This is a genomic window from Clostridium sp. HGF2 (assembly GCF_964240115.1).
GTDB lineage: Bacteria > Bacillota_I > Bacilli_A > Erysipelotrichales > Erysipelotrichaceae > Clostridium_AQ > Clostridium_AQ innocuum.
The window spans coordinates 115,343-173,013 of the sequence record NZ_CAXSSO010000001.1; the positions used below are offsets into that span (position 1 = coordinate 115,343).

General features: G+C 42.8%; 48 protein-coding genes, 1 pseudogene and 1 riboswitch (2 of these 50 running past the window's edge). Of the genes and pseudogenes, 37 read left to right on the forward strand and 12 right to left on the reverse strand.

Going from position 1 to position 57,671, the window contains the following annotated elements; genetic code table 11:
• The 14 genes from tilS to ACESPQ_RS00610 form a co-directional block, all read left to right on the forward strand.
• On the forward strand, nucleotides 1-383 hold the 3' end of the coding sequence (tilS, locus tag ACESPQ_RS00545; protein ID WP_081615984.1) for a tRNA lysidine(34) synthetase TilS. Its footprint begins 829 nt before the window's first position; 383 of the gene's 1,212 nt are visible here — the last part of the coding sequence; its start codon lies off the left edge, out of view; its stop codon occupies nucleotides 381-383.
• A gap of 27 nt (nucleotides 384-410) precedes the next feature.
• Complete coding sequence (gene hpt / locus ACESPQ_RS00550; RefSeq protein WP_002606333.1) at nucleotides 411-950, forward strand: hypoxanthine phosphoribosyltransferase; 540 nt, start codon at nucleotides 411-413, stop codon at nucleotides 948-950.
• Between the two features lie 20 nt (nucleotides 951-970).
• Entirely contained in the window at nucleotides 971-2,995 is a 2,025-nt protein-coding gene (gene ftsH / locus ACESPQ_RS00555; protein WP_002606332.1) for an ATP-dependent zinc metalloprotease FtsH, read from the forward strand.
• Nucleotides 2,996-3,448: 453 nt separating this feature from the next.
• Nucleotides 3,449-4,921 (forward strand): PTS fructose transporter subunit IIC, encoded by a 1,473-nt coding sequence (locus tag ACESPQ_RS00560; RefSeq protein WP_008816362.1) that lies wholly within the window; start codon nucleotides 3,449-3,451, stop codon nucleotides 4,919-4,921.
• Between the two features lie 12 nt (nucleotides 4,922-4,933).
• A complete protein-coding gene (locus ACESPQ_RS00565) occupies nucleotides 4,934-5,386 on the forward strand; it encodes a PTS sugar transporter subunit IIA (RefSeq protein ID WP_109769894.1) in 453 nt (150 codons plus the stop codon).
• Between the two features lie 13 nt (nucleotides 5,387-5,399).
• Nucleotides 5,400-8,009, forward strand: coding sequence for a glycosyl hydrolase family 38 (locus tag ACESPQ_RS00570; protein ID WP_373143759.1), 2,610 nt, complete (start codon nucleotides 5,400-5,402; stop codon nucleotides 8,007-8,009).
• 32 nt (nucleotides 8,010-8,041) lie between these two features.
• A complete protein-coding gene (locus ACESPQ_RS00575) occupies nucleotides 8,042-8,845 on the forward strand; it encodes a MurR/RpiR family transcriptional regulator (RefSeq protein ID WP_118003110.1) in 804 nt (267 codons plus the stop codon).
• Nucleotides 8,846-9,091: 246 nt separating this feature from the next.
• On the forward strand, nucleotides 9,092-10,465 hold the full coding sequence (locus ACESPQ_RS00580) for a glycoside hydrolase family 1 protein (protein ID WP_373143760.1): 1,374 nt from the start codon (nucleotides 9,092-9,094) through the stop codon (nucleotides 10,463-10,465).
• Nucleotides 10,465-11,361: an ROK family protein gene (locus ACESPQ_RS00585; RefSeq protein WP_373143761.1), complete on the forward strand. Its 897-nt coding sequence runs from the start codon at nucleotides 10,465-10,467 to the stop codon at nucleotides 11,359-11,361. The genes ACESPQ_RS00580 and ACESPQ_RS00585 overlap by 1 nt, the downstream gene beginning before the upstream one ends.
• Before the next feature lie 473 nt (nucleotides 11,362-11,834).
• Entirely contained in the window at nucleotides 11,835-12,671 is an 837-nt protein-coding gene (locus tag ACESPQ_RS00590) for a helix-turn-helix domain-containing protein (protein ID WP_373143762.1), read from the forward strand.
• Nucleotides 12,664-13,578, forward strand: a complete 915-nt coding sequence (locus ACESPQ_RS00595) for a DMT family transporter (protein WP_373143763.1) — start codon at nucleotides 12,664-12,666, stop codon at nucleotides 13,576-13,578. The genes ACESPQ_RS00590 and ACESPQ_RS00595 overlap by 8 nt, the downstream gene beginning before the upstream one ends.
• On the forward strand, nucleotides 13,548-13,967 hold the full coding sequence (locus tag ACESPQ_RS00600; RefSeq protein ID WP_022300594.1) for a DUF2000 domain-containing protein: 420 nt from the start codon (nucleotides 13,548-13,550) through the stop codon (nucleotides 13,965-13,967). Before ACESPQ_RS00595 ends, ACESPQ_RS00600 begins: the two co-directional genes overlap by 31 nt.
• 544 nt (nucleotides 13,968-14,511) lie before the next feature.
• Entirely contained in the window at nucleotides 14,512-15,291 is a 780-nt protein-coding gene (locus ACESPQ_RS00605; protein WP_109769891.1) for a helix-turn-helix domain-containing protein, read from the forward strand.
• Between the two features lie 320 nt (nucleotides 15,292-15,611).
• A complete protein-coding gene (locus ACESPQ_RS00610) occupies nucleotides 15,612-16,985 on the forward strand; it encodes an MATE family efflux transporter (RefSeq protein ID WP_022300592.1) in 1,374 nt (457 codons plus the stop codon).
• Between the two features lie 188 nt (nucleotides 16,986-17,173).
• Here ACESPQ_RS00610 and ACESPQ_RS00615 read toward each other — a convergent pair whose 3' ends face one another.
• Nucleotides 17,174-19,072 carry a BglG family transcription antiterminator gene (locus ACESPQ_RS00615; RefSeq protein WP_373143764.1) on the reverse strand — a complete coding sequence of 633 codons (1,899 nt, stop codon included), beginning with the start codon at nucleotides 19,070-19,072 and terminating at the stop codon, nucleotides 17,174-17,176.
• Nucleotides 19,073-19,303: 231 nt separating this feature from the next.
• On the opposite strand from ACESPQ_RS00615, the gene ACESPQ_RS00620 reads away from it, so the two are divergent.
• The 6 genes from ACESPQ_RS00620 (at nucleotide 19,304) to ACESPQ_RS00645 (ending at nucleotide 24,069) form a co-directional block, all read left to right on the forward strand.
• Nucleotides 19,304-19,723: a PTS sugar transporter subunit IIA gene (locus ACESPQ_RS00620; RefSeq protein WP_373143765.1), complete on the forward strand. Its 420-nt coding sequence runs from the start codon at nucleotides 19,304-19,306 to the stop codon at nucleotides 19,721-19,723.
• A 5-nt stretch (nucleotides 19,724-19,728) separates the two neighbouring features.
• Nucleotides 19,729-20,223, forward strand: coding sequence for a PTS sugar transporter subunit IIB (locus ACESPQ_RS00625; RefSeq protein WP_373143766.1), 495 nt, complete (start codon nucleotides 19,729-19,731; stop codon nucleotides 20,221-20,223).
• Nucleotides 20,224-20,330: 107 nt separating this feature from the next.
• Complete coding sequence (locus ACESPQ_RS00630; RefSeq protein ID WP_002606315.1) at nucleotides 20,331-21,104, forward strand: PTS mannose/fructose/sorbose/N-acetylgalactosamine transporter subunit IIC; 774 nt, start codon at nucleotides 20,331-20,333, stop codon at nucleotides 21,102-21,104.
• 1 nt (nucleotide 21,105) lies between these two features.
• On the forward strand, nucleotides 21,106-21,951 hold the full coding sequence (locus ACESPQ_RS00635) for a PTS system mannose/fructose/sorbose family transporter subunit IID (protein ID WP_002606314.1): 846 nt from the start codon (nucleotides 21,106-21,108) through the stop codon (nucleotides 21,949-21,951).
• 12 nt (nucleotides 21,952-21,963) lie between these two features.
• The gene (locus tag ACESPQ_RS00640) at nucleotides 21,964-22,782 is read left to right on the forward strand and encodes a sorbitol-6-phosphate dehydrogenase subunit (protein WP_008816389.1); all 819 of its coding nucleotides are present in this window, start codon (nucleotides 21,964-21,966) and stop codon (nucleotides 22,780-22,782) included.
• A 198-nt stretch (nucleotides 22,783-22,980) separates the two neighbouring features.
• The gene (locus tag ACESPQ_RS00645; RefSeq protein ID WP_373143768.1) at nucleotides 22,981-24,069 is read left to right on the forward strand and encodes a mannitol dehydrogenase; all 1,089 of its coding nucleotides are present in this window, start codon (nucleotides 22,981-22,983) and stop codon (nucleotides 24,067-24,069) included.
• 199 nt (nucleotides 24,070-24,268) lie between these two features.
• Here the strand turns inward: ACESPQ_RS00645 and ACESPQ_RS00650 are convergent.
• Nucleotides 24,269-25,170 (reverse strand): annotated as a pseudogene (locus ACESPQ_RS00650) (PD-(D/E)XK nuclease family transposase).
• Nucleotides 25,171-25,518: 348 nt separating this feature from the next.
• Nucleotides 25,519-25,640: riboswitch (FMN riboswitch) on the forward strand.
• Nucleotides 25,641-25,710: 70 nt separating this feature from the next.
• Between ACESPQ_RS00650 and ACESPQ_RS00655 the strand changes: the two are divergent.
• From ACESPQ_RS00655 to ACESPQ_RS00690, 8 genes are all read left to right on the forward strand, one after another.
• Nucleotides 25,711-26,319 carry an ECF transporter S component gene (locus tag ACESPQ_RS00655; protein ID WP_002606310.1) on the forward strand — a complete coding sequence of 203 codons (609 nt, stop codon included), beginning with the start codon at nucleotides 25,711-25,713 and terminating at the stop codon, nucleotides 26,317-26,319.
• A gap of 13 nt (nucleotides 26,320-26,332) precedes the next feature.
• The gene (locus tag ACESPQ_RS00660) at nucleotides 26,333-26,788 is read left to right on the forward strand and encodes a pyridoxamine 5'-phosphate oxidase family protein (protein ID WP_002606309.1); all 456 of its coding nucleotides are present in this window, start codon (nucleotides 26,333-26,335) and stop codon (nucleotides 26,786-26,788) included.
• 187 nt (nucleotides 26,789-26,975) lie between these two features.
• The gene (hslO, locus tag ACESPQ_RS00665; RefSeq protein WP_022299957.1) at nucleotides 26,976-27,866 is read left to right on the forward strand and encodes an Hsp33 family molecular chaperone HslO; all 891 of its coding nucleotides are present in this window, start codon (nucleotides 26,976-26,978) and stop codon (nucleotides 27,864-27,866) included.
• Nucleotides 27,856-28,872 carry a tRNA dihydrouridine synthase DusB gene (gene dusB, locus ACESPQ_RS00670; protein ID WP_373143941.1) on the forward strand — a complete coding sequence of 339 codons (1,017 nt, stop codon included), beginning with the start codon at nucleotides 27,856-27,858 and terminating at the stop codon, nucleotides 28,870-28,872. The genes hslO and dusB overlap by 11 nt, the downstream gene beginning before the upstream one ends.
• Before the next feature lie 349 nt (nucleotides 28,873-29,221).
• Complete coding sequence (locus ACESPQ_RS00675) at nucleotides 29,222-30,916, forward strand: M3 family oligoendopeptidase (RefSeq protein ID WP_118002330.1); 1,695 nt, start codon at nucleotides 29,222-29,224, stop codon at nucleotides 30,914-30,916.
• Between the two features lie 486 nt (nucleotides 30,917-31,402).
• Entirely contained in the window at nucleotides 31,403-32,887 is a 1,485-nt protein-coding gene (gene lysS / locus ACESPQ_RS00680) for a lysine--tRNA ligase (protein ID WP_373143769.1), read from the forward strand.
• An 89-nt stretch (nucleotides 32,888-32,976) separates the two neighbouring features.
• Nucleotides 32,977-33,876 (forward strand): SatD family protein, encoded by a 900-nt coding sequence (locus tag ACESPQ_RS00685; protein WP_373143770.1) that lies wholly within the window; start codon nucleotides 32,977-32,979, stop codon nucleotides 33,874-33,876.
• Nucleotides 33,869-34,549 carry a DUF3307 domain-containing protein gene (locus ACESPQ_RS00690; RefSeq protein WP_008728643.1) on the forward strand — a complete coding sequence of 227 codons (681 nt, stop codon included), beginning with the start codon at nucleotides 33,869-33,871 and terminating at the stop codon, nucleotides 34,547-34,549. The genes ACESPQ_RS00685 and ACESPQ_RS00690 overlap by 8 nt, the downstream gene beginning before the upstream one ends.
• 779 nt (nucleotides 34,550-35,328) lie before the next feature.
• On the opposite strand, the gene cas2 is transcribed toward ACESPQ_RS00690, so the two are convergent.
• The 7 genes from cas2 to cas3 all read right to left on the reverse strand — a co-directional run bounded on the left by cas2 (nucleotide 35,329) and on the right by cas3 (nucleotide 43,626).
• Nucleotides 35,329-35,622 carry a CRISPR-associated endonuclease Cas2 gene (gene cas2 / locus ACESPQ_RS00695; protein WP_002606249.1) on the reverse strand — a complete coding sequence of 98 codons (294 nt, stop codon included), beginning with the start codon at nucleotides 35,620-35,622 and terminating at the stop codon, nucleotides 35,329-35,331.
• A 6-nt stretch (nucleotides 35,623-35,628) separates the two neighbouring features.
• A complete protein-coding gene (cas1c, locus tag ACESPQ_RS00700; protein ID WP_257334178.1) occupies nucleotides 35,629-36,660 on the reverse strand; it encodes a type I-C CRISPR-associated endonuclease Cas1c in 1,032 nt (343 codons plus the stop codon).
• Nucleotides 36,657-37,325 carry a CRISPR-associated protein Cas4 gene (gene cas4, locus ACESPQ_RS00705; RefSeq protein WP_081615982.1) on the reverse strand — a complete coding sequence of 223 codons (669 nt, stop codon included), beginning with the start codon at nucleotides 37,323-37,325 and terminating at the stop codon, nucleotides 36,657-36,659. Before cas4 ends, cas1c begins: the two co-directional genes overlap by 4 nt.
• The gene (gene cas7c / locus ACESPQ_RS00710) at nucleotides 37,312-38,157 is read right to left on the reverse strand and encodes a type I-C CRISPR-associated protein Cas7/Csd2 (RefSeq protein ID WP_002606246.1); all 846 of its coding nucleotides are present in this window, start codon (nucleotides 38,155-38,157) and stop codon (nucleotides 37,312-37,314) included. The genes cas4 and cas7c overlap by 14 nt, the downstream gene beginning before the upstream one ends.
• On the reverse strand, nucleotides 38,154-40,034 hold the full coding sequence (gene cas8c / locus ACESPQ_RS00715; RefSeq protein ID WP_109769883.1) for a type I-C CRISPR-associated protein Cas8c/Csd1: 1,881 nt from the start codon (nucleotides 40,032-40,034) through the stop codon (nucleotides 38,154-38,156). The genes cas7c and cas8c overlap by 4 nt, the downstream gene beginning before the upstream one ends.
• Nucleotides 40,018-40,758 carry a type I-C CRISPR-associated protein Cas5c gene (gene cas5c / locus ACESPQ_RS00720; protein WP_002606244.1) on the reverse strand — a complete coding sequence of 247 codons (741 nt, stop codon included), beginning with the start codon at nucleotides 40,756-40,758 and terminating at the stop codon, nucleotides 40,018-40,020. The genes cas8c and cas5c overlap by 17 nt, the downstream gene beginning before the upstream one ends.
• Before the next feature lie 501 nt (nucleotides 40,759-41,259).
• Nucleotides 41,260-43,626 carry a CRISPR-associated helicase Cas3' gene (cas3, locus tag ACESPQ_RS00725; protein ID WP_373143771.1) on the reverse strand — a complete coding sequence of 789 codons (2,367 nt, stop codon included), beginning with the start codon at nucleotides 43,624-43,626 and terminating at the stop codon, nucleotides 41,260-41,262.
• Nucleotides 43,627-43,762: 136 nt separating this feature from the next.
• Here cas3 and ACESPQ_RS00730 point away from each other — a divergent pair, with 136 nt between their 5' ends.
• Nucleotides 43,763-45,643, forward strand: coding sequence for a DNA/RNA helicase domain-containing protein (locus tag ACESPQ_RS00730; RefSeq protein ID WP_373143772.1), 1,881 nt, complete (start codon nucleotides 43,763-43,765; stop codon nucleotides 45,641-45,643).
• 65 nt (nucleotides 45,644-45,708) lie between these two features.
• On the opposite strand, the gene ACESPQ_RS00735 is transcribed toward ACESPQ_RS00730, so the two are convergent.
• Complete coding sequence (locus ACESPQ_RS00735) at nucleotides 45,709-46,698, reverse strand: P1 family peptidase (RefSeq protein ID WP_002606241.1); 990 nt, start codon at nucleotides 46,696-46,698, stop codon at nucleotides 45,709-45,711.
• Between the two features lie 165 nt (nucleotides 46,699-46,863).
• Between ACESPQ_RS00735 and ACESPQ_RS00740 the strand changes: the two genes are divergently transcribed.
• From ACESPQ_RS00740 to alsE, 8 genes are all read left to right on the forward strand, one after another.
• Complete coding sequence (locus tag ACESPQ_RS00740) at nucleotides 46,864-48,258, forward strand: MATE family efflux transporter (RefSeq protein WP_373143773.1); 1,395 nt, start codon at nucleotides 46,864-46,866, stop codon at nucleotides 48,256-48,258.
• A gap of 771 nt (nucleotides 48,259-49,029) precedes the next feature.
• Nucleotides 49,030-50,463 (forward strand): DEAD/DEAH box helicase, encoded by a 1,434-nt coding sequence (locus tag ACESPQ_RS00745; protein WP_109769879.1) that lies wholly within the window; start codon nucleotides 49,030-49,032, stop codon nucleotides 50,461-50,463.
• 100 nt (nucleotides 50,464-50,563) lie between these two features.
• Nucleotides 50,564-51,076 carry a ferritin gene (locus ACESPQ_RS00750; protein WP_109769878.1) on the forward strand — a complete coding sequence of 171 codons (513 nt, stop codon included), beginning with the start codon at nucleotides 50,564-50,566 and terminating at the stop codon, nucleotides 51,074-51,076.
• A gap of 205 nt (nucleotides 51,077-51,281) precedes the next feature.
• The gene (locus tag ACESPQ_RS00755; RefSeq protein ID WP_109769877.1) at nucleotides 51,282-51,914 is read left to right on the forward strand and encodes a MerR family transcriptional regulator; all 633 of its coding nucleotides are present in this window, start codon (nucleotides 51,282-51,284) and stop codon (nucleotides 51,912-51,914) included.
• Nucleotides 51,892-52,560: an ABC transporter ATP-binding protein gene (locus ACESPQ_RS00760; RefSeq protein WP_009588403.1), complete on the forward strand. Its 669-nt coding sequence runs from the start codon at nucleotides 51,892-51,894 to the stop codon at nucleotides 52,558-52,560. The genes ACESPQ_RS00755 and ACESPQ_RS00760 overlap by 23 nt, the downstream gene beginning before the upstream one ends.
• The gene (locus ACESPQ_RS00765; RefSeq protein ID WP_373143774.1) at nucleotides 52,557-53,564 is read left to right on the forward strand and encodes a hypothetical protein; all 1,008 of its coding nucleotides are present in this window, start codon (nucleotides 52,557-52,559) and stop codon (nucleotides 53,562-53,564) included. The genes ACESPQ_RS00760 and ACESPQ_RS00765 overlap by 4 nt, the downstream gene beginning before the upstream one ends.
• Before the next feature lie 581 nt (nucleotides 53,565-54,145).
• Nucleotides 54,146-55,138: a LacI family DNA-binding transcriptional regulator gene (locus ACESPQ_RS00770; RefSeq protein WP_373143775.1), complete on the forward strand. Its 993-nt coding sequence runs from the start codon at nucleotides 54,146-54,148 to the stop codon at nucleotides 55,136-55,138.
• A gap of 64 nt (nucleotides 55,139-55,202) precedes the next feature.
• A complete protein-coding gene (gene alsE, locus ACESPQ_RS00775; protein WP_257339597.1) occupies nucleotides 55,203-55,904 on the forward strand; it encodes a D-allulose 6-phosphate 3-epimerase in 702 nt (233 codons plus the stop codon).
• Nucleotides 55,905-56,139: 235 nt separating this feature from the next.
• Here alsE and ACESPQ_RS00780 read toward each other — a convergent pair whose 3' ends face one another.
• Both ACESPQ_RS00780 and ACESPQ_RS00785 read right to left on the reverse strand, forming a co-directional pair.
• On the reverse strand, nucleotides 56,140-56,817 hold the full coding sequence (locus tag ACESPQ_RS00780; protein WP_002606232.1) for a DUF2461 domain-containing protein: 678 nt from the start codon (nucleotides 56,815-56,817) through the stop codon (nucleotides 56,140-56,142).
• 1 nt (nucleotide 56,818) lies between these two features.
• Nucleotides 56,819-57,671, reverse strand: the 3' portion of a protein-coding gene (locus ACESPQ_RS00785; protein ID WP_002606231.1) for an RNA polymerase sigma factor. 2 nt of this gene lie beyond the right edge of the window; only the last 853 of its 855 coding nucleotides appear in the window; the start codon is cut by the window's right edge — 1 of its three bases falls inside, at nucleotide 57,671; it ends in the stop codon at nucleotides 56,819-56,821.

Here is a 57,671-nt window from a genome sequence, read left to right on the forward strand (position 1 = left end):
GGTATGATATATACAGTGAATACGGAAAGCTGGTAATTGATATCAGTGAGGAAATCAGCTATTCCTATGTATACGATTATGCAGTATTTGAGAAAACCCCGTACTTTGAAACAGCTCCTCACGGAACAGGGGTTGAGGCGGTTACTCTGCAGGAAACAGACTGGCCGATAACCATAAGAAATGCACAGCCGCAGGACGCCATACAGCTTCGATTCGGCGTAAAAAAGCTGAACCGCTGGTTCATAGACCGCAAAATTCCCAAAAAGGAACGCAAATTATGGCCGGTTGTTGTGAATGCTGCGGGAAATGTGATTCTGGTGCCTAAAATTGGCTGTGATATTGCACATTTTTCTAACAATCCTACGCTATTTGTGTTAAAATAGTAGATAGCTGTATTAGGAGGATTTTGCATGCACGACGTAGTTGAAAAAGTATTGGTGTCCGAGGAAGACATCGTAAAAAGAAGTATGGAATTAGGAAAACAAATCAGTGATGATTACCGCAAAACAGGGAAGGCACCGCTGCTGGTAGCCTTACTGAAGGGAAGTGTTCCTTTTCTTGCAGAGCTGATTAAGCATATAGATTTGGATATCCAGTTTGACTTCATGGATGTATCAAGCTATGAAGGAACAGAGTCCATCGGAGATATTAAAATTGTCAAGGATCTGGACTGTTCAGTAAAGGGCGTACCGATTCTGCTTGTGGAGGATATCGTTGATACCGGACGCACGCTGAAGGAAGTGACACGTCTGTTGAAAAACAAAGGGGCAAGCGATGTAAAAGTCGTTTCTCTGTTAGATAAACCGGATCGTCGTGTTGTAGATATAACTGCAGATTATGTAGGTTTTGAGATACCCAACGAATTTGTTGTGGGCTTCGGTCTTGATTATGACCAGCATTACCGCAATCTGCCTTATATAGGAGTACTGAAACCTGAAGTATACAAATAAAACGTTAGGAGGACGATTGAATGAACAATAAAAAGTTTATAAGCTTTCTACCTTATATCTTAGTCCTTGGTATTATGCTGCTTCTGATTTCCTATGGATCAGAGGGTAATACAAAAAACTTTAACTATAACGAATTTATGACAAAGGCAAATACCATGACATTCACCAAAGCGGAAATGTCAATGGGAACTACCGTTATTGATGTAAAAGGGTCGTATAGTGAGAAAGGCAAAGATGTAAACTTCACCGTTCGTGTGCCAAATACGGAAAAGAATGTTTCCTATCTGACAGACGTATTCAAAAAAAGCAAGAGTACCAATTTAACAGTAAGCGATCCAAACAGGGAAAGCCTGTTAATGAAATTCCTGATGAATGTGTTCCCGTTCCTGCTGATTGCAGGTGTGGCGTTCTTCATGTTTTCTAAAATGAACGCGGGAGGAAACAATAAGGCATTTGAATTCAGTAAATCCCGTGCAAAGATCGAAGGAAATATCAAGGTTCGCTTCAAAGATGTTGCGGGCTGTGATGAGGAAAAAGAAGAGGTTAAGGAAATCATCGACTATCTGAAGGATCCAAAGCGGTTCACAGATATGGGTGCCCGTATTCCGAAGGGCATGCTGATGGTAGGTCCTCCCGGTACCGGTAAGACGCTGCTTGCCAAGGCAGTAGCAGGAGAGGCAGATGTACCGTTCTTCTCTATTTCCGGTTCTGATTTCGTTGAAATGTTTGTCGGTACCGGTGCGAGCCGTGTCCGTGACATGTTTAAAAAAGCACAGCAGACTGCACCGTGTATCGTCTTTATTGATGAGATTGACGCCGTCGGAAGACAGCGTGGAGCCGGCATGGGCGGTGGAAACGATGAGCGTGAACAAACCCTGAACCAGCTGCTTGTTGAAATGGATGGTATGGGTGAGAATAAGGGTATTGTAATCATTGCGGCTACCAACCGTCCGGATGTTTTGGACCCTGCGTTGCTGCGAAGCGGACGATTTGATCGCCAGATTACAGTGAACCTGCCGGATAAGCGCGGACGCTATGAAATTTTGAAGGTTCACGCAAGAAACAAAAAGCTGGCGCCGAATGCAAATCTGGAGGGTCTGGCAAAGCGGACACCGGGCTTCTCAGGTGCCGATTTGGAAAACGTGTTGAATGAGGGTGCTATATTAGCCGTACGTGATAAACGTAAGGTAATTACAATGGAGGATCTTGACGAGGCTATTGACCGTGTTATGATGGGGCCTGCCAAGAAATCCAAGAAATATACAGACAGAGAAAAACGCCTGGTAGCCTTCCATGAGGCAGGACACGCTGTTATCGGCTTGAAGCTGGATGACGCAGACAAGGTGGAAAAGGTTACGATTATTCCGCGTGGTGAAGCAGGCGGCTATAACCTGATGACACCGAAGGAAGAAAAAATGATGCCGACAAAGGCAGACTTCATGGCACAGATCACCGGCTTAATGGGTGGACGTGTTGCTGAAGAGGTTATGTTTGATGAAGTATCTGCCGGAGCAAGCAATGATATTCAGAAGGCTACAAAAATTGCAAAGGCTATGGTACGAAGCTGGGGTATGTCCTCTCTGGGACCGATTCAGTATGATGATGGTACCGGAAATGTATTCCTGGGCAGAGATTATGGCAGCGGAAGCAATTATTCCGGTGAGATTGCATATGAAATCGACAAGGAAATCCGTAAGATTATCAATGAATGCTACGATCGTGCAAAACAGATTATTGAGGATAACAAGGATCTGCTGACACTGATTGCAGAAACGCTGATTGAGGAAGAAACCATCACCAGCGAACAGATTTACAATCTGATGAATTACGGTAAGCTGATTTCTCCTGAGGATGAAGTACGTGCAGCGGAAGCAAAAGCCAAAGCGGCCGAGCAGAAGCTGAAGGATCTGGAGGCAGGCATTACACAGGAAGATACTGCTAAGGAAGTCCACGAAGACGTACAGGATTCAAAGGAGGCGGATATTGATTTTGATGCAGCCTTAAAAGAGCTGACTAAAAACGATTACGACGAACATAAGGAATAGTAAAACAGAGTCATGCGAGCGGGTAAACGTTCCATGACTTTTTTCAATGAATCAAAGCTATATTTAGCATTATATGGTAATCCAATGAATGGAAAGGGGAACTTTATCCCCGCAATCAATTAGATATACCCGAAATAGCAGGCATGAAAATCGGTATCGTCAACATTATGGTGAATGATGAAACAGACTATGCTTTAGGATGTATGCATAGCCCTTACTTATTAAAATGAAAATTCATATAGTAGAAATAAATGGATAAAAATTTCATAAAATTATTCTATTGAGCAAATTATCTGATAATTTACGTGAAAAATCACAAAATACAACCGTTTACAGTGAAATTAGTTTCATCAGTTTAAGAAAAAAGGATACTGCACCCTGAATGGACTGTAAGTGTTTACATTAAAAAAAGTACAGGATATACTATACGAGAACTTGATAGGAGGAAAACTTATGAGTAAGCATATTGTAGCAATTACAGCCTGTGCAGCAGGTATTGCACATACGTACATGGCTGCGGAATCCCTGGAGCAGGCAGGGAAAAAACGCGGAGATTCTGTACGTGTAGAAACACAGGGGTCCATCGGAGCGGAAAACGTTCTGAGTGAACAGGAAATCAAACAGGCAGACGTTGTCATCGTGGCAGCTGATATTGATATTGATTGTGCCCGCTTTGCCGGAAAACGTGTCATGAAGGTAAGAAGCGTGGATGCAATCAAGGATGCCAATGCATTGATTGAGCGTGCTTTGAATGAGGCGACGCTGTATGGCGAAAAAGGAAGCAAGGCAGGAAACATCACACTGGGGAAAACAGAAAATCCAATCATCAAACACATTATGAGTGGTATCTCCTACATGGTACCGATGTGTATTGCCGCAGGTCTACTGCTGGCGATTGCGAATGTATTCGCATTTCAGAAGGACGATCTGGGGAGAATTGTAAACTGGGGCTTTGATAATAAAACAGCGATGGGCTACTTTATGCAGAAGCTGTTCATGGTGGGACAGACAGGCTTCAAGCTGATGATTCCACTGTTCGCAGGCTTTGTTGCGAAATCCATCGCAGATAAACCGGCAATCGCTCCGGCTATGATTGGTGCCTATATTGCCAACGATCCTGAATTTCTGGGAACACAGACAGGCGGTGGTTTCCTGTCTGCGATTCTGGTTGCATTCATCGTAGGATATTTTGTAAAGGGGATGAAGCGTATTCCCTGGCCGAAAATCGTGCAGCCACTTACCGGTATTATGATTATTCCGTTCGTATCCACTCTGGTGATTATGATTATCGTTCTGTTTTTGATCGGTCAGCCGATTGCATTCGCAATGGATGCATTATACAGCGGATTGACAACACTGAATGAACAATATGCGGCAGCTCCATTCATTATCGGGGCAATCATTGGGGCAATGGTCGGCTTTGACTTCGGCGGTCCGGTAAATAAGACGGCATTGATTTTCGGAACAGCCGTATTTACGGATACAATGACCAAATACGGTGTACAGGGTGCTAACTTCGTGCCGCAGAGTGCCACACAGGCGGCGATTTCCGTTGCGCCGCTTGGTATCTGGCTGGCATCTGTGATTTTCAAAAACAAATTCTCAAAAACTGAAAAGATTTCTGCGACAAGCGCCTTCGGCATGGGAATGGTCGGTGTAACAGAAGGGGCGATTCCCTTCGCTGCAGCCAATCCGTTACAGATGATTACAGCAAGTGTGGCAGGCTCTGCACTGGCAGGAGGTCTGGTAGCTTTGACAGGCTGTAAATTTTATGGCGGTATCGGATCACCGCTAGGAACCTTTATCGGATATATCGAACAGCCGATACCCTTTATCACCTGGATTCTCTGTGTACTGGCAGGGATTGTGGTAACGGCATTGATTATCGGCTTCTGGCGAAAACCGGTTGTAGAAGAAAACGAGTAACAGGAGGCAGTTATGGATAAGAGTGTATTTGACAGGCATCATATTCAGTTTGATACAGAAGCGAAAACACAAAAGGAAGCCTTTCATGTGATTGCACACGCAGCATATGAAGCAGGCTTTGTAAAGAATGAGAATACTTATTTTGAAGGTATGTGTGAGCGTGAAAAAGAGGCGACAACCGGCTTTCAGGATGGGATCGCTATACCGCACAGCAAGCATGCGACCTGCATAAAGCCGGGAATCTTCCTTGTGAAATTTGAACATCCGATTGCATGGAATGCGCTGGATGGGGAGCCTGTACAGGTGGCACTGGGGCTTACGATTCCAGAGGATGGCGGTGATGTGCATCTGCGTATTCTGAGCAGGCTGGCACGCAAAATGATCAGTGAGGAATTTCGAGCGGCACTGAAAAGCGGAACCGATGTTGATGCGTTGTATGAGGTAATTGCTGCAGTGGAGCTGTAAGCGATAGATAGCTATGAAGAAAATGCATGTGTATTCTCATACACATTGGGATTATGAATGGTATTTTACCGCAAGTGAATCCATCATACAGCTGATTTATCACATGGATGAGGTGATTTCCGCACTGGAAAGCGGAACACTGAAGACCTATTTACTGGATTCTCAGGTGAGTATTCTGGAGGAATATCTGAATATGATGCCTGAAAAAGAGCCCGTGGTACGCAAGCTGGTAGAAGAAGGAAAGCTGATGATCGGACCCTGGTACACTCAGAGCGATGAACTGATTATCAGTGGAGAAAGCCTTGCGAGAAATCTGTGGTATGGGATAAGCTATGCAAGAGATCTGGGTAACTGTATGATGATCGGTTATCTGCCGGATTCCTTTGGACAAAGCAAGGATATGCCCAAGCTGTATAACGGCTTTGATATTCACGAAGCTCTGTTCTGGAGAGGAGTTCCCAATGATGTATGTAAACAAAGAGAGTTTTACTGGCACAATACAGATGGAAGTGCTGTGCTGTGCTATCATATCCGGGACGGATACTTCTATGGTGGAAATCTGATTTACACCGATGATGTGGACAAGGTGGAAAATCGTGTTTTAAACGGTGCCTCCACAACCCATCAGCTGCTTCCTCTGGGAGGGGATCAGCGTTATGTGGATTTCAATCTGCAGGAGCGTCTGAGCTATTACAATGAACGCTCCACACATGATATTCAATATTTTGAAAGCGATTTGGAAAGCTTCTTTAAAGAGCTGCGAGAGGAGGAAGGACTGCCGCAGATTACGGGCGAGTTTATTGATGCCTCCGTTTCCAAGATTCACCACTCCATTTATTCCTCACGCTATGATCATAAACAGCTGAATGATATAATTGAACGACGCATGATTTATCAGCTGGAGCCATTTATGGTTATGCAGATGCAGATGGGGATCAAACCCAAAACCTCACTCCTGAGGAAGCTGTGGAAGAAGGTGCTTTTAAACCATGCGCATGACAGTGCCTGCGGCTGTAACAGTGATGCTACCAACGATGCCATCCTGCAAAGATTAAGGGACTGTGATCAGATGAGCTCGATGCTTTTGGATTATCAGGTACGCAAGCTGAGTGAATCCATCGAGGGAATCCGTGAACAGGATCTGGTGTTCTATAATACGCTGCCATATACTAGAGATGATGTATACCAAGTGTCTGTATCTACGAAAGCAAGGCACTTCCGTATTGTGGATGAAGCCGGCTGTGAGGTTGTTTATGACTGTCTTGGGACGCAGCGTGTATACAGCGGAAGCATACGCAGGGACCCGTCTGTATACGATGAGGATTTGTATTATTATCAGAGTGATATCCGTATTGCCATGACTATGAAGCCAATGAGTATGCGTATACTGCATCTGGAAGCATGTGAGCGCACGGAACAGCTGCAGGAATGCAGTGCTCTTGAAAATACATTTTATAAGATTACCATGGAAAACGGCAGTCTGCGACTGCTGGACAAAGCAAACGGGAAAGTTGTTGAGGATTTCCTGTATGTAGAGGACAGCGGAGATGAGGGAGATACCTATGATTACTCCTGGCCGGCGCCTGACCATATCTATACGCTTCACTTTCAGGATGCACAGGCAGAATGGAAGCATGGAGCACTTGCGGATACGCTGGTATTGCATGGAGCATGGCAGCTTCCCGAGAATTTGCAGGAGCGTGCCGATGGGAAATGCAGTCAGGATATCGCATATACGCTTTGTATACAGCTGCATCAGGCCTCAGATGTATTACAATGTGAAATGACCATTGACAACACGGCGATGGAGCATCGCATGCGTGTGATTTTACGTGGTTTAAGCAGCTCATCCTGCAGTATTGCGGACACCCCGTTCGGTACCATTCAAAGAGCACATGATCCCAAGCACATGGAGGACTGGAAGGAGGCTGGCTATCGTGAGGAGCCTACGCCGATTTATCCGATGCTGCACCTTGTATCGAATGGAACAAATCAGGTGCTGACTTGTTTCTGTAAGGGAATAAAGGAATATGAAATCCTGAAGCATACCGATATCGCACTGACACTGTTTCGCAGCGTACCATTGCTTGGACGTCCGGATTTGAACCGCCGTCCCGGAATTGCGAGCGGAAACGAATTCAAATATATACCGACACCGAAATCAGAGCTGCGGCAGACCATGAGCTTCTCCTTTGCCCTGTGCCTGCGGAATGGATACGATGCTATGGAAGTGCAGAAAACATGGCTGCGCTATGCGAATGATGTCCTGTTTTATCAGCTGCAGGAGGTCAACCGCTTTGTGAACACACAGAAATACTTTGTCACTCACCCATATCCGAATGCGGTAAAACCTCTGCATAGCGCTATTCTCGATATGGACAAAAGTGACTGCCTGCAATTTTCTTCCCTGTATCCGCTGGATGATAAACAGGCGATCCTGCGGGTATATAATAGTCGCAATGAGATGGTAAAGGAAGATTCACTGTGTTATACAGGAGAAACCATACAGCAGACGAATATGCTGCATGAGCCACTCGCTGACTGTGAAGCTGAGCAACACCCTGTGACGCTGTCAAACATACAGCCGGAGGAAATCAGAACCTATAAAATCATCGTGAAATAGAGTATAATACCGGTAGCGATGGAGGAATGCATATGGAAAAGGAAATTCTTTTAAGAATCAATCTGGCAAAGGTTAATTTCACCTATGTGGAAGAAACGATTGCACAATATTTCACAGACGGGAGAAAACCGCTCACGATTCACGAGCTCGCAAGAGAGCTTTCTATTTCCAGCTCCTCCATTACACGCTTCTGCAAGAAAATCGGACTGAACAATTTCAAGGAGCTGATGTACCTGTATGAGCAGCATCTGAATATGCAGAATGCGCCGCAGATTTCTAATATTTCATTGGATTTACAGAGTGAATATTTCCGCATCTTTCATATGGTGGATCAAAACTTTGATGCCAAGGCGATGGAACAGGTATGCAGTTATATTTATGAGCATCGCATTATCAACATCTTTGCATTCGGACTGAGTGCTACTGCAGCAGAGGACTTTCGTTTCCGGTTTTCCCGCCTCGGTAAATTTATAGAGGTCATTCATGATAAGGATGCCATCAAAATGAGCTCGCGGGTATTGCAGAAGCAGGATCTGGTTTTTATCTTCACCCTGCGCGGGAATACCTATCTGGAGGAGCTTGCCGCAGAGCTGACATCACGGGGAATTCTTGTGGTAAGCATTCTGGGAAATCAGAACAGCCGCCTGAAAAAGCTCAGTGATGTTGTTCTGTATACCTCATCGCTGTCCGGGGAGGAGTCTACCGGTATGATATCCGGTCAGATACCGATTTTAATCATGATCGATATGCTATACTACCATTATGTACGCACCTACAGCGACGCTTTGACAAACTGGGCAAGTACAGAGGAGATTTTAAAGGATCGAAAGGAATAGACATAGAAAAGCTGCAGATATGCAGTTGTTACAGCTTCACATAGAAAGGCTCTCTCCCATGGAGAGGGCCTTCGATGCAGTCGGCATTTTTCACATAGGAACATCGCATGCTATGCAGAAAATCCGGTGCAGATAATTTCCGGTATGGAAGCATAGTATTGCCGCATTATGAAGAAAACGAGTTTTACGATATAGGAAGCGCATGCCGTAGTGCTTTACAGAAATAACTTTATAAGGAGGAAGCTTATGCTACAATTTCCGAAAGGATTCTATTTTGGAAGTGCCACCAGCGCAACTCAGAGCGAGGGGGCATCAGCCATTGATGGCAAAGGAAAAAATATATGGGATATCTGGTTTGAACAGGAGCCCGAGAAATTTCATGACAGAATCGGACCGAAGGAGGCTTCCGGATTCTATACACAGTATCGGGAAGATATTCGACTCTTGAAGGAAACAGGACACAATTCCTGCCGGATTTCCATCAGCTGGAGCCGTATGTTTCCAACAGGGGATGGTGAGCTGAATCCGCTTGCCGCAGCACATTATCATAATGTCATTGATGCCTTTCATGAGGAAGGCATTGAGGTTATGATCAATCTGTTTCATTTTGATATGCCGGCGGAATTGCAAAAGCAGGGGGGCTGGGAAAGCGATCATGTTGTGGATGCCTATGTGGAATATGCACGTACCTGCTTTTCTCTCTATGGGAAAAAGGTACGGCGCTGGTTCACCTTCAATGAACCGATCGTTCATGTGGAGTGCGGGTATCTGAACGGCTTTCATTATCCATGCCGCCATGATATGAAGGCTGCTGTACAGGTGGCTTATCATACGGCACTTGCCAGTGCCAGAGCAGTGCAGGCCTTCCATGCAATGTGTGATGGGAAAATCGGCATTATCTTAAACCTGACCCCGAATTATCCAAGCAGTCAGGCAAAGGAGGATGTCGAGGCATCCCGCATTGCAGAGCTGTTTTCTGCTCGAAGCTTTCTTGACCCCGCTGTTTTTGGAGTATATCCGAAGGAGCTGGTGGAGCTGTTGAAGGAGCATACGCTTTTGCCGGACTATGAGGAACACGAGCTTGCAGTCATAAAGGAAAATACCGTGGATTTTCTCGGAGTGAATTATTATCAGCCAATCCGTGTCAAAGCAAAGGAAACACCGGTGGACCCTGCAGCGATGATAACGCCGGAGAGCTTCTATGATTTCTATGAAATGCCAAACCGAAGAATCAATCCCTATCGCGGATGGGAAATCTATCCGAAGGGGATGTATGATATCGCAACCAACATTCGTACCAAATACGATAATATCGAATGGATGATAACGGAAAACGGAATGGGCGTTGAAAACGAAGCACGGTTTATCAAGGATGGCAGAATTGAGGATGACTACCGAATTGATTTCTATAAGGAGCACCTTACCTGGCTGCATAAGGGAATTGAGGAAGGCAGTAACTGTATCGGCTACCATGTATGGACGGGCATTGACTGCTGGAGCTGGCTGAATGCATATAAAAACCGCTACGGACTGATTTCTATTGATTTGGAAACCGGAAAGCGTACGATAAAGAAAAGTGGCTGCTGGTTCCGCGAGCTGGCAGAGAAACGGGGGTTCTAATGGATACGTATCTTTGTTTTGACATCGGAGGAAGTTCTCTGAAATGTGCAGCGGCAGATGAGGAAGGAAGGCTTTTCCATACCAGATCCTATCCTATGAGCGCAGACATAGAGGGACTGCTCGCATATATGAAAGCATATAAGAAGGATATCACCATGCAGGGTGTCGACTTGTCCGGTGTGGCAATCAGCTCCTGCGGGGCAGTGAATTGTGACAGCGGCGTGATCGGCGGAAGCAGTGCAGTTCCCTTTATCCACGGCTTTTCGTGGAAGGAAAGGATACAGAGGGAGCTGGGACTGTGCTGTGAAATAGAGAATGATGCGAACTGTGCTGCATTATCGGAATTGTTTTACGGCAAGGCGAAGAACATACAGGATATGGCGTTTCTGGTGATTGGAACCGGTGTGGGTGGTGCAATCGTAAGAAATCGTAACATTTGCCATGGAGCGCATCGCTATGGCGGTGAATTTGGAATGATGCTGGAAAAGCAGCCGGACGGCAGTGTCCAAAATTTCAGTCTGTGTGCCTCTACTTCGAGTATGGTGCGCAAAATGGAGGCTTTGACTGGGGAAGAATGGGATGGTGTGCGGATTTTTGAAGAAGCACAGCAGGGAAATGAACTGTGCAGCAAGGTTATTCAGACCTTTTATGAGGAGCTTGCCTTTGGTGTCTTCAATGTGCAGCATATGCTGGATCCGGAAATGATTCTGTTTGGGGGTGCAATCAGTGCACGAAGGGATTTTACACAGCGAATCATGGAAGCGTATGAGAAGCTGCAGAAGGGGCTGGATTTTGCAACACTGACACCGCGTTTGGAATGCTGTACGTATCGGCAGGATGCCAATCTGCTGGGGGCGCTTGCGCATTACCGGCAGCGTAGGGGATTGGCAGAATAAGGAACAGGAAGGAGATTGTCAGAATTTCCTCCTTTTTATTCACAAAAGTGTTTTTGAACACGCTGGAATTTTCATAATGATGCTTTTCTATTTCAGCTTCACAGTGTGCAGAATGGCTGCGTGCAAATTGCGCTGTTTCTGCGTCCGCAGCCATGCTATACTATAGATGCGCAAAAAGAGAATAGTAAGGCTACAGCTTTTGATAAACCACAATGAGCATTTAAGGACAGTGAAATGTCTTTGACCATGCGAAGTGCGTCTGTATAAATGCAAAGCCTTTTCGTAAGGTACTGCGGCAATTGGCACACAAACTTTCAGGTCATCATGCAAGATGCAGGACACAGGTTTCATCATACTTCTGCCATTTCAGCACACGAACAGCTTTTACAGCGCTTATCCGGATGCAATATCTTACAAGAGAATATCATTTTTTTATGTTACCATACATACAGCGACAGAAAGAAGGAATGGGCATGGCAGCATTGCAGGAGCAGCGACACATCTATTATGATAAAGACCTTCAGATCGAGGCGTATAATTTAAGTGGAATCGTACAGAAATTTCCTGTTCACTTTCATGAATTTTATGTAATCGGATTTATGGAGGGTGGAAAACGTCATCTCTGGTGTCGAAATCAGGAATATGATACACAGCGCGGAGATGTTATTTTATTTAATCCGCGTGAAACACATAATTGTGCGCCGGTAGCCGGAGAGGTTCTGGATTATCGTGCAATCAATGTTCCTGTAGATGTCATGGACAAGGCAGTAAAGGAGATAACCGGGAAACACATCCATCTTCAGTTTAAGGATACGCTGATTCCGCAGACAGAGCTGGCACTGTCCATTCGTGAGCTGTATGATGTTATCGTATCACAGAGCAGTCTGCTGGTACGTGAGGAGGCCTTTTACTTTCTGATTGAACAGCTGCTGGAAGAACATATGGTTCCAGTAGAGGCAAGCAGAGAGCTTACGGAAGCGGTGAAGGCTATGAAGGAATATCTGGATACGCATTATGAAGAATCCATTTCTCTTGATACACTTTCAAAGATTAGCAAGATGAGCCGCTATCAGCTGCTGCGTCTGTTCACCAGAGAGGTTGGTGTTTCTCCATATCGTTATCTGCAATCCATTCGGATCGCAAAAGCAAAGCGTCTGCTGGAACAGGGTGAAGCAATCGGTAAGCTTGCGCTGGATTGCGGGTTTTCCGATCAGAGCCATTTTACAAACTACTTTAAAAGCTTTATCGGTATAACACCAAAGCAGTATCAGAGTATATTCACACAGAAAAGGAGCGAATTGGATGAATGAGCAGATCAAGGGTCATATGCTTGCGTGTATGACTATTCTTATATGGGGAACCACCTTTATTTCAACCAAGGTGCTGCTGCGGGATTTTACACCTTTGCAGATACTGTTCACTCGGTTTATGATCGGTTATCTGGCTTTATGGGCAGTCGCTCCAAGGCTGACCAGAGTTAAAGAGAAAAAGGAAGAGCTGTATTTTCTTGCGGCAGGACTCTGTGGAGTTACCCTGTATTTTCTTATGGAGAATATAGCACTTACCTACACACAGGCAAGCAATGTTGGTATCATCGTGGCTGTTTCACCGTTTTTCACCATGTTTTTCGGAATCTGGCTGTTAAAACAGAAACGTCCCGGAGTACGCTTTTTCATTGGTTTTTTGATTGCCATGACTGGAATTCTCTGTATTTCCCTGGAGGGAAGTCAGAATTTGGCATTAAATCCAAAGGGTGATCTGCTTGCGCTGGGAGCTGCCATCGTATGGGCACTATATTCTACGATAACAAAGAAAATAAGCAGCTTTGGATACACAACCATTCCGATGACCCGCAGAATCTTCTTTTACGGTTTGCTGTGCATGCTTCCGGTTATTATGCTATCCGGCATGGAACTGCCGAAGGTGGAACAGCTTACGGGATTAAATTTTGCCAATATACTGTTTCTGGGACTGGGAGCCAGTGCGATGTGCTTTGTTTCCTGGAACAGTGCCGTACGTATTCTGGGTACTGTACAGACAAGTGTGTATATCTATGCTGTGCCGGTTGTCACCACGCTAGCATCGGTATGGATTTTGAAGGAAACGGTCACTATCATCGGTGTGCTTGGTATCGTGATGATTGTATTGGGTCTTCTGCTGTCGCAGAATCGTAAAGGAGAACGTGTATGGAGAAAAACAGAAAATGCGTCATGGTGATGGATGCATCACTGGCACCGGGAATTGCCGCAAATACCGCGGCACTGCTGGGGATGACACTGGGAAGTAAGGTGAAGGAAGCCATCGGCTGTGATGTTCAGGATGCGGATGGAAATATACATATGGGCATTCTGCAAATACCGCTTCCGATTCTGAAGATGGAAACAGAAAAGCTTCAGGAGTTGCGTCGGCAGCTGTTTGATCAGGAATATGAGGATGTCATTATCGTTGATTTCAGTGATGCAGCACAGACCTGCAATGTGTATGAGGATTGGATTGTGAAGGCAAAAAATCTGCCGGAGAATCAGTTTCATTACCTCGGTATTGGCCTGTATGGTGATAAAAAGAAAATCAACAGATTATGCGGGAGCCTGCCGCTGTACCGGTAATGCAAAAATTTGCACCTTATATACATGATAGATGGAAATTGACACACATAGGTATTTATGGGTAGAAATGAGAAAATGAGAGCAGTACGGAACCGGCATCAATATATCGCCTCCACACTTGCGGTATGCATGGGATTGTTGAAGCTGGCCAAGTGGTAGAAAAAAGACTATATGGAATACCTGAGTCATTTGAACGCTTTAAGGCTGACAAATAGAAGACGACGGCATTCTTCACAGGCATTGATAACTGTAGAAAGAGGATTGGATATCATATCGAATAATTCAAACAGTAAGCAAGGTGCCTTGTAGCAGATATGATAAAATCAGATATAGGATAGAAAAGATAATGCAGAAAAGCAGGCCGGATGGAGATGAAATGGAAGGTCTGCTTTTTGTATAAAGCTTTGAGTTTTTAGGTGATTATAATCAAAAAAACTGCAAAAGGCGGTTTTGCTACCAGTGGTTGCGGATTTGGAATGTATGAAGTATGGTAAAACAGCATAGAAACTGATAGAATACAGTCATCAGGAAATGAGGAAAATGTATGGAATTCAAAGACAATTTATATCGAATAAGAAAAGAAAAAGGAATGTCGCAGGAAGAGCTTGCAGCACTGTGTGATGTATCGCGGCAGGCGATATCCAAGTGGGAAAATGGTACTGCCAATCCAGATATGGAGAATCTGAAAATACTCTCCAGAAGCTTGCAGGTCAGCATTGATGAGCTGCTGGGAAATAAAATCCCCCTGGAAAAAGAGGTTGTTAAGGAAAAGGAAGTTATTTATGTGCATAACCGCTATACGTATGAAAAGCGGTATCGCTCCAAGCTGTCAATCTGTGGAATTCCTCTTGTGGATATCAATGTTGGAAGAGGACGTACGGAGGAAGGCTATTGGCGGGTTGCCAAGGGAATTATTGCGATTGGAAATGTTTCCGTCGGTGTGATTTCCATCGGACTTTTAAGCGTGGGGCTATGCAGTCTGGGTCTGCTCACACTGGGGCTATTGTTCGCCATCGGTCCGCTTGCATTATCCTACTTTGCCATTGGCTGTCTGGCTATCGGCTACATCAGCATCGGTGCGATTGCTATCGGTGTATACAGTATCGGTGCGATTTCCATCGGGTTTAAATTTGCCATCGGCGCTCTTGCATATGGTGAAATTGCGATGGGGACAAATCCGGTTGGGGATATCGTATACCATCTGCGATCCTCCAATACCTGCTTTATCGACTCCCGGGAATATATGCAGTTTCAGGAGTACCTGTCCAGAGAATCACTGCCGAAAATCATTGAATTCTTTGTACAGGTGATACCATTGTGCTGAAACAAGGAAGCAGCGCTGCTCATACAGGGGAGATTAGATTTCTTAATCGATCGTACAACTGAAAAAACGGATATAAGTAAACAGATGTGTGCGAAGGAATAGGAAGCTGCATATACTCATATTTGATGCTATGAAGCAGCTTTTTCATAAACCACAATCTTGTGAAAGAAATAAATACGATGCCGAATTATGTATAGTTCCGGCATTTTTTAATTTTCCTTTTAGCGATTTAAAAGAATCAGGCTATCATCCGTATTTTTTTCTATTCCTGTATTCCTATTGTGAAAAATATGATAAAATTAAACCTTGTAGGTGATAAAATGAAAAATATGACACAGGGCAATGTCACGAAGCTGATTATGGCATTTGCAATACCTGTTTTACTCGGCAACGTATTTCAGCAATTCTATACCATGGCGGACACCATGATGGTAGGTCAGATTCTGGGTGTAAATTCACTGGCGGCTATCGGTGCGAGTGCATCCCTTTCCAATCTGGTCATTGGTTTATGCACCGGTGTTTCTATGGGGGTTTCCATCATGATTGCTCAATATTATGGAGCGCGTGATGAAGAGGGCATGAAAAAAGCCACGGCGGGATGTATCAAGCTTTGCATGATCAGTGTCGTTGTGATCTTTGTTGTCGCAATCCTGTTGAAAAAGCCGCTGCTGTATCTGTTACAGACACCATCCTCCATTCTGGGGATGGCGGATTCCTATCTGACCATTATTATCGTGGGACTGTTTGTGACTATGGCATACAATATGATGGCGAGTATGATGCGTTCCATCGGAGACAGTCGGACACCACTGTATTTTCTAATCATAGCATCCATTCTCAACGTGGCTCTTGACTACATATTTATCGCAATCATCCAGCTGGGGGTGGCAGGAGCTGCCTATGCTACAGTTATTGCACAGCTGGTAAGCGTTATCCTCTGCTTTCTTTATATGCGTAAGAAATATCCGATGTTCATCGTTAAAAAAGAGGATTTCCATGTTGAGCGTGAAATTCTGAGAAAGCAGTTATCCATGGGAATTTCCATGGGCTTGATGAATTCAATCGTTTCTCTAGGCTCTGTCATATTGCAAAGTGCAGTAAACAGCCTGGGAGAAGTGACGATCGCAGCACATACCGCAGCCCGCAAGGTAGTGGAAATGTTTATGCAGCCGCTGATCAGCATTGCGATTGCCGATACGACCTTTGTTTCTCAGAACCTTGGAGCACAGCGGTTTTCCAGAATCCGTGCCGGTATGAAATCCAGTGTCTGGATCAGCTTTCTGTGGGTGTGTATTGTGGTTCTCTTATCCTTTACGTGCATTGACTTCTTCATCGGCTTTCTTGTCAATGCAAAGCAGACGGAGGTGATCTCTCTGGCGGCTTATTATACCCGCATCAGCAGTGTCTTCTATTTCATCCTGGCTGTCTTGTTTATTTATCGAAACGGATTGCAGGGTCTGGGCAACGGCAGGGGTCCGATCATTTCCAGCTGTATCGAAATGGCGGTGAAAATAGCGGCAACCTTTGCCTTGATCCCGTTTACCGGCTATACCGGTGTGTGCCTTGCGGAACCGATTGCATGGTCGCTCATGGGACCGTGTCTGATGGTGTTTTTCTATCGTGATCTCAAAAGAAAGGAACAGCAGCTGGAGATGCATACGCTGGAAGCATATCAAAAAATTGAATTACCATAACCAAAACAATGGCATTTGCACAGGATTGCAGATGTCATTTTTACAAATGCAACGGTAAAGCTGTACAAAAATAAAAACAGGTATCCCCGTAAGCAGGAGCGAATCGATAGCTTAAAGCTTGTCTTTTTATGAAACAGAAGCTGTAAAAACGAAGGCAGCTATATGAAAAAAGAATTCCAACCAGCAGGCTAGTCAAAATCCTTTTCCAGTGATATTTTCAATATTTCCGTAAAACGCAGAAAGCTGGGTTTTTTGAAAAAATTCTGCAGCAGCTCCTCATTGCGCACAAAGGTGCTCATATAATACCAGAACTGAAATGCCTTCGGATTATTCTTTTCAATGGATACCAGCATAACTACACGAACATTGTGATTCTTATCCCATGCGATGGGCTTTTTCAATACCCCCAGAGATACAAAGGTTTCATCCGAAAACGGTGTGAGCGGATGCGGTACGGCAATGCAGTTACCGAAGTAAGAGCTGGTAATCTGTTCCCTTGCCTTAATGACCTCCAGAAACTCATCATTCAGCTTATATTTTTCAATGGCATTGCGACAGATAATATCCAGAATTTCTTCCTTATCCTTCACCTCACCATAGAAATAACAATCCTCACTGAACTTCTCCAGTATGGAATCCGTGTCTGTATAGCCGTTGATTGCCAGATTGATTTTTTCAAAATCCTTCTCATCCGGGAAAATACTGATCAGTGTAATACCACCCTTATATTTCTCACTGTTTCTATCGGTGGAGAAAATAGCATCATAATCCTCGGTATCGAAATCGTCATTGTCTCCGGTGATAAAGGTAATCTCTGCAATCTGATTGGGAAACCAGGTTAAAATCTTATGACGCAGCAGGACTGTTTCCGACTTGCGAAGCGATGTGATAATCAAGATTTTCTTTGCGGAATTTCCCAGATGAATATTTTCCAGCCCGTAATTGAAATACAGGGACAGATAGGAAATTTCATCCGCAGAAACATTCAGATGAAACCGCTCCTTGATCAGCAGCGTGAAGTATAGGGCGATATCATAAGCAAGCGGGAAGGACTGTTTGATTTCCGGTGCCATCATATTATTGAGCTGTGTTCCGGATTTAATACGGTAAATGAGCGGTACCAGATGCAGTGCAAGAAACAGCTTCAGGCTTTCCGCAGGCTCAAAGTTGACACAGAACTTGTTGCGAATATACAAAAAGGAATCGTTGATAAAATCATTGACCTCCTTTTGCAGATGATCATTTCTGGAGTAATCAAGCTTTCCCAGAATGGTCTGCGTCAACAGATTGATCTCGTTCATCAAGTATTGCTTCTTAATGCGGTATCTGGTAAGAAAGCGTGTCAGTATTTCTGTGGAAATCTGATATTCTGTGGAATCCGGCACATCCTGTTCCATTTGCTGTTCGATGAAATGTCCCTTTCTGACTCTGCGCAGTGTGAGTGCGATATGCGCAGTAATATTCTGAATGGTCTGTTCATTGATCTGATAATGGTATTTGAAAAACACATCAGCCACTACATTGTATATATCCGATACATCTTCGGATAATGCAAAGTGATCGGTGGATTCATCATTGATTTCATTTTTTGCTATGCACATCCGCTTGTCAATTTCTCTGCCCTCGATCTTATAGCCGAGATTTGTTTTATGTACCAGTGCAAGATCGTATTGCTTTAACAGCTTTTTGATTTCGTTCAGTGCGTGATACAGTGTGGATTCACTGATATAGAAGGTCTCTGTCAGTGTGTATTTCGATACATAGCCGGTCGCATCCATCAGCATTTTCATAACGGAGTGAACTCGGTTTTTTGTATTACAGGAAAGCTGCAGCGTTTTCTTGCGCAGAATCTCCATGTCCTTTTCAAATGCCGCATCATCCAGTACACTTAATCTGGTTCCCTTTCCTGCAAGTGTATCCAGTACAAATGAGGAATAGGAATCGCAAAAATCACGGACGATCTTCAGCTCGTTTTTTACTGTCCGTACACTGATATCAAACATAGCAGCGAGTTCATTGGATGAAACATACATTCCCCGGTTTTCCACATAAAAAGATAATATCGAGTATTGTCTCTTTGTCAGCATTTTATCACCTGCAATCCTTACCCCCTCTGTTTCATTTTCTAGTATACCCCAATCCATTTCAAAAATATTTTAATCTTATTGCACGAGCATCCGTGCAGAACGGAAAAAGCAATCCTTCGGAAAAGCTGCACGATTGCTGGTGCAATAAAAGAAAAAATAAAAGGCTCGTGCAATGGTAAAGTAAGGGTGTAGTTCAAAGGCCGTTGAACATTAGGTAAAGGAAGTGAAGAAGTGATAGAGCCGATAACGTATGTGATACTGAATCATGGTAGATTTGGAGAGGAGCTAATCAAAAGCGCAGAGCTGATTGCAGGAAAGACAGAGCATATTCATGCAGTTTCTCTATTGTCCGGAATGTCAATAGAGGAATATTACGAGGAGGTCAGAGACTATCTAACAGGCGTTCAGGGAGAAATCCTTGTGTTGGCGGATCTGTATGGAGGAACTCCCTCCAATGTGGGCATGATGCTGCAGCGGGAGTTTTCACTCCATGTAGTGTGCGGTATCAATCTGCCGATGCTGATAGAGCTGATCTTGAAGCGCAACAATGAAGAATGCACAATCCAGGAGCTGATGAAGGCTGGTCTTGAAGCGGCCAGAGCGTCCATCATACAGCCGAATCCGATTGCATTCGATGAAGAAAGAGGGTGAAGAGCATGACAGAAATCAAACTGATACGTATTGATTTTCGACTGATGCACGGTCAGGTTGTTACCAACTGGATCAAGCAGGTATCCGCAGATTCCATCCTGATTGTAGATGATAAGCTGGCGGCAGACAAGTTTTTGGCACAGGTATTCCTGATGGCGGCACCTCCGGGAATAAAAGTGGCAATACGTCCGATTGAAAAAGCGGTAGCTGCATTTAAAAAGGATGTATTCAAGGATAAGAAGCTGTTGATTTTGTTTAAATCTGTGGAAAATGCAAAGAAGGCCTTTGATTTGGGATTTCCGATGAAGGCACTGCAGGTAGGCGGTCTTGGCAACGGGACAAACAAGGTCATGATTTCAAATGAGCTGTCGTTAAGCGAACAGGAAGCGGAAATGCTGGAGGCTATGCAGAATGAGGGAGTAGCGGTAACGCTGCAGGTAACGCCGAAGGATCCGGCCTTCACACTCCACGACGCTTTGAAGGAAGTACGAGGGAAATAATGCTGACATGCGGTGAAAACGAGGGTTTAAACCGCATGGTACAGCAAAGAGGGAGCATTAAAAAGTATATTTCAGGAATTATAAAATGAAATGAAAAGGAGATATTTATGAACATAGGATTAGCCCTGGTATTTGGTGTACTCTACTGGCTGGCAACCAATAAACTCTGGTATGGTACACTGCATCTCGTCCGTCAGCCACTGGTGCTGGCGGTTCCGATTGGACTTATTATGGGAAACCTGGGGGATGCGATGAAAATCGGCGCATCTCTGCAGATGATTTATTTAGGCGCAATAGCTCCGGGAGGTACACTGCCTGCGGATGAGGCGCTGGCATCCTGCATTACGATTCCGGTGGCACTGGCAGCCGGATTAGAGCCGGATATCGCTGTAACCATTGCAGTTCCGGTAGGACTTCTGGGAGTTCTGCTGGATAATCTGAAGCGCACCTATCATTCCTACTTTGTCCACCTTGCGGACAAGGCAGCTGAAAAAGGGGATATGAAGGCAATGGGCAGAGCGGAATTCTGGTATCCGTTCTTCTGTTCCATTCCGCTGCGTGTTCTTCCGACAACACTGGCACTGCTGTTTGGAACCGATGCCGTATCCGCGTTCCTGAATGCGATTCCTGCATGGGCGATGAACGGTCTGAGTGTGGCAGGCGGTCTGCTTCCTGCACTTGGCTTTGCGGTAACTATCATGGTCATTGGGAAAAAGGAGCTTATCCCATACTTTATTCTTGGCTTTGCGATGTATGCCTATACAGGAATGAATACGATTGGAATTGCGGTAATTGCAATCTGTATTGCAATTCTTCAATCGCAGTTTACCAACAGTACAGGCAGCACAGTCGCTGTGGATGATGATGAAGGAGATTTCTGATATGAGCGAACTTAATCTGAAGAAAAATGAGGTAATCAAGGGCTGGGCAAAATATTATCTTACCGCCGAGGTGAATTCCGGCTTTGAGCGTTTGACGGCTCCGGCATTCTCCTATGGTATGAGTGCTATTCTTTCGAAGCTGTATAAGGAGGATGAGGAGGAATACAAAAAAGCATTACAGCGTCATTTAATGTTCTACAACTCCGAGGCAACCTGGGGCTCCGTTATTTTCGGTATGACCTGTGCTTTGGAGGAGGAGCGCGCGATTATGCTGCAGGAAGGGGCAGGCAGTGAAGAGCTGGAGGCCTCCGCTGATATGATCAGCAACCTGAAGGTCGGTCTGATGGGACCGCTGGCAGGAATTGGAGACACCATCAATCACGGGATGCTTCGTCCGCTGCTGCTATCCATGTTTATTCCACTGGCCGCAGAGGGGAACTGGCTGGCAGGTGTCGGACCGCTGCTGATCTGGGGTGTTGCCATAACATTTCTTGCGTATACACTTGTCACAAAGGGCTATACACTGGGGAGAAAATCAGTGGTATCCATTCTGAAATCCGGTAAGCTGAATCAGTTTATCAAGACAGCCAGCGTGCTTGGTCTGTTTATGATGGGGGCATTGTCTTCCACCTATGTAAAGCTTGTTACACCGATATCATGGGCAAATGCAGTTGGTGAAAAACAGCTGCTGCAGGATGTTTTGAATAAGATTTTCCCGAATATTCTGCCTCTGCTCGTCGTGTTTGGCATTTATTTCTATATTAAGAAAAGCGGTCCGAAGTATGTGCGCATTCTGGTATCCATCCTGGTGCTGTCTGTCGTACTTTCCTTCTTCGGTATCGTATAAGGAGGAGCATGTATGGAACAAAAGCAATGGATTGACTTGAATAACAAGGTTGTGATAGTTACCGGTGGTGCGATGGGAATCGGAGAAGCCATGGTAAAGGATCTGCTTGCCTGCAATGCCAGAGTCGCAATCTTCGATCTGGCAAAGCCGAAGGATTTTTCTGAGGATGATCGCAGGATGTATGTGCATCTGGATATCCGAAACAAAAAAGAGGTTGAGGCTGCTGTCGATGCCGTTGTACAGAAATTCGGCACGGTGGATGCTCTGGTAAACGATGCCGGTGTGACCAGACCGAGAATCCTTGTGGATTACTATGGCAGCGAACCGCAGTATGAGCTGAGCGAAGAGGATTTTGATTTTATGGTTGGTGTCAATCAGAAGGGGACCTTTCTGGTATCACAGGCGGTAACACGCGTATTGTATGGAAAAAAGGAGGGTGTTATCATCAACCTATCCTCCTGTGCAGGATTGATGGGCTCCAGAGGACATAGCTGCTATTCTGCCACAAAGGCTGCGATTCATGCCTTTACAATTTCCTGGGCAAAGGAGCTGGGACCGTATAATATTCGTGTTGTCGGTGTGGCACCGGATATTCTGGACCGTACTCCTGCCAATAATGATGAAAAATATAGAGCACAGGCATACGGTCGCGGCTGGGATGTCAACACCAGACCGGAGGAGTTCTTTAAAAACTACAAATCCTCTATACCGCTGGGAAGACCGGGCCATCTGTATGAGGTAGCGGATCTGATCTGTTATCTGATTTCCGATCATGCCAGCTATATTACCGGTGTCACCATTCCGGTATCCGGAGGAAAAAGCAAGGGATAGGAAACAAGAGGGGTTAAATGTAACCACTAGCATAAGAGTACAGCGGTCTGCAGCGCAGGCCGCTTTCCATAAGGTATTTTGCTTTTCTATAGCATGGACTATAGAAAAAGCAATGCAGAAAAGCAAGGCTCCACGTGTTAAAAAGATGTCAACCGCCTTGCGATATGAACCCATGGAGAAATGGGAGATTGGAGGAACATGAAAGAGGCAGTACTTATTGGTGCAGGACAGACAGGTCGCGGCTTTATCGCACCCATCCTGCAGGCAAATGCATATCATATTACGTTTATTGATAAAAACAAAGAGCTTATCGACCGGCTGAATGCGGAAAAATCCTATCCCGTTCACTACTTTGGTGATGGGAAGGAGCCAGTTACTATTTCCGGCTATGATGCTTATACGACAGCGGATGAGGAAGTCATAGAGAAACTGGCACACTCAGATTTGATCACGACAAGTGTATTCGCAGGCAATATAAAGGAGCTGGTAGGGCTACTGAGTGCTGCGGCTGAACAGTGTGGTGAAAAGCAGCTGCGGATCGTATGCTGTGAAAACGGTGTCCACGTAAAACAGCCGCTTGTGGATGCGAATATATCCAACAGCATTTCCGAGGGTGTGATCTTCTGTACAACACTGCAGCTAAAGGAAAAAAGTCTGGCACTGATCAGCGAGGATGTCGCAGAGCTGCCAGTGGACGGCAGTGTAAAGGGGATGATTCCAGACATTGTGGGAATGCCGCTGGAAGCAGATTTTCCATCCCTGATTCAAAGAAAAATTTATACGTATAATTTCATGAGTGCGATTGTTGCGTATCTTGGGGATTATCTGCAATATGAGGTTTACGGAGAAGCCGCAAATGATCCGCAGATTATGGAGCTGATGGATCGAGCAGTACCGGTTGTCAGTACAATCATCGCAAGAGAATATGCAGTGGAACAGGATGTGCAGCTTTCCTTTACTATGCGAGCAGTGCATAAATTCCGTAATCGGGAAATCTATGATACGGTGTATCGCAATGCGCGGCAGGCACAACGGAAGCTGAACAAAGAAGAACGGCTGTATGAGCCGCTTCGGCTTGCTGAAAAATATGGACAGAAATGCGGGTATATCCTACTTGCGGCAGCTGCGGCTATGCGGTATGCTGTGGTGAAGGAAAACAGCAATCCGGATACTCTTATGAAGATGTATGAGAATTTTCACTCTGCGGATAAGCTGAAGGAAGTGTACGGGTTGCTGAAGGAAAGCATATCCCTAAAGGATGTTATCAAATTCTGCGCTGAGTTCTAGGTGTATGATTTCCTTATCTATGAGCATTATGCATTAACTCAGAGCGCCTGATACCTGCTAAAAATATGCAGCATCCATTCATGTAATTTTACAATATTTCAATACCTGTGATACGGATGCGGCAGAAAGAATAGATTAAAAAACTGTTTTATAGAGGCATATGCTTATAAAACAGTTTTCTTATTTGGTATTGTATGTATTACTTCATTGACATAACCTGATCCTTCAACTCCTGAAAAAAATTGCAAACCAGTATCAAGCTGGATACGGCTTCGATCTGTTCATCATTCAAAGATTGCAGCCATGTTGTGCAATCCTCATGATACTTACTTTTAAGCTGCTTTATTAACAGTAATGCTTCTCCTTCCTTTTTTCCTTCTTCAAAGCTGTCCTCCAAGCCATAGCGGTAACGTGCCTCTCCCATCTGAATAGCCATTGCGGTTGACCACAGCTCATCATCCTTCTGCATTTCCTCATACTTATCCACGAATACCTTCACCAGCCTTTCCTTTGACTTCAGTATATCATTTTTCTCATTATTTTCAAACAGGTATATCAGCTGTTCAAAGTCATTCAGCCTCAGTATTTCCTTCTCCCTTACGATGTCATTGATTGCCGGCATATGAATATAGGTGCGAAGGATGAGCGGATAGTAGCTTTCCTTCTCTCCCTGCTCATTGCGCATCTGATACTGATTGATCAGATTTCTGTTGTTCCATGCATACTCGTCAATGAAAATAATCTGATATACCGGCTTAAATCCTTATACTTCTTACCGCTGTTCAGCTGATTGTTCAACGCTCTGGCTCCATAAAATTCAAAGCGCATCATTTCCGCTAATCCCTTGTAGGTCGTCTGCATCTCGATATTGAAATGGCGGTTTTGTTCATCCTTCACATGAACATCCAGAATGATGCGCTTTTTTCCGATGATGCCCGGATCCAGATTGGGATTGAGCACGGTGCTTTCCTTTACCCTGATACCGGTAACACGTTCAATGATGGTGTTGCGGGCGTACACAGAGCCTTCATCCTCACGGGAAAGGGTGTACTTAAAAAATAGATCGTTACTGTAGTTGAGTTGATTCATTGTGTTTGACATGTTTATGTCCTCCATTCTGTAAGGGCTTCTTACACCCCTATATACGTATGGAGGATACTGAATTCCTAAATAATCCACGAATTATTGATATTTGTTGGAAGATACAGACACTAAAGATGGATGAATATGAAAAACACCTTACAAAACAGGAGGTGGATCTTCATATTTTATCAGCAACAGGGTAGAACCCGGTGTTTCTTTTCTGTACTGTTTTCTACTTGGCGATGTGTATTGCATCAGGTATATGAAAAAAATTACATTTCTGTTTCTTATTTACACATGCTGTTTCATGAGCTATAATGAATATACAGATTGTGTTGACGCATGACCTGCATTCAAAATTGAATAACAAGTCTTTGTGGCAGGGTGAAATTCCCTACCGATGGTGATAGTCCATGACCCGCGTAATGAGCGGCTGAGCCAGCGAAATTCTGGCACCGACGGTAAAGTCCGGATGAGAAAAGACATTTTCTGTAAACGCACACCTGAAGACGAGTTTTTTCGTAGTCAGGTGTTTTTTTGAAATGGAGGAGATGTGAATTGAAAAACAACATGAGTGCAAAGCGGCTTGCCCTGATTGGCATGCTCGGTGCATTGGGAGCGATACTGATGATGTTTCGCTTTCCCATTCCGTTTATGCCGCCCTTTCTAAGCTTTGATCTGGCCGCAATTCCGGAGCTGATCGGAGCCTTCGCTCTGGGACCGGTGGCAGGTGTTCTGATTGTCTTTATCCGTGTTATGGTTCAGATGGTGATTTCCGGATCCAATTCCATGTTTACCGGAGAGCTGCAGAGCTTTTTGCTGGGAGTTGCCCTGGTACTGCCTGCGTCTTTGCTGTACCGTCACAAGAAGACACGAAAGGAAGCACTGCTGGGAATGACGGCAGGGACTCTGGTTAGTACCTTAGTTGCAGTGCTGACCAATCTGTATTTGATTATTCCGTTCTATGTTGCCCTGTATGATATGAATATGGACCAGATTATCCTTTCCTGTTCCAAGGTCAATCCGATGATGAATTCTGTCACTACCATGGTGATACTGGGCATCGTACCGTTTAACCTGATAAAATACGGTATCAGCTGCCTGATTACCTTTGCCGTATACAAGAAAATAAGTCCGATGATTCACCGATTCGCAAATCGTCAGTAAGGAGGAAAAGAAGATGACATTTGAAGAAGGAGTAGCATTGCTGTTTCACAAGCTGGGAGATTCCAAAATTATGGCACTTGGCTCCAGCGTTAATGATTACGTCATGGTGCGTAATGTAAGCTGTCTGTTTTATGATGGGAAAATCTATTTCAAGACCGATAAGAATTTCCGCAAGACACAGCAGCTGTATCGAAACCCGCAGGTGGCACTCTGCACAGGTGGCGTTCAGGTAGAGGGAATCGCCGTAAACAAGGGGCTTGTCGTGGACGAGCCGGGAAGAAGGTTTGAAGCCTTGTATAAGAAATATCTGTGGCAGAGCTATAATGCATACAGCCATGAGGATACGGAGATTCTGATTGAGGTAACCCCGCGATTCGTGGAAATATGGGATGAGGATGAGAACCGCAATGCGTTTCAGATCTTCCTAGACTTTGATAAAAAGACAGTGGAAATCAAGCCGTACGATTAACGTATGCATACGACGGGTACAGGATTAGATAATACTGTACCTTTTTCTATATATCAGATACATTCACCCTCTTTTTCCTTGCCTGCAGTATTCAACGTACACAACAGTATAACGAAGTCGATTTTCTTCTCATTCTGCAGGTTTTTGTGGTATACTACAGTTGCCTGTAAGGCTGGGAGTGATTTCTATGATGAAAGATTATTTAGTAAAGGCGCTTGCGTGCAATGAGCATGTGAGAATCTATATATGCTCTTCTACGCATATGGTGGAGGAAGCAAGAAAACGTTTTGATTTATGGCCGACAAGTGCGGCTGCCCTGGGACGCGTATTAACTGTGGGTTCCATGATGGGAAGCATGCTGAAAACAGCACAGGAACAGATTACGATTCGCATCAACGGCGGAGGTCCCATCGGTACCATTCTGGTAGATGCCTACAGTGACGGTCATGTGCGCGGCTTTGTGAGTGACCCGCATATCATGCTGCAATACAATGATACCGGAAAACTGGCGGTCGGAGCTGCTGTGGGAAAAGACGGATATCTGGAAGTTGTGAAGGATATGAACATGAAGGAAAACTGGAGCGGTACCGTTGCTCTGCAGAGTGGTGAAATCGGTGATGACTTTGCCTACTATTTTACCGCAAGTGAACAGACACCGTCCGCAGTCAGTGTCGGTGTACTGGTTGATACCGATAATTCCATTCTTTCCGCAGGCGGCATGATTATCCAGATGCTTCCGGATGCAGAGGAAAAGGATATCGTAAAGGTGGAACAGATTGTAGCAAATCTAAGGCATATGTCCACGATGATTCAGGAATATGAAAGTCTGGAGGATATTCTCCGTGATCTGTTTGACGATGTCAGAATCCTGACAGGACAGGATATTGAATTCCGCTGTAAATGTGATCGTGCAACTATGAAGCGTGTTCTGACAACCCTTCCAAAGGAGGAACGCCAGCAGATGATCGAAGAGGATCACGGCTGTGAGATTACCTGCAATTTCTGTGGAGAGAAATATCAATTCAGCGAGGAAGAGCTTCTGGAGCTGGAAAGGTTTATGGATGCACATGCCAAATAACAGCTGGAAAATCAGAGATATTGTAATACCGAATCAGGTGGTAATCGCACCGATGGCAGGGATATCCAATCCTGCCTTTCGTGTAATCTGCAAGGAATTCGGTGCCGGTCTTATTTATACAGAGATGGTTTCGGATAAGGCGCTGTATTATGATAATGAAAAAACAGTAGGTATGACGGATGTCGAGGAACAGGAGCATCCTTTGGCCATGCAGATTTTCGGACATGATATAGAGACAATGGTATATGCCGCAAAATTTCTGGATGAAAAAACCGATTGTGATATCATTGATATCAATATGGGATGTCCTGTCACAAAAATTGTGAAATCCTTTGCGGGAAGCGCTCTGATGAAGGATGTTGATCATGCTGTGGAAATGAGCAGGGCGGTTATTCAGAGTGTGAAAAAACCGGTCACCGTGAAAATGCGGATCGGCTGGGATTTGGATCAGATTACATGTCTGGAGCTTGCCAGAGGACTGGAGGCTGTCGGAGTGCAGGCACTTGCCGTGCATGGACGAACCAGAAAACAGATGTATGAGGGCTGTGCAGACTGGTCCTATATTAAAAAGGTGAAGGAAGCCGTGTCCATTCCCGTAATGGGGAACGGGGATGTGCGAAGCGGTGAGGATGCAGAGAAGATGCTGAAGGAAACCGGCTGTGATGCTGTCATGATCGGCCGCGGTGTTTTGGGGGATCCCTGGCTGATCAAGGATATTGCCCATTATCTGGAATGCGGTAAGCATATGCCGGAGGTAACGCTGGAGGAAACGTTCGCAATGGCCAGACTGCACGCAAAACGCCTGTGTAATCTGAAGGGTGAATTCGTCGGTATTCGAGAAATGCGCGGACATGCTGCATGGTATGTAAAGGGGCTGCCAAAGAGCCATCAGCTCAAGGATCAGCTGAGCAAAATCGAAACCTACGAGGAAATGCAAAGCATATTATCCGCATATGAAGCAGAGTATGCTAGAATACAGGAACAGTATAAACAGGGGAACCGTTGAGATGGTGCTTCATAGCCGGGCAGATATCGCTGTGCTTTGTTATGCCATCCGTTTCAGGCGGTTTTTCTTTTTACATTGCGGTATGGAAGAATCAGATCTTTTATCCATATACCTTAGTTACTGACAATTTTATCATCAGGAGGTATATGGGATAATGCCCCAGCATGTATTCCTGTTTATCTGTTGAAAACCGCCGTGGTTTTCCATGGTCAATACTCTCTTTATTTGCACGAAGGGATCAGTATATGTGTGTACATATCCAATAAACAAAAGGAAAGAGACATATTTTCACATTGTTTGGATATCTTTTACATGAAATATCTCGTATAATGATTGATGAGGTGATAGCATGAAATTTAAGGATTATAACTATGAGCGTTACAGCTATGAGGCTTATGCAGAGGCAATGCAGCAGGCAGGCACCAGGCTGAAGGAAGCAAAGGACTATCAAAGCTTCAAGAAAGCATTTGATGAGGGGAAACGGGCATTTGAGCATCTGGATACGATGTATAATATCTGTTATGTCCGCTATACGATCAATACAAACGATGCCTTTTATCAGAAGGAAAACGATTACTGGGACGAGGCAATGCCGAAGATGAAGTCCCTGACAACGGCGTTTGACAAAGAGGTGCTGGCTTCACCGTTTGCGGAGGAATTGAAAAAGGATGTTCCGGAAACCTATTTCCTGCTTGCGGAGTTTGCACAGAAAAGTTTCAGTGATGAAATTATTGAAGAGCTGCAGGAGGAAAACCGTTTGCAGAGCAGTTATCAGAAGCTGATAGCCAGTGCACAGATTCCCTTCGATGGTGATACCTATACGTTATCAGAGCTTGGTGTAAAGATGGAATGTGATGATCGTGACATTCGTAAACGAGCTACCCAGGCATACTGGGGATGGATGCAGTCACACCAGGACGAGATTGATGGTTTATATGACCGCATGGTTAAGGTGCGCGACCGCATGGCGAAAAAGCTGGGTTATAAGAATTATGTTGAACTGGCATATATGCTGCAGTGCCGCTTTGATTACAAGCAGGAGGATGTGGCAAACTACCGCCGGCAGGTTCTGGAGGAGATTGTACCGTTATGTAATGCATTATATGAACGGCAGCGGGAACGTTTAGGCTATGACAGACTACATGTATACGATGAAAAATATGAATTTGCAAGTGGCAACCCAACTCCGAAATACGATACACAGGAAATGATTGCACGCGCAAACACAATGTATCATGAGCTGGATGACCGCTGTGGAACGTTCTTTGATTTCATGGTGGAGCATGATCTGCTGGACCTTGACAGTAAAAAGGGAAAGGCAGGCGGAGGCTATTGCACCGTGTTTGCCGAAGATCGCTCTCCGTTTATTTTCAGTAATTTTAATAAGACAAGCCATGATGCGGAGGTTCTCACTCATGAGGCAGGGCATGCCTTCCAGGTGTTTACTTCCATGGGAATCCGACCGGTGGAGTGTATCTGGCCAACCTATGAGAGCTGTGAAATTCACTCTATGAGTATGGAATTCTTTACATGGCCGTGGATGGAGACCTTCTTTGAGGAGGATGCGGACAAGTATCGATTCCTTCATCTTGGTGGAGCCGCTAAGTTCATCCCTTACGGCGTTCTGGTGGATCATTTCCAGCATGAGGTGTATGAGCATCCGGAAATGACTCCGGCGGAAAGACGGCAGACCTGGAGAAGACTGGAAAAACAGTATCTGCCGCATAAGGATTATACGGACTGTGAATTTCTGGAGAATGGAGGATGGTGGTTCCGTCAGAGTCATATCTTTATGACACCGTTCTATTATATTGATTATACACTGGCACAGGTGTGTGCATTGCAGTTCTGGTATCGTCTGTATCAGAAGGATGAAAACGCATTTGAGGACTATTATCGCATCTGTCAGATTGGTGGAACGAAGACATTCACGCAAATCGTTGCGGCAGCGAATCTGAAGGTTCCATTTGCGGATGGGTGCTTAAAGGATGTCATGAAGGCAGTGCGCAGCTATCTGGATCAGGTGGATGACAAAGCACTTTGATGCCGGTAACGGGAAGCTGCATATTCTTGAAATGGCGTGCCGACAGCAATAGCTGAAGGGCTTGTATGAAGTGCTGAAGCATTTGAAGGGCTTGTCATCCACATGGTATTCGTAAACCTTTCACCATAAGGAAGGAATCATGGAAAGCCTTGTTTTATCGGTAATTTTAAGGAGTTTTCGATTGACAAAGGCAGGGTTTGTCTATATAATCATAATCGTAAATATGGCTGTGATAAGAGAGTACTGTTTGTGAAAGCTTTCAGAGAGTATGCACGTTTGGTGAGAGTGCAGCAGTGGAACCTGCAGGAAATAAAGACTTGGAGCTTTCCGATCAGGACGTTTCCTTCACGTTACGAAGAGACTTGAAACACAGTCACTAAGGCTGCGCGGGGAAACCTGCCGGCGAATTAGGGTGGTACCACGATGAAGCTCTCGTCCCTATGTTGGAAGAGAGCTTTTTATATGGAAATAGAAAAGGAGCAGATTATGGAAAAGTTAACTGAACAGGAAGTTATCCGTCGACAGAAAATGGAAGATCTGCGTGCCATGGGCATCGAGCCGTTCGGGCATGCATATCAGAGAACACACAAATCCGGAGAAATACGTGCAGCATATGAAGACTGTACGAAGGAAGAGCTGGAAGAAAAAGATCTGACAGTGAAAATTGCGGGACGTATCATGACGAAGAGACGTCAGGGAAAGGCCGGCTTCATGCATATTCAGGATATCGACGGACAGATTCAGATTTATGTTCGTAAGGATGTCATCGGTGAAGAGGCCTATGAGGTGTTCAAGAAGTCGGATCTTGGAGATATTGTAGGAATTGAAGGAAAGGTCATGAAGACAAATTATGGAGAGCTTTCTGTAAAGGCCGAGGTGTATACGCATCTGACGAAGGCACTGCGCCCGCTTCCTGAGAAGTATCATGGCTTACAGGATGTGGAGGAGCGTTTCCGCCGCCGTTATGTGGACTTGATTACCAATGAAAACAGCAAGCGTATCGCATTGACAAGACCTAGAATTATCCGTGCTATTCAGAATTATCTGGATAATGAAGGCTTGGTTGAGGTGGAGACACCGGTGCTGCAGCCGATTCTGGGTGGAGCAAGTGCAAGACCGTTCGTGACGCATCACAATACACTGGATATGCCGTTTTATCTGCGTATCGCAACAGAGCTGCCTTTGAAGAGACTGATCGTCGGTGGCCTTGAGGGTGTATATGAGATTGGCAGATTATTCCGTAATGAGGGAATGGATGCTACACACAATCCGGAGTTTACAACGGTGGAGGCCTATGTGGCATATTCTGATCTGAGCGGGATGATGGATCTGGTGGAAGGTCTGTTGAATCATGTGGCAGAGAAGGTATGCGGTACCACAGAAATCGAGTGGCAGGATAAGACGATTTCTTTGAAGGCACCGTTTAAGAGATTACATATGGTGGATGGTATCAAGGAAGCATGCGGTGTTGATTTCTGGCAGGAGATGAGCTTTGCGGATGCATGTGCAATTGCGAAGGAGCATGATATTGAGGTTGAGAAGAAGCATAACAGTGTCGGACATATTATCAATCTGTTTTTTGAGAAGTATGTTGAGGAAACGCTGATTCAGCCAACATATGTATATGGGCATCCGGTGGAAATCAGTCCGCTTGCGAAGAAGAATGCGCAGGATCCTAGATTTGCGGATCGCTATGAGCTGTTTATTGACGGGCATGAGTATGCGAATGCATTCTCTGAGCTGAATGATCCGATTGATCAAAGAGAGCGTTTTGAGAATCAGCTGAAGCTGCGTGATCTGGGGGATGATGAAGCAAATGAGATGGATACGGATTATGTGGAGGCATTGGAGTATGGTCTGCCGCCAACCGGTGGTGTTGGATTGGGAATTGACAGACTGGTGATGCTGTTGACAAATTCACAGACGATACGGGAAGTGTTGCTGTTCCCACACATGCGTCTTAACAAATAAAGTAACGCAGCCCAAATAGGTTGCGATTAAATAACGCAACCTATTTGGGTTGCGTTGTTTTTCTATTTACTATATACTTGATTTAAGAGGTGAAGACATTGTCAAATAAAAAGTATTGTTCTATTATGATCGACATAGTTGATTCTAGGAAATATAAAAATCGTAATGAAATCCAAGAATTTATGAAATGTATTATTGTGTACTTGAATAAAATATTTTATAAATCTTTAAAGAAACCATTAATGTTTAGTGCAGGGGATGAAATTCAAGGCTTGTTTTATGAACCATTGGCAGCGTATTTATGTGTTCGGTTTTGCATGATGATTTGTTATCCAGTAAAAATTAGGGCAGGAATTGGATATGGAGAATTAGCATTTGATAATGAAAATTGGAAATCATCCGAATTAGACGGTGAAGTATATCATAATGCTAGATATGCTATAGAAAGTTTTTCTGGTAAAAATAGTTTTGGAATTAGAATAAATACGAAAAAAAAAAAGGATAAATATTTGAATGCAATGTTATACTCGTCACAGCTGCTTCAAAGACAACAATCGGTGAATGTACAAAATGTTAAATTAATTGCCGAATTATTATATCCAATTTTTGATGAAAACATTATGGTTTCGTACATTGAATTTAAAGACCAATTAAATTTTATATTAGAGATGAAAGCTAATATAGTACCTGTGCAGTCTTTGAGTTATGCAAGAATCGGAAGTTCTCCTAAGGGAGAATTGAAAAACAACATAGTTATTTCAAATGATATTGGTCAAGTAAATTTTATGCCATTACGCAAACTTTTAGAGGATAGTAATATGTTAGTGGAAAATACATGGAAGAAGGGAATGTCTACAATGATTTCAGAAATATTAGGAACTACACGTCAAAATATTGATAAACATATTCGCTTAGGAAATATAGATGAAAATAGAAAAATTGATTTTTCTGTTGCTTGTTGGCTGATTGAGGAGCTTGATAATGCATAATATGTTATTATTTATTATTTTCCATGTTGTTGGAGATTTTTATTTGCAAAGTGATGAAGTAGCAAAGAATAAAGAAAACTTAAACACTTTTATGCTGATACATTCAATTATTTATTCAATACCTTTTGTTTTACTTTTTATCTATTTTAAAATAAATGTATCCTTATTGATAATAATCACATTATCTCATCTGTTAATCGATGTTTGCTCTGTTAAACTGAAAAATAAATACAAAGAAAAAGAGTGCTTAATATTTTGCAGTGACCAGTTTATACATATATTCATTATTTATTTATGTTCGTCATATATGAATTTAACAATCATATTATCCAATATGGCTTTAATATCAATTTTAGCGATATTAATATTAGTGAAACCAACTGGCGTATTGATTTCATTGGCCTTTAAAGTTATCTTCAAAGAAGAGAAAAGTAATCATGAGTTAAAAATTGGTACGTATATAGGATATTTAGAGAGAATTATAATTTTTTTATTATGTATCTTTGATTCTATTTCTACCATAGGTTTTATTATTGCTGCAAAAACTTTAGTTAGATATAAGGATATCAATAATAATAAAAATCATTTTCAAGAAAAGTACTTAATAGGAACATTATTAAGTACAATTGGAGCTTTATGCTGCTTTGCACTCATTAAGTTTTTAAGCACTTAAAAAGGAAGACACACATCAATATATTCTTTTTCTGTACATATTTTTATGTAACCTTCATATACTTCATCACTGTATGCGTTATAGAATAAAATATCCAGATTTAAATGGCTAATAAATTTGCAGTAACGCTGATTCACTTGCAAAACAGGAATTGATGGAACTTTATGTAGAGTGTCTCACTTCTATCATTTCCTCGTTGGATTACTCATAATCCGATACAATTACATAAGGTACACTACACCTCACAGATAGGCATATATAAAAGACTAAATTTTCCGTGAAAACGATAAATTCAATGGAATATACTTTTTGAAACTTGCGAAAGTACGATAAATAAAGGTTTTTTGGAGGTTTCAATGATTTACTAAAGTCATACCATATATGAAGAATAAGTAGGATTTTATAAAATACAGCATTAGAAGGAGTGCTGTGCTTTTTTGTCTAAGCTTAAAATGTCTAGCCTCAGGGAGGCTAGACTCAGATTATTCAGGTATCTGTACGATTGCTAAAAGTAATTTAAATCCACTAGCCTCAGGGAGGCTAGACCGTCGGTCTTTCTTTACATCGCAATTAAAATCTTCAATTTAAATCCACTAGCCTCAGGGAGGCTAGACAGTGAAAATCATTGCTTTTTAAGACGTTTGTAACAAAATCATTTCTTTTCATAACTATTGAATGTTATGAAAATGAAAAAGCTGTTACAAAATGCGATAAAACGCAATTTTAAGGCGCGAACCTCCCAAGGGTTTCATGTGAGCTTACGGTTCGCGCAAAATAATTCATATAAACAATACATCTTCTTCAACATTGAAGCTAGGCTTAACTCCTATATGTTCTACTTTATTTTTGTAATTGTTACCTAAATAGTAAAATCTTAAACTATCATGTTCTTTATCAATTAATCCAGTAAGCTTGTGTTTAACCTCTCTGCATTTCGCTTGATCCATAACACATTCAAAAACTGAATTTTGAACCCTTTGACCATAATTCACACATACTTTAGCAACGTTCCTTAATCTTTTTTTACCTGCGCTGTTTTGAGTGTTGACATCATAAGTTATTATAACAAGCATTTCTCATTACTTCCATAAAAACGGTGGATATTCAGGTAAATCACCACGAATTGTTCTAGCAAGTAACAGCGCCTGAACGTAAGGAACCAAACCCCACTCTATCTTTTGATCAAGGAATGGATGCTTTATCGTTTCCTGTTTTTTCTTTTGCCATGAAGACAGAACCGCTTTTCTAGTCATATCATCCATATAAACAGCGCCACTATCGGTTTTTGTAAATCCATCAGCAGTTACTATATTCATATTTATAAGTGATAAAACAAAACGATCAGCCAGGATTGAGCGTAATTCTTCCATTAAATCTAATGCTAAAGAGGTGCGTCCAGGAAGATCAATATGTAAAAATCCAACATACGGATCTAAACCAACAGATTCAAGCGCTGATGTGACATCCTTTGCTAAAAGTGTATAGGTAAAGGAAAGAAGAGCATTAACATTATCTAACGGAGGTCGTTTATTTCTACCATGAAAATAGAAATCATTTTTCTGTTGGAGAACTAAATCATCAAATACATGGAAGTAACAATTTGCTGCATTGCCTTCGATTCCTCTTAAAGAGTCTGCAGAATCCGCTTTTCTAGCTTCATGTGCAGATAATCTGATCGCTTCAGCTGCTGTTTTGATTTTTTCAACATCTATTCTCATACCATAATCTCGTTTGGCACGAAGTAATATATTTCTGGAATTGATTAGCTTTGCTGTTATCATGTTTTTTGCATATGCAAGACGTTTGTCGCTTGATTCAGATATTCTGAATTGTTCTTTCCGCAACAGGACGTTTCCACGTTCCTCTCCAACAACTCTAGCAAGAAATCTTCCATGCATCGTCATAAATGTTAACGATATTCCCATATCTGCACATTTACCCATAAGAGCAGGACTTACGCCTGTAAAACCAAATCCAACAATCCCTTCAATGTTATGTAAGGGAAACCTCGACACAGATTTATCTTCTTTTGTGGCGATAATGTTTTCACCATCCAATGATAAATAAGTCCTAGGTGTTGTTATATACAATGTGTTCAAAAGTTTTTTCATATACCTTTATCTCCTAAATATTTATCAAAGTATTTATCAACAGAAGGATTTTGATTCAGTTTAGGAAGACAGATATCTTTTAAAGAACATGCATTGCATTTTTTAGATATTTTTACTTTAGGAGTATATTGCTTTAAATACAGTTTATGCATTTCTTCACAAAATGCTTTGACTGTACTGCGCATGTCAGAAGAAAATAACACTTCAGTTCTTCGTCTTGTTTCTCCATAAAATAGACAGCCCTTTTCAATCTTACACAAAAGCATTTCTTCTAAACACATTGCCTGTGCACATAACTGTAAGTCATCAGCTTGATATTGTTTAGGCTCTCCTCTTTTATATTCAATAGGAACAGGGAGATAGCGCTTAGAATCTTTTGAAATAGAAATGCCTTCTTCTGATGGATGAAATTCTACAATATCACAATTACCACTAATACCCATAGTCCTTGAAAATACAGAGAGTCCTCTACGAATGAGTATTCCATTTCTTGTTTCAGAGAATGCACCATTATGTGCATTCTCATGAAAAATCTGACCATCTATCGTACGGTAATTCTCTGCCCACTGTTGTTCAATATGTATGAGTGCCCATTGACGGCGGCAAAACGCAAAATGTTGTATACCTGAAAGCATTAAAAATTCGTCTTCACTATATTCCATCATAAATTTCTGGTTCTAGACCTTCTAATGGAGATAACGTGATTGTGAAATCTTCAAAGCAATTTGGCGTATCCACATCATTTTTTACCTCAACCTTTAAAGAATTGTGTACTTTAGCTGAACTGTATTGTCCTGCTAAACAATTATGCTTCCACCAATATACCTTACAAACTTCCATGCTTCCTTCCGGTCTAGCACTGGATGCATCGTTCATGAACAGGGAACATAAAGCTTCTTTGATTTTCTCAGCATCCTCTTCACTGAAGCCTGTTTTTTCTGCCAGCTGGTGATTGATGCTTCCTTTACATACATATAAACCAAAATCAACACGGTGCTTCATTCCCATAGTGTCAGAGGAACGCTTTTCGGATGGCTCACTATTTACACTCTTTGTTATCTGCATATCGGTTGTTACAACTGGATTGATACTTTCTGCAGTTCTTATAGAAACAGGACCTCTTACACCTACAGAAACATTATTCGCTTTAAATGCGAAGACCTGCCCAAATGCTCTGACATCAGTCCATTGTTTACAGGCAGCTGAAGCATAAGCTTCACGATCCTTTAAAACCGCTTTTAATTCCTTATTATTGGAAGCACGTTCACTTAAGCTCTTGAATCCATCATTGCTTCTTTCATCAGATTGGACGAAGATATTTTCTCCCATATCCTGCAGACGGTTTCTAATTTTCCGTTTCATGCATACGTCAGATACTTCTCCAAATCCCTTAAAATCAATTCTAGGTTGATTGCCAGAAAGTGGATCACCATTCGGGTTAGCTTTGTTAACTGTGAAAATAACTGCGAAATCTACTTTGTTTGTGAATGTTGTCATAATTTAGACTCCTCCTTTTGTTTATTTTTTTCTTTTCTTTCAGTATTGATTCGTTTGATTTCATTTCTCTGACAATCAAAACCAATGACAAAATATGCATTTAAGTTTTGGATGTGTTCTACAGCTTCTATATCCATTTCTGTATATAACTCTTCCATTAAGTCCTGTTTCATTGAAAGAAGATAATCACATTTTCTCCCTAGTTTCTCAACATAAGGTCTGATTTTTTTATCAATCGTAGTAAGCGTTACAAACGGATGCTCTTGAAATGGTGCGTATAAACGCATTGCATTTGTTGGACGATCTTCCTTTTGAATGTTTAAAGCATATTGTTCAATTGCATCATATATTGCAAGAATTCTTCCTAATAAATAGGGGATATTTGATTTAGCTAATTTTTTGTTTTCCATAATATTCACACTCCAATTCACTCCTTCTCTATCGTAACAGTATTTTTTGAATACTGCACACAGTATACCGATACATTTATTCCAGTTATACTTCGTATTCGTTGACATGGTCTTTATCTGATTGTTAAGTCGAATGATAAAATCATCCGGAATGGGTTTCCCTTCAGAAATACATGGCAGTAAGCGTCCCATCTGCAGCGTCATCAACTGATCATCTACTTCAAAGAATGCACCACGTAATGTCCCATATGCACAAGAAATGATTTCTCTGGGAATTGGGGTCATTACATCGCTCATATAATCAGCTTTTGAGTATTGAGGCCAGCTACAATATGTAAACCAGTTCTGTAGATGTTTGTAGTATGTAGAAGCATCTATTTCCTGATAGTAGGTTATTGAAAATCTACCAATCGTAGCAGCATCCATCGCCATGATGACGATGTTATCATTATGATCGCTGATATTCTTCCTATAACCGTCAATTGCTTTATTTACACGTTGTGCGTAATCTTCTTCTGTATCTACTTTGTCCGGTAAAGCAGGAAATAAGCTTTCGTCTAATGCGAATGCCGTCATAATGTTATCACAGTGTGCATTCCATACCAAAATCGTTTGTCCATTTTGCTTATATGCCTGTTTTTGTATCAACCATCGCAAAGCATTATGAATTTTCTGAGATGTTTCATATCCGATGGAAATCGCTTCTTTTTTAGAAACGAATCTGCCGCGATATGTAAAACCGTTTGCATCATTAGTAGAAATTAACTTAGCTTTATCTTTTCCTTGACGAAGTTTAGCGGGATGTTTTTCTGTGCAATACATCATTTTACCAGTTATATAGCAGAGATCCTCGTCGGTATGTTGACTGGTATAGAAATTGTGGTAGGCATCGAATAACATTTTGTCACACCATGGTTCAACAATTCGTTTTTGTTTACCTCTGATTTTAAAGCGGACAAAAGCTTCTGTTTGAACAACTGTTTTCTGGATTTTATATTTCTTATCCAATTGTTCTCCATCCAATTTTAAGATATCGCAGGAGATCAAGTCAAAAAGCAGTGTTCCTTGTTCGAGATATTGATAGATTGGCACAAGACTTGTGTGTGTGTAAGAAGAATCAACCCATTGCCTTAAAAGGTTTTGATGTGCAAGAACATGCGGATCATTTCGTTTGCCAGTATATTCTGCATAATCTTTTGAGATATAAATTAGCTTATCGTGTAAAGGATGAGGCGTAATACCGCTTGATCTACTCGCTGAATCCTCAGTCACAGGAATGACAGTGACAGCATCATCATTAGGAATTTCTATTGCATGGATAAACTTTCCATTTTCGTCCAAAACAACTTCGATCTGTGCTTTTGTAGTAAGATGGCTTAGCGGTAATAACATCCCTGTTTCACTTTCCTCACCTACTTCACTCTGACATATATCATAGGTTTCTAGTAATTTACTCGCCCAACTCATGCAATTCACCTCCTTCCTCTTGATCAACACTCTTAAAATTAATATCTTTTTCAAATCTCTTGATATCACCGGTCCCTACAATACGCCTGATTGCACATTGTTCAGGACGAATGAATGTAATAATACCTTTCTTCATAACCGGTGTCCAAAAAGTCGCAATCAACTTATCTTTTTCTTCTTCACAAACCCATTCATCAGGGTAGATAAATCCATGTACCATAGTGCTGAATGGTATTATGGTATGGTCATCATAAAAACCTTTTCCTTCACCAAATTCACATGGTTCTACATACGCTTGACATTCACGTGTACCAAGAAATACATCCCTGCGTCCACCACGATTTACCATGCGCTTTGCGATTAACCAATGCTTATTCTCATTGCGATCTTGTTCTAATTCTTCATGGTGGAGATTCCATTCAAAGTGTGCTTTTACCTGATATTCAACATCTGTTAAATAGGTGTAGTAGGAGAGAGTATTGCCTCCGTGGTAATTGATTGGTCGTATACCTTGTGTTGTGAATTGAATCTCATTCATAATGCGAACTTCATCAATAATCCAGCTGATTGTTGGCTTAAAGTAAATACTTTTAACAACTCCCTTTAATGCTTCATATGTTGGGATTTGATAAGAAAACTTCTCCCCAGATACACGATTGAGAGGATCTGAAAAAAGAGCATATTTACTTTTTACGCTAAATGTGATTTCGTTTTTCTTTTGCATTTTTTCACCTTCTTTCTAATGAATTTATTATAAATACAATATGATGTTTGAAAAACATCATATTGTATTTAAAATCTAAATCAATTTGAAGAGCACATAGATGAGTGCAATGACTAAGCAATTTATAATCCTTAAGGTTATATTCATAAAACCTTTATGTAGCAACACATAGGCATCATCTTCATCTCTCATTTTATAAAGTTTTTTCATGGATTACGGTTCACACCTCCTAACTTCGAATAAAACTCTTTGAATACTAGATATCGTAGATCTTATATCCTTTCAGCTTTATATACGCAAATAAGAAGATGTAAATTTTATTGTAATAAAATTTAAAAGGTGCTTCGTGTTTTCATAAATGTGCAGTTATTTATTATATTTTCTTTGACTTATTAAATTATTGACCATATAATAAGTACGTCAGTTAAAACTGTGGATCTAAATTTATTTGCGTATTTATGAATTGATGTTTAAGGGAAAGGCTAAATGCCTTTTTTCTATTTACACAAACATATCCTCCAACTCCTTCCTAACCTCCAACCCTGTATCCTTATTATAAAACCCATCCCTCAAAACCAGCATGCCGTTAAACTCAAGCTTATAAATCATATCTTCCTTCTCCAGCTCCTTATACTTGTGTTCATAAACATTCACCATAAAGCGCTGTGTCTTATCAAGCAGTGCATACTTTTCTGCATTGCTAATGGAACTATTCAGCTGATTAATCAATTTCTCGCCATCTTTGTACGGAACCAAAACACCAATACTCTGAGAATCAATCATTTCAAATTTTTCTCCCGCACTCTTTAATGCGTGCCCCAGACAAGGATGAGCAAGATCATCAGATTCATTTTTACTCCCTATTCGCGAAAATAGATCAAATAAGGAAACTTTACGATTCTCAATCTTTGTTGAATATTCCGTATCCTGTCTGCGATCAAACAAATAGGAATCATAATACTGACGTATGAAGGGGAGTGTTAAAAGCTCATCCACACGGTTTCCCTCTTTGGAAGCATGTAGTTGTGATAATAAAATATCTGTTTCATTCTGTCCTTTTCTTACATCCTTAAGTTTTTCGATATGTTCTTCATTGGAATTGATGAGATAGACAGTCCCTAACTCTGAATTTTTACCATTTCTATTGCATCTGCCAGCAGCCTGAAGAATACTATCAAGTCCGCATAGGGAACGTATGACAACATCACAATCTATATCGACTCCTGCTTCGATCAGATTAGTCGCTATACACAACACAGTATCTTTTTGTTCCATATGCTCTTTTAAATCCTCCAATGTAAGATGGCGATGCTCCGGACACATGCTAGTGGATAAATGATATAGATAAAGCCTGTCTATCTCATGATGCTGCTCACAAGCTCGATATAAATTTAGTGCCTCTGCTTTTGTATTGACAATCACCAGCATACTGCAGCCGGGCTGCAGCTTTTGAAATATAAAATCCGATAAATCAGCCATTGAATAGCCGCCCCTGCGACAGGCATCTTCTATATGGACACGCTTAAATTGTTCCTGCATTTCCTCTACCTGCTTTACAATTTCAGATTCTGAAGCCAACTTTATAGGATAGGTGGTAGTTTCCAATAATGGCTGTGTTGCCGTACATAATACCACGGTAGTATTGCAATTATAAGCAAGAAAATTCATCATTTCATTAAACATCGATATCGTTTGGACTGGTATTTTCTGAGCTTCATCTATAATGAGTACAGAATCAGCCAACTGATGAAACCTGCGCACATCAGTCGTCCGATCTTTAAACATTACGTCAAAAAGGCGAACAGCTGTCGTTAAAATTACAGGCTTATTCCATGAAGAACTATAGTAATCATAATCTGTATATTGAGATGGAATAATATTGGAATGGTGTTCTAATACAAGATCATTACTGAAAAATTGCTTCATCACTTCCGCATTTTGTTCTAATATGGTCTTAAAGGGTGCAACATAAATGATATGCTTCTTATGGTATTTTTTCGCATGATGCAGAGCATAACGAAGTGATGCGAGTGTTTTACCTGAGCCAGTTGGACAGGACAGACGATAAATACCAGGAGAATGGCTGCTAAATGCTTTACACTGATCAGAGATACTGGCGCGCAATTCATTGATTGGATTGAAAGAGGAATTTGCAGTTATCTCAGCTAAATGACTCTCAAGCTTATCTGTTGCTGCTTGCCATATAGTATCTTCTGTATAAACGATTGTTTGTGTGTGTTCCATGAAATTGCGAGTATCTTCACGATCTCCATGAATTAGTAAAGACATAAGAAGTCGTTGTAAAGCTCCAATATAAAAATAATAATCCTTCGCATCTTGAGCCGTTTTTTGCTTCATGAAATTTGCAAGATAGACCGAAAGTTCCTTATGCGCTGCACGGAAAAGATTTTCCAATTCCTCTGTGGAAATAAAGTCATTCATAAAGGCGGTAATGTGTTCCATATCCAATGCTTTTTCCGGATAACACCGGCTGCGCAAGGCATTATCACCATGCACATTTATGAAATCACATAACCCATGATGAGAAACAATTGCATTTGCTAACATGAGTTTTACCAGACACTCACTCATATCACTGTAAGATCTGCACACCTCAAGCAGAATCTGCGCGCCGGCTGAAGAATGATTAACCTTGGGAAGAAATATATTTTCCATTGCTACTTTTGTTATGTACTTCTGAAATTCCTTGGAAGCCTTGCCGCAATCATGCAAAAAAGCAGTCAGCTTCATGCAATTTGTCAGACCTCTTGCAGCTGCATATTCTTTAATCGCTGTAAAGGTATGTTCGCTGTGCTCCTGTAATGACTGCATTTCCTGATTGCTATTTATATGTGCCAATATGTTCATGCTCCCACCCCTGTCTATTCCATAATAGCGCTTACATGAAGGCGTGTCAATATCAATGTTTCATTGAATAAATTGATAACTAAGGTATAATGTAAGAGAATGGTAAAATAGCCTGTACTTATGGAGGTAATTAAATATGTTAATATACGAAGGGACAAAATATGATTTCAAAATGGATATGGACCTTGATAAAATACCTCATCTTTTAGAGGAAAAGCTTTATGAGCGTATGCACATCCATACGAGTAAAAAAGAAGTAACCTCGTGGAAAAATTCACTTCAATATATGTACAAGGTATTGAATGACCCTACTATACCGGATACCTGCGGAGTAGCTATTGAATATAATATTCCAAAAACAAACAAGCGTGTGGATTTTATTATGTCCGGATATAATCATGATGGGAAGGCAAGTGCTATTATCATCGAGCTAAAGCAATGGGAGCGTGTGGAAACGGTATTCAACCGCGAGGATTTGATAAATACCGAGGTAATGACAGCGCTGGGAAAAGGAGTGCATCGTGTTGTACATCCCTGTTATCAGGCCTGGTCCTATGTACAGCATATGAATGATTATATCGAAGAAGTAGGGAAAAAAGACATACAGCTGTACCCTTGTGCATATCTGCATAACTATGATTTAAAGAAAGAGCAAAATATCATAAATCCAATTTATAATACATGTATTGAGAAATCACCATTATTCACACAGGGAGAAATTCCTAGACTGCGGGAATTTATCAAAAAGCATTTAAAACAAGGGGATCGTAAGGAGGTGCTGTTTCTAATAGAGAATGGCAGAATTCGACCCTCCAAGAGCCTTCAGGACTGCATTTCTTCTATGCTGGATGGTAATCAGGAATTTACAATGCTAGATACACAGAAAGTGGTCTATGAAGAAATCCTTTATATGGCTAAATTGTGTCAAAAGGATAAAAGGAAACGGGTAATGATTGCAAAAGGCGGCTCAGGAACAGGGAAGTCCGTGATTGCTGTAAATGCGATGGTGAATCTGCTGAAGGAAGACATGTTTGGACAATATATAACAAAGAATGCGGCTCCACGCAACGTGTATATAGATAGACTTGCTGGTAAAATGAAGAAAAACAAAATCAAATCACTGTTCGCTGCACCGGATAAATTTTATCAGCAGCAACCAAATGATTATGATTTTTTGATTGTGGATGAAGCGCATAGATTACGAGAAAAATCAGGTATGTTTCAAAAAGGTGAAAACCAGATACAGGAGCTGATAAGTTCATCACTCTTTACCGTTTTCTTTATCGATCCCTATCAGCGTGTTCATTTTCGTGATTTTGGAAGTATCTCCGAGTTTCAGAAACAGGCACAGCTACAAAATGCAGAGGTTATACAATATGAATTACATTCACAGTTTCGCTGTAACGGATCGGATGGATATCTTGCCTGGATAAGAAATATGCTGCAGCTGGAAGAAACAGCAAATTTCAATTTCAAGGATATCAGCTTTGATTTTCGTGTCATTGATGATCCAAATGAATTAAGAGCTATGATTTGTGAAAAAAATGATGAATCAGGGAAAGCCAGAATATTGGCGGGATACTGCTGGGAGTGGGAAAAAGCCGGTAGAAGTGATCCGAATCACGATGACATTGTAATTGGTGATTTCAAAATGAGCTGGAATCTGGATGCTGGTGATCCATATGCAATAAGTCAGGGATCTGTTCATCAAGTAGGGTGCATTCATACTGCACAGGGGCTTGAATTTGATTATGTAGGAGTTATTATTGGTGAAGATCTTCGCTATGAAAACAATGAGCTTGTGACTGACTACAGGCAAAGAGCGAAAACGGATTCTTCTGTAAAGGGGCTGAAAAAGCTGTATCGTGAAAATCCGGAGAAGGCAAAACATATTGAACGACAGATTATACTGAATACGTATTACACGTTGATGACAAGAGGGATGAAGGGGTGCTATATCTATTGCTGTGATTCAGAACTGCAAAAGTACATCAAAATGTCAATAGCAGATGCATAGTCAAAAAGGGTGAAGCAATTTCAAGCATCACCCTTTCTCATTCTTGATACTGTTTACTAACAGTCTTATCCTTTCTTCATTTCTGCTACAGTATCCTGTAAGCTATACCTGCAATGGCCCTCTCTTCCGACTACCGTTTCCGCAGCGTCCAGAGAGCTTTGTATCGCTTCCTCACAGGCTTCGATGCCAGCACGGAAAACCTTGTCAATCTGCTGCTCATGAAGAATAGTTTGCGATATAAATGAGCAATCAGCGGAATGAGGAATTTTATTTGCTGTGGAAAAGGCAATCGCAATATCGCCACTGCCATTTCCTAGATGTGAACCAAGGCGGGCGAGTGCCACCGGCATACGTTTGCATACACGCTTCAGCTGTCTATCTGACATAGGTATATCTGTTGCCAGGATTATTATAATACTGCCCTGCTCCACCTGTTCCTTCACAGAATCATGAAAGGATACGTTTTCCTTGATATAATCATTCTTTAATCCGAAATTAGATAAGACGAGAAGCCCCACCGTATATTCTTCTCCATTTAATTCCAGCACTCTTGACGCGGAACCGATACCTCCCTTCATTTCGAAGCAACTCATACCGCGACCTGCTCCCACAGCCCCAAGTGCAAAATCCTTCCCTGCATCCGCAATCGCCTCATATACATTTGACTCCTGAATGCTGCATGCCCGTATATCATTCAGATATCCGTCATTGCATTCCCCAACCACTACATTCACAGTGCCGCTCGTCGTACCGATTTCCGGATGATCCTGCAGCATATAGCGCACCAATGCCTGCTGAACAGTCCCCACACACAGCGTATTTGTCAATGCGATCGGACTTTCCAGTACACCAAGCTCCTCCAGCTGTATCAATCCGCCGGTCTTTCCAAAGCCATTGATCACATGGCATGAAGCTGTCAGCTTCTCACGAAAAATATCACCCTCTGTCGGCAGGATTACCGTAACACCGGTCTGTACGTTACCCGCCGCTATTGTTTTATGTCCGACACGGACACCTTTAACATCCGTTATCTTATTTCTATAACCCTTTTTCATATACTCACCTCGCATTATAAGGATATCACATGCAGCATACTGTTTAACATTTATTTATGAAAAAGAATGAAACACACCGTCTTCTTATTTTTTCACCCCTCTATATCTATAGGCGAAGGGTAGAAAATATGCTATGATATAACAATACAGAAAGGGGAGATACCGATGCAGGAAAAGGGTATATTACAGGGAAATCTGACAAAGGCATTGCTGCGCATGGCTGTACCGCTGTTCGTGCTGAATCTGGTCAACTCCCTCTACAATATCATTGATACCTTCTGGGTCGGACAGCTTGGTGAGCTTCAGGTTGGCGCCGTTTCGCTTGTCGGTCCTATTATGTGGTGTGCACAAAGTGTTGCCATGGGGCTTAGTGCGGCTGCGATTGCTTTACTATCCACGCGGCTTGGGGCCAATCAAAAGGGGGACGCCTGTCGTTTCGCTACTGCTCTTCTATACTTTGCGATAGGCTTTGCCATTGTACTGAGCATAGGAACACTGCTTCTGCTGCATCCGATTCTAAGCTGGCTGGATACCCCGAAGGAAATTTATGATGCCAGTTATCAATATCTGCTCGGAATTTCCTTTGACTATATCGGCCTTCTTATGCTGAACCTCTATATGGCAATGCGACAGAGTGCGGGGGACAGCCGATCCGGTGTAAAGCTGAATATGTGCGCTTCCCTACTGAATGCTATTCTGGATCCGATATTCATTTTTGTTTTTCACTTCGGTATCCTTGGTGCTGCGATTGCCACGGTTGTATCCAAGCTGGTTATGGTACCGGTTGCATGGCGGCGTCTGCATGATAAAGCCTTTCCTGTACATATCGATTTTCGGGCATATCCGTTTCATGCAGCGGATGGAAAAATCATACTGAAGCTTTGTATACCTGCCGCAAGCGGTCAGTTTCTTGAAAATCTGGGCTTTGTCATCATGAACAAATATATCGTCTACTATGGTGCTGTTGCCATATCGGCATACGGTGTCGGCGCAAAATTGGTGACGCTTGCCTATATTCCCGTCATGTCGATCGGAGCTGTACTGGCAACCTTTGTCGGTCAGAATCTGGGGGCGGGCAATACAGAGCGTGCACGAAAGGCATTTCATACAGCGATGAAGCTGTCAACACTTTTCTCATCTACTCTGACCATTATCGGAATGCTCGTAATCACACCGTTTATACATTTGTTTGTACCAAACGCATCTACGCAGCTTATGGAGCTAACACAGGAATATGCATTCTTTGCCTTGCTGTGCGGTGTTTTCATGGGATGGTATATCAACCTGAATGATGGTGTGTTCAATGGCTCCGGTCATACGAATTATACCTTTATCTTATCCATGATGCGTCTTTGGGCATTCCGCATTCCGATGATTCTGCTGTTTCATCGCTTTACAAGCCTTGGCATTACAGGAATATGGCTGGCAATGCTGCTCAGCAATATCTTTGAATGTATACTGGCACAAGCCATTTATCTCAGACATCGCTGGGAGCACTCCGCGATTCTTACAGAAACAGAAAGGATACAGCCTTCAGAAGAAACTGTTAAAGAAGTATAAAGGGCACCCATGCAACAGCAGGGTGCCTGATCTATATTACACAGCGCGATACTACTGTGGGAAGTTATCGGATAAAGTTTTCCTCACGGTATCCCAGAAACAGGATACATGCGATAGCTTCTGCAATTTCTATGAATTTTTTCATGGTAGCGTCCCTCCTGTCTTACACCTATAGTATACCGGAAGCACTTTACTTCGTCGTGTGAATTTACTTACACTTTGCTTACAATCCTGTTAGCTGATTGACAGGCTAATCGTTTATTTCGTTCTGTATAACGTCGCATACAGACAACATCATATTCTGATTTTATTGTTAAGCAAATACCAGTAATCATACTGTTCCTTACATCCTATATAAAATCCTGTGCATTTCATTCAGAATCAGAAAAGCAACATGAGTATCCGCAGCCATTCTCCTTTTACATAGCTGCCGTGGTTGTTGTTTCATTTGATTAAGGCTGAAAACAGGTAAGCAAAAAAAGCGCCTCTTGGCGCCTATTGCAATGAAAAAGGAAAGATGTCAAATCTGATGTTCAGGCATGATATCCAAAGAATGCCAAACAGAGTGCAGTGCCAATCCAGCTCAACAGCTTTTTCATCTCCATCTCCTCCTTTTTTCTATCTGCATTATATCGTATGCACACTGGTTTGTCGTGTGTTTCTGCTTACAGCAAGATTACAGTTTTGTAATATTTCCTGCAGACTGTCTTTGCGTTTCCATACGTTATCCCGTATAATAGGTAGGAAAGCTGAAACATATAGGTGATAAACATGAAATTTGAAGATTATAAGCTGGATGCCTCCATCTGTGAGGCTCTGCATACACTGGGCTATCAAAGTCCGCTGCCGGTACAGGAGGCTGTCATACCGCTCATGCTGGAAAAGAAGGATATTCTGGTGAAATCCAGAACCGGAAGCGGAAAGACCGCATCCTTTGCGATACCTATCATACAGGACCTGATCTGGGAGGAACGCTCACCTCAGGCTTTGGTACTGAGTCCGACCAGAGAGCTTGCCCTGCAGATCAAGGGAGAATTTGATAACATCGGTGCCTATAAGCGCATTAAGACGGCTGCCGTATTCGGGAAGCAGCCCTTCCGTTTTCAGGCACAGGATGTAAAGCAGCGGACCCATGTTGTCGCAGGAACACCGGGAAGAGTGCTTGACCATCTGGAGCAGGGAACCCTTCGAACAGATAAAATCCGCTATATCATTATCGATGAAGCGGATGAAATGCTGAATATGGGGTTTATTGAAACTGTCCAGAAGATATTCTCCCATCTTCCGAAAACCGCATCTGTCTGCATGTTCTCTGCAACACTGCCACAGGAAATACAGGAGCTTGCCCATGACTTCCTGAAGCAGCCGGCATCTGTGGAAATCGAGACGCAGACCTCTGTCAGTGAGCAGATGCATCATTACGCATACCGTATGAAGGAGCACGAGAAGCCACAGGCACTGTTGAAGCTGTTATGTAGGGAGCTTCCCGAATCCTGTATCATCTTCGCAAAGACACAGGAGCATGTTCGCGAAATATGCCGTATGCTGTATGATAAGGGCATCAGTGTCGATCAGCTGCACGGCGGTATGCTGCAGGAGGATCGACTGGAAAATATGAAGGACTTTCGTTTAGGGAAGCTTCGTATTTTAACCGCTACGGATGTTGCCGCAAGAGGCATTGATATACAGGATGTTACGCATATTATCAATTACGATATGCCAAATAAAAAAGAGACCTACATACACCGTATCGGCCGTTCTGCAAGACTGGATCGAAGCGGTACCGCGATATCCTTTGTTTCACAATATGATGATTTCCGCCTTCAGGAGCTGGAAGAATATCTGGGGAATGCACTGGAGTTTCATGACAGCAGTGAGCTTGAAGCTGTTATTGCGGACGCTGAGACATTGAGAAAGCTGGGAACTCCGAAATCTCAAAAAGAGGAAAAAGGGAAAGAGCTGCGCAAGGATATGATGAAGCTGTATCTTGGCGGAGGGAAGACAAAGAAAATCCGCCCCGGGGATATCGTTGGTGCCATTTGTGAAATAGAAGGGGTCTGCGGGGATGATATCGGCGTCATCCAGGTACAGGATTATCAGTCCTATGTGGATATACTGCATGGTAAGGGCTTGCAGGTGCTGCGTGCGCTGCGTCAGAAAACCATCAAGGGCAAAAAGCTGAAGGTGGAGCGCGCAAAGGAGTAGTCATACAGCTGTCACAAATTGTAAAAAAAATGTAAAAAGGTACTTCCGGATTCAAACCATACAGAGTATACTTATACTATAATACACAGGAGGTATGATTATGCTTGATAAAAAAGTATCCGAATTGCTGAATGATCAGATTAACAAGGAGCTGTACTCCGCATATCTGTATCTTGATTTCTCTCTCTATTATCAGGAGCAGGGGCTGGATGGCTTTGCCAACTGGTACATGATTCAGACGCAGGAGGAACGCGATCATGCAATGCTGCTTCTGCAGTATTTGCAGAATAACGGGGAACACATCACACTGAAACAGGTGGATAAGCCGGATAAAGTATGCAGTACCTTAAAGGATCCGCTGGAATTTGCGTTGGAGCATGAGCGCTATGTAACCAGCCTGATTCATACAATTTATGATGCTGCACATGAGGTGAAGGACTATCGCACGATGCAGTTTCTGGACTGGTTTGTAAAGGAACAGGGTGAGGAAGAAAAGAATGCAGAGGATATGGTGAAGAAATTCGAATTATTCGGCACAGATCCTAAGAGTCTGTACATGCTGGATAATGAAATGGCTGGCCGTGCATACAGCGCACCTTCTCTGGTATTATAAGAGAAACACACAGGTGTCTGTAAGAGATGATTCTTTTACAGACATTTTTGTATTCTTGCATCATGCCGCTCTGTCTACTGGTAATATGCCTGTTTTCTGTAATTATTCAGGTAGACTTTATTAAATTTGTATAAATTTAGCATAAGCTATTGACCGTTCCCCTGGGGACTGCTGTACAATAGCCTCAAACATGAGGTGATAGAATATGAGAATTCAGGAGATTGCGGATACAACCGGATTAAGTAAAAAAGCAATCAATCTGTATGAGAAAAAGGGATTGCTGCAGGTTATACGGGATGAGAACGGCTATCGCTGTTACACACAGGAGCATGTCCGTATTCTAATGCGGATAAAAATATTGCGAAGAATGGATGTTTCGCTTACGGATATCGAACAACTGCTGCAGGAGAAAAATATGCAGCTGCTGGATATGCAGAAGGAACAGCTGGAGAAAAAGCTTGCGCAGTGTGAGCTGCAAAATCTTTATATGCAAAGAATTGCAGCCTTACTGGAGGAAGAACATACAGAGCTGCTTCAGTCTGCGGATCGGGAAATGGAGGAAGCATGGGAAGAGGTTCAGGAACCGCAGCCCGATAAGCGCAATGTTTCTTCATTTATTGTTGTGGAGGTCATGCTTGCGACGCTTCTGCTTGATAATGGAAATATGTTATATGCCGTGATTGGTGCCATGCTGCTAGTTCATGTGTTTTATGTTATTGGGAAAGCTTCCTCCTGTCTGGAAAGTCCACTGGACTATTTGCTTTATATGGGGATACGGAGGGTACGTACCCTGTATACAAAAAGGAGAGTGTGCAATGAAACAGATCACACTGAATAAGGTAGGCTATGCCTATGATACGGAATGGATTTTAGAGGATTTGAATCTGACGATACAGCAGGGAGACGGGTGTATACTGCTGACCGGGAAAAACGGAGCAGGAAAGAGTACGCTGTTAAATGTGGTCTGTGGATTTCTGCCGCCGGATTACGGGAACCTTTCACGAGGTGGAATGACAATTGGATATCTGCCATATGAACATCCTCTGTATCGCCATTTAACCGTATTGGAAAATCTGCGATATTTTTACCGCTGCTTTCATGGCAAAAATCTGGATGTGCAGGACGCAGCTGTACAGGAGGTTCTGCAGGCACTGTCGATTGATTATCTAAACCAGCGCATGGACCAGTGCAGCTCCGGACAGGAACAGAAGGCGGGTATCGCCTGTATTCTGCTCAGCAATGCGGATATGATTATCATGGATGAGCCGTTTGTTGCCATAGATGCGAAAAGCAGTGAAGGTCTGTGTGAGCTGATTTCAAAAAAGTGTGAGAACACGGTATTCCTGATTACCAGTCATACCTCATCCGGCATTTTGCCTGTTGTGAATCGGCTGCTGGCACTGGATGGTCACCATCTGGTTCTGGATACGAAAGACCATAGGAAAATCATGCAATATTTCCAGCCGGAGGAGGATGCTGTATGATTCGCTATGAGCTGCTTCGTATGCTTCGCAACCGAAAATGGAAGTATCTGATTCCTGCCGCTTTGCTTGCCTATATCTACATCAGTGGGGTAAGCAGCTTAACGGTGACAGAGGACAGTATATATCAGGATCAGCAGATACAGGCTGCAGCATGCTTGGTATCCTTTCTGTTTCTCAGCATTGTTTATCAGATTGCATGGGAAGAAGAACCACCGCTTTCCTGGCAGGTGCTCCTGGCTTTTCCCCTTACCTGCCGTAAAAGCTATCTCTGCAAATTGTGTATACTATTGCTGTTCCAGCTCCTTGCCGCTGCTATCGGTATTGGTGTTTATGCAGTGATACAGAAAACAATCACATCGCCTTTTCTCACCTTTCTGCTCTGTATACAGCTGCTGTATCTGACAGGCTTTCTTTACGGCTGCTATAAAACCTCACAGGGCTATCTGGCAGCCATGGGGACCATCACGATTATCAATGTTACGAAGCGACTTGTTCCTGTTTTTATCATCTTCTGTATGTTGAATGGTAAAGCGTGGAGTGCGGCGTTTGCCATTCTGTGGCCGTTGATATTGCTGTTCTGTCTGAGTGTCATCATCGGATTATGGATTCTCCTTCCGGTATGCATGCGGCGTAAGCTGCATCAGGAAATGGTTTTGAGCAAGCTGTTCCCCAATCTGAAATTCACTCCGGGACAGCTGATGCTGATGCAATACCGGAAGGGTGCAGATCGGCTTTTGCAATTTATCTTTCGCAAATGTGACACACACAGCAGTTCCTACTGGAAGAGGTGCGCTGTTATTGAGGTAAGCATAAAGCTACATGTCTTCTCTTTTGCATTGCTTCTCTTTTTCCTGACATGGTTCATGATAAGCCTGAATTTACTGATACTGATGGCAGCTGTGATATGTCTGCTTCATGTAATATACTGTCTTTGCTTGGAAAGCAGAACAATGCATGCTGTCTGCATAAAGGATACCGGGCATATGCAGAGAAAGAGGAGCTGAACTACACACAATAGCGGGAGTAGGTATAATGTGTTAACTGTAATCAGCTCCTGCTTTGTGCAATAGATTTAACCGTCAAAATCCATGACCGTATTATTGTCAATTTCCGGTTCTTATTTACCTTGTTTTTCATCAAAGACAAAAGGATTAGTTTCATCCTTGGTGATGCACTGATTCCTTTTTGCTCTCATGATGATACGGACTGTCCATTTAAAAAGAATTGATGGCACTGTTTTTCGTATAGAAAACACTGCATGTAAAACAGCCCAAGAAATAAAACCAGACAGGGATATTCTATGGTTAATCATATTGCTGAAAATGATGAATCCTGTCTGTCAGGTCTATTTTGTTATCCCGACGGCTATACTGCTGTGAAATAAACACGCCTCAATATTGCACGCTCTCATTTCTTCCCTTGTTTATATGATCTCTTATATAACGGTTTTCCTTATGATATGTCCGCATAGCATAATGGCGGTGTACTTTCGTCATTCTCCTGCTGCTTCTGTATTGACATCCACTATTATTTTAGCTATGATATACATGTGTTAGTTAAACGTTTACGTAAAGGAGGTGTCGATGTGGAACAGCATAAATATAATATTATTGATATCGCACGTCTGGCGCAGGTGTCCACCGCTACAGTTTCCCGTGTGCTGCATGAAAAGGGCGGTTATTCCAAGGAAACGGAGACCCGTGTGCGCAGAGTCATTGCGGAATGCGGTTTTCAGCTTAATAAAAATGCACAGGGCTTGCGGACGCAGAAAAGCAGGAATATCGGTGTTATCGTGCCGGATATCACCAATGAATTTTTTGCGAGAATCATCCGTTACCTGGAACTGTTCTTTCTCAAACATCAGTATTCTGTTATGATATGTGATTCCCATGAGGATATTGAAATCGAACAGCTGCATATCCGCAATCTGAAGGAGCAGCAGGTAGAGGGTATCATTTATATCTCAGGAAGGAATGCAAATCCGATACAGGAATCCGCATTTTCCATACCAATCGTCTATATTGACCGAAAGCCGGAGGATGTGCACATCTTTGTACATTCCGATAATCGGCAGGGAGGATATCTTGCTGCCAGAGAATTGATAGAAAAGCAGTGCCGCAGCATTCTGTTTTTAAGAGATCAGAAGAAAGCGTCAACGATTCGGCAGAGAAGAAGCGGCTACCTGGAAGCGCTGGAAGAAGCGGGGATAGCGTTTCAGGAATCCTGGGAAATCATGACGAAAAGCGATTATGCCAGTGTATTCAAAACAGTCACTAACCTGCTTATGCAGAAAGGCTGCTTCTTTGACGGCGTGTTTGCGACCAATGACAATATGGCACTGGCCTGTCTGCACGCATTGCATGCACAGCATATTCAGGTTCCCGATCAGGTGAAAATCGTCGGCTTTGACAATGTCTCCATTTCACAGTTCTGTCACCCGGCACTGACTACGATTACACAAAATACAGAGCTGATGGCGGAGGCGGCAGGAGACGCGCTGTTGAAGCGGATCCATCATGAGCTGGATAAGCAGGAATTTATCATACCGGTTTCTCTTTGTGTAAGGGAATCAACCTGAGCTCACGTAGGTGAGCTTTAAAAAAAGAGGATACGTAAACGTTTACTTGAAGGAGGATATACGTATGAAGCCTATGTTCAGTCCGTCTCTCATGTGTATGGATTTATTGAAAATCAGAGAACAGATTCAAATTCTGAATATGCATGCGGATTTTTATCATATTGACATTATGGATGGTCATTTCGTAAAGAATATTACATTATCTCCGGATTTTGTCAAAGCAGTAGCCCGCGTCAGCAGGGTACCGCTGGACTGTCATTTAATGGTGACGCATCCGGATGACTATATCACCATGCTTGCCCAGGCAGGAGCCACCTTTCTTTCGCCGCATGCAGAAACCATCAACACGGATGCCTTTCGTATTCTTCATAAGATTCATGAGCTTGGATGCAGGACCGGTATTGTTTTGAACCCGGCAACTCCCCTGTCCTATATCCGGCATTATCTTCATTTACTTGACAAAATCACCATTATGAGTGTTGATCCGGGCTTTGCCGGACAGGCTTTTATTCGCGAAATGCTGGATAAGATAAAAGAAGCGAAGGCGCTTAAGCTGCAGCATGGCTATCGGTATCTAATCGAAGTGGATGGCTCTTGCAATGCAGCAACCTTTCAGGAGCTGCGTCAGGCAGGGGTGGAAGTATTCATCGTGGGAAATTCCGGTCTGTTTCAGCTGGACGATAATTTGCATGCGGCATGGGAAAAAATGCTTGCGCAGTTTCATGGGGAAATAGATAAAACTCAGCATTTGCGAAAACAGCCATAGAGGCAGACTGTCATAAAGTCTGCATGCAGGCAAAATAAGCAGAGGCATCCATGTAAAATGGGAGCTTCTGCTTATTCTGTAGTATCATTTATAAAGTCATTTACAGCTTTGTCTTGCACAGATATGTATGCTGTGAAAAATGAATGAGCGCAATGTCATATATACAGCATCATGACAGCAGCACCTTTCCATAGCCATCTATAAGCATGTTTCTTTCTGATATCCATACGTATCTCTATCGCTGTGGGAACTGAAAATCCTGCAATGCCGTATTCATAAAATCATGAAACGGCTTCATTGCCTGAAACAGGGTGCAGGCTAGTGTGAGAAACTTCTCGCGGTCTTCCACCTCATTATCCATGAGCGGATATTCAAGACACCAGCTTTTGTGGCAGAGATAGGAGGCCATGCTGTGGTCAGGATCATACCCCTTGGGAACACGCTTTAGCTTTGTCCCTGTAATTGTGAAGTGATCCTTAAACGAAGGAGCTTCGATAATGGCGGAAAACTCTTCCGGCTTTGCGGCAATCGCATCACGCATCATGGCTGTTGCGTCCTTGAACATATCCGCGAACAATCCTCCTCCCAGAAAGCTTTGATTATCCGGCATTAGATGAACATAATATCCAACCGGTATGGGAAGCTTCCCCTTTGCGGAAATATGTGCGCGAAATGCAGGCAGATACGGAGTTTTATCCTTACTGAAACGGGTGTCGCGCACCTGCTTGAAGGTCAGCTCTTTTGGCGCAAAGCCGCTAATAGAGGGGTCAAAGCGTACTATGCGTTCCATCAGATCCTGTAAAAGCTCCTCGAACTCAGCTTCTGCTTCCTTCCGCAGATCCTTGTGACTTTGAAACCAGTCCCGCTGGTTGTTTTTCTGTAGCTGGCGCAAGTATTCCATCATAATAGACATATCAGGCCACCTCCTTTGCATTCTGTACCTTTTTCATGACCTCTGAGTCCACCAGCTCCCTTAACAGCTGTTTGGCGTCCATTGTACAGCGAAAGGCAGGCAGCTGATCGAAGCTGTCCATAATCTCCTCCAGCTCCTCCATATGATCACAGAATTCATTCAGAATCCGCTTATCCAGTGTTTTCAGTCTGCTGTATTCCAGATTCTGCGGCTCAAGACGGTGTGTCATAACTGCGTAGGGAATCCGCTTATCACACTGACAGAATCCATTGGATACTGCTCCGCAATAGGTGCTTAAAAAAGAAGCCATGCGCTTTCTTGCCCGAGATAAGCGCTGCCGGTATGCTTCCGGAGTCATATCCAGAATTTCTGCGGCACTTTTGCTGTCAATGTGAAACATAGTCCCGAGAATGTAAATGCAGCGATCCTGCGGCTTCAGGCACTGCAGCATGACATTGGTACAGGAGAGCTTCAGCTCTCTTGCGGCCTCCTCCCTCGTACATCCCGTCAGGGCTTCTTCTTCATCCGGCACATAGCTTGCCCGCAGATCATTTGCATAAAAATCAAAATCCAGGGGATGCGCTGCGAACATGCTTCTTTTTACATCCATCAGATAATTCACAGCGATACGATACACCCAGGTTTGAAATCTGCTTTCTTTGCGAAAGGTGGAAATACTGGTCATAACCTTAATGAGGATTTCCTGAGCGGCATCCTGTGCATCCGCTATGGTTCCCAGCATACGCAGTGACAGATTGAATACCATATCCTGTATTTCTGTCAGAACCTCCTCCAGTGCAAGGCGATCCCCCTGAACCGCCTGATCAATTCGTTTGTTTAATTCCTCCTGCTGC

Coding starts and splice junctions, on each gene's coding strand:
- ACESPQ_RS00625 (WP_373143766.1), top strand. CDS start 19,729: ATGACAGAAATCAAACTGATACGTATTGATTTTCGACTGATGCACGGT.
- ACESPQ_RS00580 (WP_373143760.1), top strand. CDS start 9,092: ATGCTACAATTTCCGAAAGGATTCTATTTTGGAAGTGCCACCAGCGCA.
- ACESPQ_RS00690 (WP_008728643.1), top strand. CDS start 33,869: ATGCATAATATGTTATTATTTATTATTTTCCATGTTGTTGGAGATTTT.
- ACESPQ_RS00590 (WP_373143762.1), top strand. CDS start 11,835: ATGGCAGCATTGCAGGAGCAGCGACACATCTATTATGATAAAGACCTT.
- ACESPQ_RS00610 (WP_022300592.1), top strand. CDS start 15,612: ATGAAAAATATGACACAGGGCAATGTCACGAAGCTGATTATGGCATTT.
- cas4 (WP_081615982.1), bottom strand. CDS start 37,325: ATGATGGAATATAGTGAAGACGAATTTTTAATGCTTTCAGGTATACAA.
- ACESPQ_RS00745 (WP_109769879.1), top strand. CDS start 49,030: ATGAAATTTGAAGATTATAAGCTGGATGCCTCCATCTGTGAGGCTCTG.
- cas7c (WP_002606246.1), bottom strand. CDS start 38,157: ATGACAACATTCACAAACAAAGTAGATTTCGCAGTTATTTTCACAGTT.
- cas1c (WP_257334178.1), bottom strand. CDS start 36,660: ATGAAAAAACTTTTGAACACATTGTATATAACAACACCTAGGACTTAT.
- ACESPQ_RS00560 (WP_008816362.1), top strand. CDS start 3,449: ATGAGTAAGCATATTGTAGCAATTACAGCCTGTGCAGCAGGTATTGCA.
- ACESPQ_RS00605 (WP_109769891.1), top strand. CDS start 14,512: ATGGAATTCAAAGACAATTTATATCGAATAAGAAAAGAAAAAGGAATG.
- ACESPQ_RS00595 (WP_373143763.1), top strand. CDS start 12,664: ATGAATGAGCAGATCAAGGGTCATATGCTTGCGTGTATGACTATTCTT.
- ACESPQ_RS00735 (WP_002606241.1), bottom strand. CDS start 46,698: ATGAAAAAGGGTTATAGAAATAAGATAACGGATGTTAAAGGTGTCCGT.
- ACESPQ_RS00740 (WP_373143773.1), top strand. CDS start 46,864: ATGCAGGAAAAGGGTATATTACAGGGAAATCTGACAAAGGCATTGCTG.
- ACESPQ_RS00585 (WP_373143761.1), top strand. CDS start 10,465: ATGGATACGTATCTTTGTTTTGACATCGGAGGAAGTTCTCTGAAATGT.
- lysS (WP_373143769.1), top strand. CDS start 31,403: ATGGAAAAGTTAACTGAACAGGAAGTTATCCGTCGACAGAAAATGGAA.
- ACESPQ_RS00730 (WP_373143772.1), top strand. CDS start 43,763: ATGTTAATATACGAAGGGACAAAATATGATTTCAAAATGGATATGGAC.
- cas3 (WP_373143771.1), bottom strand. CDS start 43,626: ATGAACATATTGGCACATATAAATAGCAATCAGGAAATGCAGTCATTA.
- ACESPQ_RS00570 (WP_373143759.1), top strand. CDS start 5,400: ATGAAGAAAATGCATGTGTATTCTCATACACATTGGGATTATGAATGG.
- ACESPQ_RS00675 (WP_118002330.1), top strand. CDS start 29,222: ATGAAATTTAAGGATTATAACTATGAGCGTTACAGCTATGAGGCTTAT.
- ACESPQ_RS00565 (WP_109769894.1), top strand. CDS start 4,934: ATGGATAAGAGTGTATTTGACAGGCATCATATTCAGTTTGATACAGAA.
- ACESPQ_RS00750 (WP_109769878.1), top strand. CDS start 50,564: ATGCTTGATAAAAAAGTATCCGAATTGCTGAATGATCAGATTAACAAG.
- dusB (WP_373143941.1), top strand. CDS start 27,856: ATGCCAAATAACAGCTGGAAAATCAGAGATATTGTAATACCGAATCAG.
- ACESPQ_RS00755 (WP_109769877.1), top strand. CDS start 51,282: ATGAGAATTCAGGAGATTGCGGATACAACCGGATTAAGTAAAAAAGCA.
- alsE (WP_257339597.1), top strand. CDS start 55,203: ATGAAGCCTATGTTCAGTCCGTCTCTCATGTGTATGGATTTATTGAAA.
- ACESPQ_RS00575 (WP_118003110.1), top strand. CDS start 8,042: ATGGAAAAGGAAATTCTTTTAAGAATCAATCTGGCAAAGGTTAATTTC.
- ACESPQ_RS00635 (WP_002606314.1), top strand. CDS start 21,106: ATGAGCGAACTTAATCTGAAGAAAAATGAGGTAATCAAGGGCTGGGCA.
- ACESPQ_RS00630 (WP_002606315.1), top strand. CDS start 20,331: ATGAACATAGGATTAGCCCTGGTATTTGGTGTACTCTACTGGCTGGCA.
- ACESPQ_RS00765 (WP_373143774.1), top strand. CDS start 52,557: ATGATTCGCTATGAGCTGCTTCGTATGCTTCGCAACCGAAAATGGAAG.
- hpt (WP_002606333.1), top strand. CDS start 411: ATGCACGACGTAGTTGAAAAAGTATTGGTGTCCGAGGAAGACATCGTA.
- ACESPQ_RS00615 (WP_373143764.1), bottom strand. CDS start 19,072: ATGCTGACAAAGAGACAATACTCGATATTATCTTTTTATGTGGAAAAC.
- hslO (WP_022299957.1), top strand. CDS start 26,976: ATGATGAAAGATTATTTAGTAAAGGCGCTTGCGTGCAATGAGCATGTG.
- ACESPQ_RS00760 (WP_009588403.1), top strand. CDS start 51,892: ATGAAACAGATCACACTGAATAAGGTAGGCTATGCCTATGATACGGAA.
- ftsH (WP_002606332.1), top strand. CDS start 971: ATGAACAATAAAAAGTTTATAAGCTTTCTACCTTATATCTTAGTCCTT.
- ACESPQ_RS00780 (WP_002606232.1), bottom strand. CDS start 56,817: ATGTCTATTATGATGGAATACTTGCGCCAGCTACAGAAAAACAACCAG.
- cas2 (WP_002606249.1), bottom strand. CDS start 35,622: ATGCTTGTTATAATAACTTATGATGTCAACACTCAAAACAGCGCAGGT.
- ACESPQ_RS00640 (WP_008816389.1), top strand. CDS start 21,964: ATGGAACAAAAGCAATGGATTGACTTGAATAACAAGGTTGTGATAGTT.
- ACESPQ_RS00645 (WP_373143768.1), top strand. CDS start 22,981: ATGAAAGAGGCAGTACTTATTGGTGCAGGACAGACAGGTCGCGGCTTT.
- cas8c (WP_109769883.1), bottom strand. CDS start 40,034: ATGAGTTGGGCGAGTAAATTACTAGAAACCTATGATATATGTCAGAGT.
- ACESPQ_RS00600 (WP_022300594.1), top strand. CDS start 13,548: ATGGAGAAAAACAGAAAATGCGTCATGGTGATGGATGCATCACTGGCA.
- cas5c (WP_002606244.1), bottom strand. CDS start 40,758: ATGCAAAAGAAAAACGAAATCACATTTAGCGTAAAAAGTAAATATGCT.
- ACESPQ_RS00660 (WP_002606309.1), top strand. CDS start 26,333: ATGACATTTGAAGAAGGAGTAGCATTGCTGTTTCACAAGCTGGGAGAT.